Annotated in this window: 49 protein-coding genes (1 of these 49 cut by a window edge); 17 read left to right on the forward strand and 32 right to left on the reverse strand. The window is 54.3% G+C overall.

Annotated features, from left to right (window positions below; all coding sequences use genetic code 11):
- On the forward strand, positions 1 to 2,037 hold the 3' portion of the coding sequence (gene cobT / locus ACZ52Z_RS17085; protein ID WP_464267982.1) for a nicotinate-nucleotide--dimethylbenzimidazole phosphoribosyltransferase. Its footprint begins 60 nt before the window's first position; only the last 2,037 of its 2,097 coding nucleotides appear in the window; its start codon lies beyond the left edge, outside the window; its stop codon occupies positions 2,035 to 2,037.
- A gap of 111 nt (positions 2,038 to 2,148) precedes the next feature.
- Here cobT and ACZ52Z_RS17090 read toward each other — a convergent pair whose 3' ends face one another.
- The 7 genes from ACZ52Z_RS17090 to ACZ52Z_RS17120 form a co-directional block, all read right to left on the reverse strand.
- Positions 2,149 to 2,406, reverse strand: a complete 258-nt coding sequence (locus tag ACZ52Z_RS17090; RefSeq protein WP_464267983.1) for a hypothetical protein — start codon at positions 2,404 to 2,406, stop codon at positions 2,149 to 2,151.
- Positions 2,407 to 2,467: 61 nt separating this feature from the next.
- Complete coding sequence (locus ACZ52Z_RS17095) at positions 2,468 to 3,919, reverse strand: Ni/Fe hydrogenase subunit alpha (RefSeq protein ID WP_464267984.1); 1,452 nt, start codon at positions 3,917 to 3,919, stop codon at positions 2,468 to 2,470.
- Between the two features lie 15 nt (positions 3,920 to 3,934).
- Positions 3,935 to 4,843, reverse strand: a complete 909-nt coding sequence (locus ACZ52Z_RS17100; protein ID WP_464267985.1) for an NADH-quinone oxidoreductase subunit B family protein — start codon at positions 4,841 to 4,843, stop codon at positions 3,935 to 3,937.
- 11 nt (positions 4,844 to 4,854) lie between these two features.
- Positions 4,855 to 5,271: a hydrogenase iron-sulfur subunit gene (locus ACZ52Z_RS17105; RefSeq protein ID WP_464267986.1), complete on the reverse strand. Its 417-nt coding sequence runs from the start codon at positions 5,269 to 5,271 to the stop codon at positions 4,855 to 4,857.
- A 125-nt stretch (positions 5,272 to 5,396) separates the two neighbouring features.
- Positions 5,397 to 8,432 (reverse strand): FAD-dependent oxidoreductase, encoded by a 3,036-nt coding sequence (locus ACZ52Z_RS17110; RefSeq protein WP_464270814.1) that lies wholly within the window; start codon positions 8,430 to 8,432, stop codon positions 5,397 to 5,399.
- 58 nt (positions 8,433 to 8,490) lie between these two features.
- The gene (locus ACZ52Z_RS17115) at positions 8,491 to 9,975 is read right to left on the reverse strand and encodes a heterodisulfide reductase-related iron-sulfur binding cluster (RefSeq protein WP_464270815.1); all 1,485 of its coding nucleotides are present in this window, start codon (positions 9,973 to 9,975) and stop codon (positions 8,491 to 8,493) included.
- A gap of 15 nt (positions 9,976 to 9,990) precedes the next feature.
- Positions 9,991 to 10,548, reverse strand: coding sequence for a hydrogenase maturation protease (locus ACZ52Z_RS17120; RefSeq protein WP_464267987.1), 558 nt, complete (start codon positions 10,546 to 10,548; stop codon positions 9,991 to 9,993).
- A gap of 596 nt (positions 10,549 to 11,144) precedes the next feature.
- Here ACZ52Z_RS17120 and ACZ52Z_RS17125 point away from each other — a divergent pair.
- Both ACZ52Z_RS17125 and ACZ52Z_RS17130 read left to right on the forward strand, forming a co-directional pair.
- On the forward strand, positions 11,145 to 11,822 hold the full coding sequence (locus tag ACZ52Z_RS17125) for a TIGR01621 family pseudouridine synthase (protein ID WP_464267988.1): 678 nt from the start codon (positions 11,145 to 11,147) through the stop codon (positions 11,820 to 11,822).
- A 209-nt stretch (positions 11,823 to 12,031) separates the two neighbouring features.
- The gene (locus ACZ52Z_RS17130; RefSeq protein WP_464267989.1) at positions 12,032 to 13,696 is read left to right on the forward strand and encodes a serine hydrolase; all 1,665 of its coding nucleotides are present in this window, start codon (positions 12,032 to 12,034) and stop codon (positions 13,694 to 13,696) included.
- A 162-nt stretch (positions 13,697 to 13,858) separates the two neighbouring features.
- Here the strand turns inward: ACZ52Z_RS17130 and katG are convergent, their stop codons facing one another.
- Together katG and ACZ52Z_RS17140 are read right to left on the reverse strand one after the other, a co-directional pair.
- Positions 13,859 to 16,048 carry a catalase/peroxidase HPI gene (katG, locus tag ACZ52Z_RS17135; protein WP_464267990.1) on the reverse strand — a complete coding sequence of 730 codons (2,190 nt, stop codon included), beginning with the start codon at positions 16,046 to 16,048 and terminating at the stop codon, positions 13,859 to 13,861.
- Positions 16,049 to 16,123: 75 nt separating this feature from the next.
- The gene (locus ACZ52Z_RS17140; protein ID WP_464267991.1) at positions 16,124 to 16,651 is read right to left on the reverse strand and encodes a Fur family transcriptional regulator; all 528 of its coding nucleotides are present in this window, start codon (positions 16,649 to 16,651) and stop codon (positions 16,124 to 16,126) included.
- A 472-nt stretch (positions 16,652 to 17,123) separates the two neighbouring features.
- On the opposite strand from ACZ52Z_RS17140, the gene ACZ52Z_RS17145 reads away from it, so the two are divergent.
- The 3 genes from ACZ52Z_RS17145 (at position 17,124) to ACZ52Z_RS17155 (ending at position 25,145) form a co-directional block, all read left to right on the forward strand.
- Positions 17,124 to 17,870, forward strand: a complete 747-nt coding sequence (locus ACZ52Z_RS17145; RefSeq protein WP_464267992.1) for an N-acyl homoserine lactonase family protein — start codon at positions 17,124 to 17,126, stop codon at positions 17,868 to 17,870.
- A gap of 727 nt (positions 17,871 to 18,597) precedes the next feature.
- A complete protein-coding gene (locus ACZ52Z_RS17150) occupies positions 18,598 to 22,446 on the forward strand; it encodes a carbamoyltransferase C-terminal domain-containing protein (RefSeq protein WP_464267993.1) in 3,849 nt (1,282 codons plus the stop codon).
- A gap of 140 nt (positions 22,447 to 22,586) precedes the next feature.
- Positions 22,587 to 25,145, forward strand: a complete 2,559-nt coding sequence (locus ACZ52Z_RS17155) for an isochorismatase family protein (protein ID WP_464267994.1) — start codon at positions 22,587 to 22,589, stop codon at positions 25,143 to 25,145.
- Between the two features lie 102 nt (positions 25,146 to 25,247).
- Here ACZ52Z_RS17155 and ACZ52Z_RS17160 read toward each other — a convergent pair whose 3' ends face one another.
- The 12 genes from ACZ52Z_RS17160 to ACZ52Z_RS17215 all read right to left on the reverse strand — a co-directional run bounded on the left by ACZ52Z_RS17160 (position 25,248) and on the right by ACZ52Z_RS17215 (position 36,248).
- A complete protein-coding gene (locus ACZ52Z_RS17160; RefSeq protein WP_464267995.1) occupies positions 25,248 to 26,402 on the reverse strand; it encodes a hypothetical protein in 1,155 nt (384 codons plus the stop codon).
- 28 nt (positions 26,403 to 26,430) lie between these two features.
- Entirely contained in the window at positions 26,431 to 27,810 is a 1,380-nt protein-coding gene (locus tag ACZ52Z_RS17165) for a TIGR01777 family oxidoreductase (protein WP_464267996.1), read from the reverse strand.
- Positions 27,803 to 28,705 carry a TIGR01777 family oxidoreductase gene (locus ACZ52Z_RS17170; protein WP_464267997.1) on the reverse strand — a complete coding sequence of 301 codons (903 nt, stop codon included), beginning with the start codon at positions 28,703 to 28,705 and terminating at the stop codon, positions 27,803 to 27,805. The genes ACZ52Z_RS17165 and ACZ52Z_RS17170 overlap by 8 nt, the downstream gene beginning before the upstream one ends.
- A 145-nt stretch (positions 28,706 to 28,850) precedes the next feature.
- Positions 28,851 to 29,477 (reverse strand): CDP-alcohol phosphatidyltransferase family protein, encoded by a 627-nt coding sequence (locus ACZ52Z_RS17175; protein ID WP_464267998.1) that lies wholly within the window; start codon positions 29,475 to 29,477, stop codon positions 28,851 to 28,853.
- Complete coding sequence (locus tag ACZ52Z_RS17180; RefSeq protein WP_464267999.1) at positions 29,470 to 30,177, reverse strand: TIGR04283 family arsenosugar biosynthesis glycosyltransferase; 708 nt, start codon at positions 30,175 to 30,177, stop codon at positions 29,470 to 29,472. Before ACZ52Z_RS17180 ends, ACZ52Z_RS17175 begins: the two co-directional genes overlap by 8 nt.
- Positions 30,156 to 30,806 carry a TIGR04282 family arsenosugar biosynthesis glycosyltransferase gene (locus tag ACZ52Z_RS17185; RefSeq protein ID WP_464268000.1) on the reverse strand — a complete coding sequence of 217 codons (651 nt, stop codon included), beginning with the start codon at positions 30,804 to 30,806 and terminating at the stop codon, positions 30,156 to 30,158. Before ACZ52Z_RS17185 ends, ACZ52Z_RS17180 begins: the two co-directional genes overlap by 22 nt.
- Before the next feature lie 11 nt (positions 30,807 to 30,817).
- Positions 30,818 to 31,873 (reverse strand): phosphotransferase family protein, encoded by a 1,056-nt coding sequence (locus ACZ52Z_RS17190; protein WP_464268001.1) that lies wholly within the window; start codon positions 31,871 to 31,873, stop codon positions 30,818 to 30,820.
- A 12-nt stretch (positions 31,874 to 31,885) separates the two neighbouring features.
- Entirely contained in the window at positions 31,886 to 32,917 is a 1,032-nt protein-coding gene (locus tag ACZ52Z_RS17195; RefSeq protein ID WP_464268002.1) for an ABC transporter ATP-binding protein, read from the reverse strand.
- Positions 32,917 to 33,708, reverse strand: coding sequence for an ABC transporter permease (locus ACZ52Z_RS17200; RefSeq protein WP_464268003.1), 792 nt, complete (start codon positions 33,706 to 33,708; stop codon positions 32,917 to 32,919). Before ACZ52Z_RS17200 ends, ACZ52Z_RS17195 begins: the two co-directional genes overlap by 1 nt.
- Positions 33,705 to 34,613, reverse strand: a complete 909-nt coding sequence (locus ACZ52Z_RS17205) for an ABC transporter permease (protein WP_464268004.1) — start codon at positions 34,611 to 34,613, stop codon at positions 33,705 to 33,707. The genes ACZ52Z_RS17200 and ACZ52Z_RS17205 overlap by 4 nt, the downstream gene beginning before the upstream one ends.
- Complete coding sequence (locus ACZ52Z_RS17210) at positions 34,613 to 35,839, reverse strand: ABC transporter substrate-binding protein (RefSeq protein ID WP_464268005.1); 1,227 nt, start codon at positions 35,837 to 35,839, stop codon at positions 34,613 to 34,615. The genes ACZ52Z_RS17205 and ACZ52Z_RS17210 overlap by 1 nt, the downstream gene beginning before the upstream one ends.
- A 166-nt stretch (positions 35,840 to 36,005) precedes the next feature.
- A complete protein-coding gene (locus ACZ52Z_RS17215) occupies positions 36,006 to 36,248 on the reverse strand; it encodes a hypothetical protein (protein ID WP_464268006.1) in 243 nt (80 codons plus the stop codon).
- Between the two features lie 273 nt (positions 36,249 to 36,521).
- Between ACZ52Z_RS17215 and ACZ52Z_RS17220 the strand changes: the two genes are divergently transcribed.
- From ACZ52Z_RS17220 to panB, 3 genes are all read left to right on the forward strand, one after another.
- The gene (locus tag ACZ52Z_RS17220) at positions 36,522 to 37,535 is read left to right on the forward strand and encodes a type I glyceraldehyde-3-phosphate dehydrogenase (protein WP_464268007.1); all 1,014 of its coding nucleotides are present in this window, start codon (positions 36,522 to 36,524) and stop codon (positions 37,533 to 37,535) included.
- 79 nt (positions 37,536 to 37,614) lie between these two features.
- Entirely contained in the window at positions 37,615 to 38,562 is a 948-nt protein-coding gene (locus ACZ52Z_RS17225; protein WP_464268008.1) for a ketopantoate reductase family protein, read from the forward strand.
- A gap of 1 nt (position 38,563) precedes the next feature.
- A complete protein-coding gene (gene panB, locus ACZ52Z_RS17230; RefSeq protein ID WP_464268009.1) occupies positions 38,564 to 39,409 on the forward strand; it encodes a 3-methyl-2-oxobutanoate hydroxymethyltransferase in 846 nt (281 codons plus the stop codon).
- Positions 39,410 to 39,422: 13 nt separating this feature from the next.
- Here panB and ACZ52Z_RS17235 read toward each other — a convergent pair whose 3' ends face one another.
- The gene (locus ACZ52Z_RS17235) at positions 39,423 to 40,622 is read right to left on the reverse strand and encodes a putative sulfate/molybdate transporter (RefSeq protein WP_464268010.1); all 1,200 of its coding nucleotides are present in this window, start codon (positions 40,620 to 40,622) and stop codon (positions 39,423 to 39,425) included.
- Positions 40,623 to 40,801: 179 nt separating this feature from the next.
- Here ACZ52Z_RS17235 and ACZ52Z_RS17240 point away from each other — a divergent pair, with 179 nt between their 5' ends.
- Positions 40,802 to 41,170: a hypothetical protein gene (locus tag ACZ52Z_RS17240; RefSeq protein WP_464268011.1), complete on the forward strand. Its 369-nt coding sequence runs from the start codon at positions 40,802 to 40,804 to the stop codon at positions 41,168 to 41,170.
- Positions 41,171 to 41,586: 416 nt separating this feature from the next.
- On the opposite strand, the gene ACZ52Z_RS17245 is transcribed toward ACZ52Z_RS17240, so the two are convergent.
- Positions 41,587 to 42,525 (reverse strand): Trm112 family protein, encoded by a 939-nt coding sequence (locus ACZ52Z_RS17245; protein ID WP_464268012.1) that lies wholly within the window; start codon positions 42,523 to 42,525, stop codon positions 41,587 to 41,589.
- A gap of 351 nt (positions 42,526 to 42,876) precedes the next feature.
- Between ACZ52Z_RS17245 and ACZ52Z_RS17250 the strand changes: the two genes are divergently transcribed.
- The 4 genes from ACZ52Z_RS17250 (at position 42,877) to ACZ52Z_RS17265 (ending at position 46,417) form a co-directional block, all read left to right on the forward strand.
- Positions 42,877 to 43,125, forward strand: a complete 249-nt coding sequence (locus ACZ52Z_RS17250; protein WP_464268013.1) for a hypothetical protein — start codon at positions 42,877 to 42,879, stop codon at positions 43,123 to 43,125.
- On the forward strand, positions 43,079 to 43,525 hold the full coding sequence (locus ACZ52Z_RS17255) for a hypothetical protein (protein WP_464268014.1): 447 nt from the start codon (positions 43,079 to 43,081) through the stop codon (positions 43,523 to 43,525). Before ACZ52Z_RS17250 ends, ACZ52Z_RS17255 begins: the two co-directional genes overlap by 47 nt.
- An 11-nt stretch (positions 43,526 to 43,536) precedes the next feature.
- Positions 43,537 to 44,526: a TAXI family TRAP transporter solute-binding subunit gene (locus ACZ52Z_RS17260; RefSeq protein WP_464268015.1), complete on the forward strand. Its 990-nt coding sequence runs from the start codon at positions 43,537 to 43,539 to the stop codon at positions 44,524 to 44,526.
- Between the two features lie 112 nt (positions 44,527 to 44,638).
- The gene (locus tag ACZ52Z_RS17265; RefSeq protein ID WP_464268016.1) at positions 44,639 to 46,417 is read left to right on the forward strand and encodes an ExeA family protein; all 1,779 of its coding nucleotides are present in this window, start codon (positions 44,639 to 44,641) and stop codon (positions 46,415 to 46,417) included.
- Between the two features lie 136 nt (positions 46,418 to 46,553).
- On the opposite strand, the gene ilvN is transcribed toward ACZ52Z_RS17265, so the two are convergent.
- The 5 genes from ilvN to ACZ52Z_RS17290 form a co-directional block, all read right to left on the reverse strand.
- Positions 46,554 to 47,024: an acetolactate synthase small subunit gene (ilvN, locus tag ACZ52Z_RS17270; RefSeq protein ID WP_464268017.1), complete on the reverse strand. Its 471-nt coding sequence runs from the start codon at positions 47,022 to 47,024 to the stop codon at positions 46,554 to 46,556.
- Positions 47,021 to 48,790, reverse strand: a complete 1,770-nt coding sequence (gene ilvB, locus ACZ52Z_RS17275) for a biosynthetic-type acetolactate synthase large subunit (RefSeq protein WP_464268018.1) — start codon at positions 48,788 to 48,790, stop codon at positions 47,021 to 47,023. Before ilvB ends, ilvN begins: the two co-directional genes overlap by 4 nt.
- Before the next feature lie 300 nt (positions 48,791 to 49,090).
- On the reverse strand, positions 49,091 to 49,936 hold the full coding sequence (locus ACZ52Z_RS17280) for a metal ABC transporter permease (protein WP_464268019.1): 846 nt from the start codon (positions 49,934 to 49,936) through the stop codon (positions 49,091 to 49,093).
- The gene (locus tag ACZ52Z_RS17285; RefSeq protein ID WP_464268020.1) at positions 49,929 to 50,711 is read right to left on the reverse strand and encodes a metal ABC transporter ATP-binding protein; all 783 of its coding nucleotides are present in this window, start codon (positions 50,709 to 50,711) and stop codon (positions 49,929 to 49,931) included. The genes ACZ52Z_RS17280 and ACZ52Z_RS17285 overlap by 8 nt, the downstream gene beginning before the upstream one ends.
- Positions 50,712 to 51,205: 494 nt before the next feature.
- Positions 51,206 to 51,523, reverse strand: coding sequence for a hypothetical protein (locus ACZ52Z_RS17290; protein ID WP_464268021.1), 318 nt, complete (start codon positions 51,521 to 51,523; stop codon positions 51,206 to 51,208).
- 204 nt (positions 51,524 to 51,727) lie between these two features.
- On the opposite strand from ACZ52Z_RS17290, the gene ACZ52Z_RS17295 reads away from it, so the two are divergent.
- Positions 51,728 to 51,886 carry a hypothetical protein gene (locus ACZ52Z_RS17295; protein WP_464268022.1) on the forward strand — a complete coding sequence of 53 codons (159 nt, stop codon included), beginning with the start codon at positions 51,728 to 51,730 and terminating at the stop codon, positions 51,884 to 51,886.
- A 91-nt stretch (positions 51,887 to 51,977) separates the two neighbouring features.
- Here ACZ52Z_RS17295 and ACZ52Z_RS17300 read toward each other — a convergent pair whose 3' ends face one another.
- Both ACZ52Z_RS17300 and ACZ52Z_RS17305 read right to left on the reverse strand, forming a co-directional pair.
- Entirely contained in the window at positions 51,978 to 52,646 is a 669-nt protein-coding gene (locus tag ACZ52Z_RS17300; RefSeq protein ID WP_464268023.1) for a hypothetical protein, read from the reverse strand.
- 251 nt (positions 52,647 to 52,897) lie between these two features.
- Positions 52,898 to 53,086, reverse strand: a complete 189-nt coding sequence (locus ACZ52Z_RS17305; protein ID WP_464268024.1) for a hypothetical protein — start codon at positions 53,084 to 53,086, stop codon at positions 52,898 to 52,900.
- A 357-nt stretch (positions 53,087 to 53,443) separates the two neighbouring features.
- On the opposite strand from ACZ52Z_RS17305, the gene ACZ52Z_RS17310 reads away from it, so the two are divergent.
- Positions 53,444 to 55,405, forward strand: a complete 1,962-nt coding sequence (locus tag ACZ52Z_RS17310; RefSeq protein ID WP_464268025.1) for a pyruvate kinase — start codon at positions 53,444 to 53,446, stop codon at positions 55,403 to 55,405.
- A 146-nt stretch (positions 55,406 to 55,551) separates the two neighbouring features.
- Here the strand turns inward: ACZ52Z_RS17310 and ACZ52Z_RS17315 are convergent, their stop codons facing one another.
- Entirely contained in the window at positions 55,552 to 55,758 is a 207-nt protein-coding gene (locus ACZ52Z_RS17315; protein WP_464268026.1) for a hypothetical protein, read from the reverse strand.
- 225 nt (positions 55,759 to 55,983) lie between these two features.
- Between ACZ52Z_RS17315 and ACZ52Z_RS17320 the strand changes: the two genes are divergently transcribed.
- Entirely contained in the window at positions 55,984 to 56,277 is a 294-nt protein-coding gene (locus ACZ52Z_RS17320; protein WP_464268027.1) for a hypothetical protein, read from the forward strand.
- Positions 56,278 to 56,324: 47 nt separating this feature from the next.
- Here ACZ52Z_RS17320 and phnF read toward each other — a convergent pair whose 3' ends face one another.
- A complete protein-coding gene (phnF, locus tag ACZ52Z_RS17325; protein WP_464268028.1) occupies positions 56,325 to 57,089 on the reverse strand; it encodes a phosphonate metabolism transcriptional regulator PhnF in 765 nt (254 codons plus the stop codon).
- Positions 57,090 to 57,671 lie beyond the last annotated feature (582 nt).

Consider the following 57,671-nt stretch of genomic DNA (forward strand, 5'->3'; position numbering starts at 1 on the left):
GCGCCAGGGCAGGATGACAGCGTCCTTCTTCGTGTCTGCTACTGTGCCATATGCCGCACCGATGCGAAAATGTGGCACCAGGGACACCGTGATCTGGTCCTCCCCAGGGTGCCTGGCCATGAAGTGGTCGCTGTGGAGGAAGCAACCGGCGCGTGGTACACCCTGTGGCCCGGGCAGAGCTGCGGCCACTGTTGGTATTGTGCCAACAATCGGGAAAATCTCTGCGATTCCATGCAGATTATCGGCTTTCACAGTGACGGCGGCTTTGCTGATACGGTCGAAGTGCCTCGGGCAAGCCTGGTCCCAATACCGGAGGCATCAGTACCCTATGTGTATTGTTTTGCCGAACCCGTTGCCTGTATTGTCAATGGATTTTCCGGGCTGTCCATTGGGCAGGGAACACGGCTGATTATCTACGGGGGAGGAGTGCTGGGCCTCCTGGCGGCGCTGGCAGCCCGCGCCTTGGGTGCAGAACCGGTGGTGGTGGAACAGAGCGCGGAAAAGATTGACCGCGCCACCCCGTTTATCGAGGCAAGCGGGGTCGTGGTCTGCAAAGAGACCGTTGCAGGTGATTTTGATTGCGCCATCAATGCCTGCGACAGTCCGGCGGCATTCAGCCAATGCCTGACCAAACTGAGAAAAGGAGGACAGTTCGCCTATTTTTCAGGGGTCCAGAAGGATGCCGAAGTCGACTGCAGCCTTCTCAATCTGATCCATTATCGTGAACTTTCCGTGGTCGGCTCCTACGGGCCACGGCGTGAGCATGTTGTAGAAGCAGCTGCTTTCTGCCGCGACCATCGGGAGCTGTTGGATTTGCTGGTGGAGGCGATTGTTGCGCCGGACGCCGTTCCAGCACTGATGCCTACCATATTCCGTGGACAGGCCTTTAAATATATTATCGATTTCACCGGGACGGGAACACGTCCCATACAATCCAAACCCCATACCCGGCCACAGGGTGTTCATTCCGGGGCAGTGGTCCCGGAGCGGTTGATGCGCCTGGTAGCTGGAGTCCAACCGGTTGCCCATCATCTGCGGCCCGCTGCCCAGAAAAAGATTGACCTGAAGACCAAACCGCTTGGCGCCCTGGGAAGAGTAGAGCCTCTCGCTGTTTCGTTGAGTGTAATGCAGAACACTCTTTCCCCGCGCATCGGGCGTCGGAGGATGTTTGTTTTTGCCGGCGATCATGGGGTGGTGGAGGAGGGGGTCTCTGCCTATCCGGGTAAGGTAACGGTACAGATGGTGGAAAACTTTCTGGCTGGCGGTGCGGCGATTAATGTGTTTTGTGGGTTGTATGGAATTGAACTGAGAATTGTTGATATGGGGGTAAAGGGAAATTTTGCTCCTCACCCTCTGCTGATCGAGAAAAAGGTCGCTCCAGGGACCCGTAACTTTGCACTTGGCCCGGCGATGAGCAGGGAGCAGGCCATCCGTGCGATTGAGAACGGAGCCCAGGTGATAGCCAGTGGCAGTGCTGCAGGCCAGGAAATCATCGGCCTGGGTGAGATGGGCATAGGCAATACCACTGCCGCCACCGCTGTGATCAGCGCCATAACCGGAAAAAGCCCCAGTGAACTCGCCGGGAGAGGTACTGGCATTGATAATGAAGGCTTACGGCGAAAAATCGAGGTCCTTGACAGGGCGCTTGCCTATCACCGTCCTGACCCGCAGGACGCGGTGGATATCCTAACCAGGATCGGTGGATTTGAGCTGGGAGGCATCTGCGGGGCTGTACTTGCGGCTGCCGGCCAAGGTACGTGTGTGGTGCTGGACGGGATCATTTCTACCGCTGCAGGACTGCTCGCTTACCTGCTCTGTCCGCAGGTGAAAGGATATTTGGTGTCCGGGCACAGGTCGGTGGAGACCGGTCAGCAGGCTGCACTGGATTTCATGGGCCTTGAGCCGGTGCTGGATATGGGGATGCGTCTGGGCGAGGGGACCGGAGCAGCCATGACTATTCAGGTGGCGGAACTGGCAGCCCGGGTGATGTGCGATATGGCCTCATTTGCTGAGGCCGGAGTGGACACGCAATGCTGAGAGGCCTTCCTTCTGGCTCACCCCTGTCTGGAGAAAAGGGAACAAAGGCACAGCGTTTTTATTGGCTGTGCCTTTGGGAATCGGGCGTCGAATTGCGGGGCGGCACCGGGCTTACTCGGCCTGAGCCTGCGCCTGGCGAACCGTCTTTTTGTATTCCTCGGTTTCGGTGAATTTTTCCTGCTCGATTTCCTCAATCTCTTCCCTGCTGAGGTGAATCTGACCACAGGCAGGACAGTTTACCTCAAATTCGGCATCAGCAGCCACGGCCACGAGTTCATCCACCGTCATGTGACCAACATCTCCGCAGGCCGTGTCCGGAGCGGTGGCCCGAACCACTCGGCGCTGCCTCTTTCCTTGTTTTTCGCTCATCTGGCATCTCCTTTATCATGTCGTTCAAGAACGGAACGGGGCTGCTTTGCAGCCCCGCTGTTTATTCCATGTTGGTCAGGTTTGCCACTTCTTCGCCATTGGCGTCAACGATCTTGACAGATACCGGTGTACCACCATCCAGGTGGTGTGTCGCGCACGAAATTCACGGGTCGTAGGCGCGCACCGCCATCTCCACCTTGTTGAGCAGGCCCTGATCGTACACCCCCTCTTTGATGAGCGAGGATGCCGCCTGTTTGACGCTCATGTTCATGGGGGCGACATTATGAGTGGTACCAACGATCATGTTTGCTTTGACTATACACCCATTTTCGTCGGTCTGGTAGTCGTGAATAAGGGTGCCGCGTGGCGCTTCCACGAAACCAACTCCGCGCCCAGCGCCCGGTTCAGCCTTGGCCCGGACATTGGTGTCGGTAATGGCGGGATTTTCCAGCAGCTCCAATGACCGCTCACAGGCGTAGATCAGTTCGATCAGGCGAGCATAATGGTAGAGCAGGGTATACTGGGGGTAGCGGCCGAATGTAGTTCGGAACTCCTCCAGGGCTTCCTGGGCCTTGGGAGTGGCGATATGGTCGCAGACATTCAGTCTGGCCAGGGTGTTGGCCCGGTAAATGCCTTTGGGCTGGTCAAGGTCCATGGAGAATCCTTCTTCCCAGGTCTTGGCATAAGGCATCTTGGCGTAGGACCACGGTTCGACGTGCTCGCCGATGTAGTCGGTGTAGTCTGCCGCCGCAAATTCGGTATATTCGCCGCTGGCCTTCATCAGACGAAGCTTACCGTCATAGATGTTGAGGCCGCCGTTCTCATCTACCGTACCGAGAAACCCGGTGTTGATTACACCCAGCTGCTGGATGGCGTCGGTGTATTTGCTGAAAACGTTATCCTTTGCAAAATCAAGGGCATAGCAGGCAAAATCAAGCAGAGTGCGACAGTCGCGCAACAACTCCTGACGCTCGCTTTCCTGCATCGGCTTGGCAAAACCGCCGGTGACCGCAGCAATGGGATGAATAGCCTTGCCGGCGAATTTGTCGATCATCATCTGGCCCAGCTGGCGCATCTTCACCACCTGGGTGGCCAGTTCCGGCGCCTGCTTGACAATACCGATGACGTTGCGCACTGAGTAGTCACTGTCCGGCCCGATGACAAAGTCCGGGGCAGCAAGAAAGAAAAAGTGAAGAATTTTGTCGTTGATGTGGGCCATGGCCTGGCACAGCTCCCGCAGCATATGGCCGGTGGGAGAAGGGGTGACGCCAAAGCAGCCGTCTACCGCCTTGATGGAGGCCAGGTGGTGCATCCAGGGGCAAATGCCGCAGATGCGATTGACGATACGGGGAACCTCCTCCGCCGGTCTCCCCTGGATAAATTTTTCAAATCCCCTCAGCGACATCAGATGCATTTTCGCATCATGGACGTTGCCCTGGTCATCCAGCTCGATGGCAATTGAGGCATGCCCCTCGATCCTGGTAACCGGTTGTATATTGATTACTTTTCCCATAGTCGTGGTACCTGTTTATCTTAGCTTGTTATGTGCACCGGAGAACCGAAGCAGGTTTTTGCGGTCAACAACAGAGGTGAAATCAATGCCGTTGCTGGCCAGGGCGTTCATCATGTCCAGCATCTGGTTGCCCTCATTGCGTACCGGGCCGAAGCAGCCCCGGCAGGGAACGCGGGCGCTGATACAGCTTGGCGCCCCACGCTTAGCGCATCCGGCCGCAGTGACCGGCCCCATGCACATGAATCCCTGTTCAAGCAGGCAGCGCATCTCGTCGATGCCTTTTTCCGGATCATAATCCGCATTGGTGAGAAAGCGTTTTACATCCTTGATATCGCCCTTGCCTTTGCGCACGGTCGGGCAGGTATCGCAGACACTCTTGGTCGGGAGTTTTACCTCTTTTCCTTCCAACAGCGCGGTGATGGCACCGGCAATATGCTCCGGGTTGGGCGGGCATCCAGGCACCAGCAGGTCAATGTCAACCAGCTCATCCAGGGCATAGACACGGTCCAGCGGGCGGGGTACGCCTTGGCTGGGAATTTCGGCGTCTTTGTCGGTGCTGGCCGTTGAGAAGGCTTCCTCATAGGCAGCCTTTGTTCCCCAGCTGTTAATCAGGGCCGGAAGGCCACCGTGGGTGGCGCAGGTGCCGAGGGCGATGAGAATTTTGCACTTGCGGCGCATCTCCTCGAGTACTTCCTTGTGCTCTTCGTTGGCCACACCGCCGGAGACAATGCCCACATCTGCCTCTGGGATCTCCAGGTGTTCTCCGTCGCCGAGCTGGCCGAAGTACTTGTTATCCATCAGGACCGGAATATGGACGAATTCAAGTGCGGAAAGCAACTCTACCAGAGGCTCGCCAATATTGAGAATGGCAATTTCGCATCCGGAACACGAGTTGAGCCATTCTTCTGCTACACGTACAGCCATTGCCTGCCTCCTTAGTTTGCGATTTCCGTTGGTTTGATTGGCCCCATCCCGGCCACCCGGGCAGTGACCTCTTTGACAGCTGCCACGAATTTATCCGGTTCAGCAGAGGATACCCAGCTGATCTGAAAACGTCCGGGATCGATATTGTAGTCTTCAAGCAGGGTGCTGATCATCTCAGAGCGGGTCATTGCTTTATAATTACCATCCAGGTAATGACATTCACCGAGGTGTCAGCCAAGGACCATGACCCCGTCTGCACCGAGTTCAAAGGCTTCAAGTATTGTTTCCGGGTGAACCATGCCGGAACACATGACACGGACGATACGCACATTGGAGGGATACTCCATGCGCGAGATACCCGCCAGGTCTGCTGCGGCATAAGAGCACCAGTTGCAGCAAAACGCGATAATTTTCGGCTCAAAACTCATAATTAGCTCCTATTCATTGTCATGGATGGGGCAAGCTGGTGCAGCCTTCGGTCTCACAACCCTCCAGCGGCGGATCTTGCCCCTGCATCCACTGTTCGTTGCAGGTCAATGCATCTGAAGATGCCTTAGACCGCCAATGCTGCCACAACCTGCTTGCGAATCTGCTCAAGGGTAAAGCCTGCGACATCGATCCCCCGTTTGGGACAGGTGCCCTGACACAGCCCGCATCCTTTGCATTTTGCCTTGTTGACTGCCACCCGCTTACTCACGCTTCCATCGGGAGCGGTTGTCTCGGTCAGGCTGATGGCATGAAAAGGGCAGACATCGATGCACAGTGCACATCCATCGCAGTTTTCTTCCACCACCACTGCCTTGATCGCTTCAAGGTTGATGGACTGTTTGGAAAGCACGGTTGCCGCTCGGGAAGCAGCTGCCATGGCTTGGGCAATGGATTCCTCTATAGGCTTGGGATAATGGGCGAGGCCCGCCACAAAGAGTCCTTCGGTGGAAAAATCCACCGGACGCAGTTTGGCGTGGGCTTCCTGAAAGAATCCGTCGCTGTCAACCGGCAGCTTGAACAGGGTGCCTATTTTTCCAGCGTCGGGATTGGCCAGGATGGCTTCCGCAAGGACCACGGCATCTGCCTGAATGGATACAGATCGATGCAGGACATGGTCCATCACCTTGACCCGCAATCCCTTCTCCTTATCCCTGGTGACCTCCGGCATGCCATGGAGTTCATAGTTGATGAAGATGACGCCCATCTTGCGAGCCTGCTTGTAGAGCGTCTCCCGCTCACCATAGGAACGGATATCGCGATAGAGGATATAGACGTCTCGGGCCGGATCCTCACGCTTGAGCTTGATGGCAGTGGCAATGGAGTGGGTGCAGCAGACCTTGGAACAGTAAAGCCGATCGGTCTGCCGGGAGCCGACGCACTGAATGAAGACCACCGACTTGGCGGCCCTGGTGTTCTTGTCTCCTGCACGTCTGGCTACATCAAACTCAATGCCGGTGTACACGCCTTTGAGTTTTCCGTAACCGTATTCCCCTACAGGCCGGTAGCGCTTGCCGCCGGTGGCGATGACGCCGGCACCGTGCTCAATGGAAACGGTTGCTCCGTCTTTTGCCTGGAGAGTGGAGGTGAAGTTCCCGATAAACCCCTCTACGCCGGTAACCTCGGATTCCATGTGCAGGGTGATGTTGGAGTGACCAGTGATTCGATCGGTCAGCTTGGCGAGCTGGGGCTGGATATCCTCCCCCTGCCAGGTATGATCGAGCCTTCGGGCAAATCCGCACAGTTGATCGGTTTTTTCCACCAGGTGAACCGGGTAGCCCTGATCGGCCAGGTTGAGGGCGGCGGTCATGCCGGCAAGGCCGCCGCCGATGACCAGCGCGCTCTGATTGACATTTACCGAAAGTTGGTAGAGCGGCGTCTGCGGGAGGACCTTGGCCACAGCCATGCGTATGAGGTCTTTGGCTTTTTGGGTCGCCAACTCCGGCTCGGCCGCATGAACCCAGGAGTTCTGGTTGCGAATATTGGCCATCTCAAACAGGTACTCGTTAATTCCCGCCTCTTTCAGGGTTTCTCGAAAGAGAGGCTCATGGGTGCGGGGGGTACAGGCAGCAACCACGATCCGGTTGAGCCCTTTTTCCCGTATCCGTGCAGCCATCTGGTCCTGCGTATCCTGAGAGCAGGAGAACAGGTTGCGCTCCACATAGGTTACCCCGGGAAGGGTTGCGGCATAGTCGGCCACCGCCTCCACGTCAACCACCCCGGCAATATTTGAGCCACAGTGGCAGACAAAGACACCCACCGCCGGGTCTTCACCACTGACGTCACGCTCCTGGGGAAAGGTCTGCTCGCGGGTGAGCTTTCCCCTGGCGTCGCTGAGGAGCTGGGCTGCTCCGGCTGCGGCTGCCGATCCTTCCATGACCGACTGAGGGATATCCTTGGGGCCGGCAAAGGTGCCGCAAGTGAAAATACCCGGTTTAGAGGTCAGCACGGGCAGGAAATTGGAGGTCTGGGCAAAGTTGCCGCCTGTCATGGCGATACCCAGGTTGTTCGCCAGTTCTACTACCGGTTTCGGGGTTTCCAGGCCTACCGAGAGCACGACCATGTCGTAGAACTCTTCGATCTGCCTTCCGTCCTCATTGATGTAGTGCACGCGCAGGTCGCCGGCTGCATTGACCGGTTCCACGCCATGGACGCGGCTGCGGATAAACCGAACCCCTGCATCCTGCTTGGCCTTTTCGTAGTAGCGGTCAAAATCTTTGCCATGGGTCCGCATGTCCATAAAAAAGATGGTAGTCTCCAGGCCCGGGGCATGATCCTTGGCAATCACCGCCTCTTTGATGGCATACATGCAGCACACCGAAGAGCAGTAGCCGTTACCGCATTTGTTTTCGTCACGACTGCCGATGCATTGCAGAAAGGCTACCTTGCGTGCCGGCTTGCCGTCAGAAGGACGCAGCAGGTGCCCCTCGGTGGGGCCGGTAGCCGAACAGTATCGTTCCAGCTGCATGGTGGTGACCACATTGGGGTATTTGCCATATCCCCAGATACCGGCTTTCTGCGGGTCAAAGGTCTGGAAGCCGGGTGCCATAATGATGGAACCTACCTGGATTTCGTGGATTTTTTCCTGGTCCTCGAAATTGATCGCATCCGCCGGGCAAACCTTGGCACAGGCGCCGCAGCGTCCGGGTTTGTTAAGGTAGATGCAGTTTTCCGGGTCTATCTGGTATTTGAGCGGCACTGCCTGGGAGTACTTCACGTAAATCGCTTTGCGTTTACCGGTCCCGGCGTTGTATTCATCGGTTACCTTTTTCGGACATTTTGCCGCACATTCCCCGCAGGCAATGCATTTATCCATGTCCACATAGCGGGGGGATTCCTTGATAGTAACAGAAAAATTCCCTTCGCTGCCTTCTACGTCCATGACCTCGCTTAAGGTCATGAGGTGTATATTCAAGTGCCGACCGCACTCAACCAATTTTGGCGCGACAATTCACATCGCGCAGTCGTTGGTGGGGAAGGTCTTGTCCAGCTGAGCCATGGCACCTCCGATAGCCCCGCTGTTTTCAACGAGATAAACGAAGTACCCGGAGTTGGCAAGGTCGAGGGCCGACTGCATGCCCGCGACGCCACCACCAACAACCATGACTGATCCTATTGTTTGTTTTTGAGACACCGTGTGATCCTCCCTTGTACCTTCCGTGTTATTCAACTGTTTCCTGTTCAGCATGTACGTTCTGATCTGGTAAAACCAGTGAGTCGGCAACCAGTTCCCACAGGTATTTGACCTCGATCCCGAGATCAAACTCCTTGTTGAGCGATTTCATCAGCTGGTCTCTACAGTTATGGCAGGGCGCAATAACCAGCTCTGCCCCGGTATCTTCAATCTGGCGGGCCTTGATCCTGCCGTAGAAGATTCGCTCAGCGGAATAGGGCAAAGCCCATGCCCCGCCACCGGCACCGCAACAGTAGTTGAACTCTCGATTGGGCTCCATGTCGGCAAAGTCAGCACAACAGGTCTGGGTGATGATGCGGCCTTCCTCGTAGTATCCATGGCCAAAGGCCTTCTCTGATTTCCTGCCATAATTGCAGGGATCATGGTAGGTGGCCTTCAGGGTATGGAACTCCTGGCTCAGGGTGATCTTTCCGGTATTGATGTATTCGAGCATGAGATCGAATACGGAATAGATGGTGATTTTTTCCAGTATTTCAGGAAACCATTTTTGCAACCCGGACCGGGTCGCGAAATATGCGTGGCCTCATTCAGGCAGGAGCAAAGCTTCGCAGCCGAGTCGCTCCAGATTGTCCACGATTCTACCGACAATGATCTTCTGCGATGCATCGTCCCCTGAGAATAACCCCCAGTTGACCCCCTCCCAGTTTTCGCTGGCAACTGTCCAGTCCTCACCTGCAGCGTGGAAAATTTTCCACCAGAACTTCATGTCGTCAGGCTCTGCAAAGGGTTCTTTGGAGTTTATGGTGACCAGAATTCGGGCACCACGCTTGTCAACCGGTACGGTGAACCCAGGGCAGCCCTCCTCTTGAAGTTCTTCTGCAAGGTCTTCAAGAAGAAACAGAAAATCGTCCTTGGGAATGCCCAAGTTGTTGCCTCTTTCCAGGCAGGTGGCGACTCCCTTGTGAATCGGTCCCGGCACGCGGTCCCGTTCCCGCAGGCCGCGCAAACGGCGCATGAGTGCAACGATCTCCACATTCATCGGGCAGGCATTTTCGCACTTGGCGCACATGGTGCATTTCCATGGCCATTCGGATTGAATGAGTTCTTCCTCCATGCCGAACATGGCCATGCGTACGATTTTTCTTGGATCCAGGTCATCGACGCCGGCGATGGGGCAGGCACTGGCGCAGGTTCCACAAGTGAGGCAGATGTCGGCCCACGAGGGATCGCTGTACAGGGTGTCGGTATGACGGTTGTTGAGTTCAATTACCTGGTTGCCGTTTTCGGTTGCCTGCAGGGTCTTGATCTCTTCGACCTCCAGGGCCATGTTGGCGTCAACCTTGGGGATTCGGCCAAACTTGTCGCAGAGTCGAACATACTCTGCAACGTCCATCATGTACCTGTCTCCCGGGCCTTCTTTGGCCGGGATGGTCCCTGTTCTGATCCAGTCGCGGATGGTGTTGCGTCGAACACCAAACTCATCCGCGAGGTCGTCAGCTTTGAATTCATACATCATAGTACTGTCACCTCATTGTTGAGTCGCAGACACAATGTCCATTATCAAGGTGCAGGCAGCCGGGACTGCCCGCTGTATATCAGGAGAAAGTCCTTCGCAGACCTCCTGTGCCGGTTCGCTAATCTGTGCGACAACGATGGAAACTCGCACATTGGTGAATTCCTGCAGCTCCTGCAGCATATTCACGGTGGGAAACTGATGAAGGGAAAAATCGTGAATCTTCTTTGCCGGGATATCCTCCGGAGCAATGGTGAATACCTCTCCAGGCCGACGGTCCTCGCGGTCAATGGAATCGACGATGATAATATGCTTGGGGCGTAATTCCTCGGCAAGGAGGTAGTCAAAAAGCTGGTCGCGTATGGAAGTGCCTGCGTCAATGGCTTCCACGGTTTGCGGGAGTATGCCGCGGCCAACCAGGGAGTCAATGACGGCAGGGCCGAAGCCGTCATCCCCCAGGTAGATATTACCGCATCCGAAAATGACTACCTCGGGAGTGGTTACTTCTTGTGCAGATGGAGCGATGGAAGCAGCGGTGTGCCTATTGTGTAAACTGTCTGTGAGAAGTGCCATTTTCCCTCCTCCTGGCCGGGATATGGATTGGTATGGAGAGTGAATAGAATCTCGTATAGTATGAACTTCAGAGGTCTGCAAGCGAATTTTGCGGCACTTTTCCCTGTGTTACATTTTGCACAATACGCTCAATTGAAATGCTGGTTTACGGAAAGGGTGACAACTATCGGTTCCGATTGAAGGTTTTTGGTCGTACCTTTCAGGGGGCCGGGTGACAGGAGATGCTGAAAAAAAAATGGGCTCAATGAGGGGAGAAAAAAAATAGATAAATCGAATTGATAGGTATGTGTAAGAAGTGTTGATGTTAGACGCAGCTAAGCTTTGCTGCCCGTCGACGAGGAGTATGTACCACGCTGTGAGAAGGAGTGTGCTGGTTGTCCAGTGGAGAAAAAGATGATATGGTCCATAGGGCCGTTTGTTGATCCTGAGTTGTTTGATGCATCAACGTTGTCTTCTGTAATAACAGATTGTTGGCTCGACTCAGGCTCTAAGCCGTCACAGATTCGGGCAAACGGTGGCGGATGGTGTTGCCCCAGGGCTTTGCCAGCTCTTCGGGTTCGATGGAAGGGGCAGCCTGGCCCCTTGGAGGAGTGTCTATGTTCCAGATCATAGCCGAAGAACCCGATTTTCTGGTTGTCTGTAAGCCGGCAGGGGTGCATTTTCATAGTCAAGATGGTCATCCGGGGCTGTTTGCGTCCTTGGAGCGGGCGAGAAAAGAGCAGTTGTATGCCGTGCATCGGCTTGACACGGTGACCTCCGGTTTGCTGCTGATTGCCAGATCTGCTAAAGCAGCGCGTACCCTGGGGGGCCTGTTTGCCGCACATATGGTGCAGAAGTACTATGTTGCGCTTGCCCTGGGGAAACCGAAGAAGAAGCAGGGCCGCATAATCGGTGACATGGCTAAGTCTCGTCGCAGCCAGTACAAGCTGCTCCGTTCCAGGAACGCGCCAGCCGTCACCCAGTTTTTTTCCTCTACCGTCATTCCCGGGATGCGGCTATATTTACTCAGGCCATTGAGCGGAAAAACCCATCAGTTGCGCGTTGCTATGTCCTCCCTGGGAACCCCGATCCTTGGGGATACCCTCTATGGAGGTAAAGCGGCGGACCGTTCCTACCTCCATGCCTGGCGGATCGAATTTTGTCATCATGGCAGAGAGTATGCCTTCACTTTCGATCCTGACCAAGGAGAGCTGTTCATGCTTCCGGAGGCTATCGCTCAGTTGGCGCAGTACTTTCCTCCTTCCTCTCTTCCCTGGCCCGGAAAAAAGACATGATGCGGCTGGTTGCTCATGCAAGGGGCCCGGGTAAGGAGCGCATGACAATGGCCTGGCCAAGGACGACCCCGAAGAGCGGTCGACCAAAGGTGACGATTGGGGCCACGCTTTTTACAGTAGCGGTTTGCCATGAGCTGCGTATCTGGTATAGTCCTTTAAAGGCAGCTGGAAAACCTACAAAGCGTTCAATGCACCACCCCTGTATATATATGTCTTCTCTGGTTTATCATATTTTTTTGTCAGTGCTGCTCTGCACACTTGCACTCCCTTGGTCAGGCTCGGCGCAGGCGGCTGTAGAACAACAGTATGATCTGGCCTATGCCTGGGACAAGGACCTCGACAGTATCCTTGATTACAAAGAGGAGCTGGAAGAACTCTTTGAGCCGGCAATCAGTCAGCGTCTTAAAGTGGTGCAACGTCAGGACGAATATGGGGTGGTTTTCGACTGCAATGCCTCGGTCACCTCCATCCTCAAGGTCATGGTCAAGCAGGGGGTGGTGCTTCAGGAAGCGGGGTTGGACCAGGCCTTTGCTGTTGAAGATACCGGGTATCATGAACTGTATAATGTGAGCTACGGGTATGGGCCCAACCTGGAGGCCATGAAAGAGCAGTATGAAAAAATATACTGCTACCTCGGGAAATCTGTGGGCAAGGACCTCTTTATTGAGCAGGATGAGAAGGGCAAGTACATGCTGGTCTACCGACGGCGCGGAGATCGTGCCTCTACGATGACTGTCGCCAAAAGACACGGTCGCCTGTTGCGAAAAAAAGGCATTCAAACCGCTATTTCCAAGGAATTCAATAATCCGGTGGTTTATGGCGAATCCTCCTATCTTCACGGCGAGCAAGGTGAGCAAAAGGGGGGGCTGGCAGAGCGTGATGCGTACAAACCGAAGGAGGATCGGGGGGATAGCGATGAGCAAAAGCAGGCATCTTCAGCAGTGGTTGCCGGGTCCACTCTTGATCCGGTTATTCTGCGTCCCGGCAATAAAAAAGTAGCGGTCCATAAGGGGACAGCCAGACGCGTAGTGTCGTCGGTCGCGCAGGCGAAACCCGCGCCCTTGCCGCGAAGTGGAGAGTTGCGGGCCGGCTCCAGTTCATATATCGAAAAAAAGGTTGAAGGCTATATCAAACAATTACGCAAAAAAGGAAGGATACGCAGCGACGAAAAAACCGGCTGGGTGGTATACGATCTGGAGCGAGATGTCAGTCTGGTGGATATCAATGCCGATCAATCCTTTCAGGCTGCCAGCATGATCAAGCCTTTTGTTGCTCTGGCTTTTTTTCATCAGGTGAAACAGGGGGTCATCAAATACGGGCCTCGAAGCCGGAGCAAGATGGAGGCCATGATTCAGCGGAGCAGCAACACGGCTACCAACTGGGTCATGCGTCAGGTGGGCGGCCCAGCCAGTTGCCAACGGTTGTTGACCCGCCATTATCCGCATCTGTTCAAACAGCTGCATATTGTCGAGTACATTCCTAAAGGTGGACGTACCTATCGCAACAAGGCGCTGCCTTCGGATTATATTCGATTCCTTCGTGCCCTGTGGAATAAGGAGTTACCCTACGGCAGGGAGATCCGACGATTGATGTCGTTGCCGGGGCGTGACCGGTTGTACCACGGTACCCCTATCCCCGAGGGAACCCTGGTCTATAATAAAACAGGAACAACAGCCCATCTTTGCGGTGATATGGGCATTCTCGCACCCAAGGCCAAGGGGAGGAACAGATACCCCTACGCGATTGTCGGGATTATAGAGCGCAGTTCCCGTCCTTCCAACTATAAGCGCTGGATGCAGTCAAGGGGCGGCGTCATCAGACAGGTTTCGACCTTGGTTTACAAGGACTTGAAGAAGCAGTACGCCTTACGGTAAACAGCATGCACCAAAAAAATCAGGGGTGCCGGCAGGCGTTCTCCCTGGCCACCGTGGCGTTACTGTTACGGTGAACCCTGGCATACGGAGTAAACTCGCGGCGCTTTCTTTGTTGAAAGCGCCGCGAGTTTTTTGGTGAGAGAGGTGAGTGCTTCGAGGCGATCAGGCAACGTCGAAACGATCGAGGTGCATTACCTTGCTCCAGGCTGCCACAAAATCATTGACAAATTTTTCCTGTGCATCGGCGCTGGCATACACTTCAGCCAGTGCGCGGAGTTCGGAGTTTGAACCGAAAATCAGGTCAACGCGGGTGCCGGTCCATTTTGGGTCACCGCTGACGCGATCGCTCCCTTCAAACAGGTCTTCATCCTCAGTGGTTGCCTTCCACACCGTTCCCATGTCAAGCAGGTTGACAAAAAAGTCATTGGTGAGGGTCTCCGGGCGATCGGTGAATACGCCATACTTGGAGCCGTCAAAATTGGTATTCAAAGCACGCATCCCGCCGACCAGAACCGTCATCTCTGGAATCGTCAATTGCAGCAGCTGCGCCTTGTCCACCAACATTTCCTCTGCCGGGACGATGTACTTGGCCTTGAGGTAATTTCGGAAACCATCTGCCTCCGGCTCCATGTATTCGAAGGATGCTGCGTCGGTCTGTTCCGCGGTGGCATCCATACGCCCGGGGGTAAAGGGTACCTTGACGTCATACCCGGCCTTTTTCGCAGCCTGCTCAATTCCAGCGCAACCGGCCAGGACGATCAGGTCGGCAAGCGATACTTTTTTGTCGAAATCGCTTTGGATGCTTTCCAAGGTCTTGAGTACGCGGGCCAGTTGTTCCGGCTGATTGACAGCCCAGTCCTTCTGTGGGGCCAAGCGAATACGGGCACCATTGGCACCCCCGCGGTAGTCTGAGCCGCGAAAGGTCGAAGCTGATGCCCAGGCGGTCGTTACCATTTCGGGTATGGACAGGCCGGATTCAAGGATTTTCTCTTTCAGGGTGGCAATATCCTGTTCACCAATCAGTTCATGATCAACCGGAGGGATCGGGTCCTGCCAGAGCAGGTCCTCTTCAGGCACTTCCGGGCCGAGATAGCGTGTTCGAGGGCCCATATCACGGTGGGTCAGCTTGAACCAGGCTCGGGCAAAGGCGTCAGCCAGTTTTTCGGGGTTTTCGTGGAAGCGCTTTGCGATTTTTTGGTAGATCGGGTCCATCCGCATCGCCATGTCCGCGGTGGTCATAATGATCGGGACCTTTTTGGACGGATCGTCCGCAGCTGGGGCCATGTTGCTGTCTGTGGACTCTTTCGGGGTCCACTGCCAGGCACCTGCAGGGCTCTTGGTCAGCTCCCATTCGTTGCCGAACAGCATGTCCAGGTAGGTCATATCCCATTGAGTCGGCGTCGGGGTCCACGAGCCCTCCAGTCCGCTGCCAATTTGATCGCCGCCTTTGCCGGTACCGTGGCTGCATTTCCAGCCAAGGCCCTGTGCAGCAAGACCGGCAGCTTCAGGTTCCGGACCGACTAGAGAGGCATCACCGGCCCCATGGCATTTGCCGAAGGTGTGGCCGCCAATGGTGAGGGCTACAGTCTCCTCATCATTCATGGCCATGCGTGCAAAGGTTTCCCGGACATCCCGGCCCGAGGCAAGCGGATCAGGATCGCCGTCAGGCCCTTCCGGGTTGACGTAGATAAGTCCCATCTGAACGGCTGCCAGGGGATTTTCAAGATCGCGCTCACCGCTGTAGCGACTTTGAGGGGTGTCGCTCGTTGCGAGCCACTCTTCCTCAGCGCCCCAGTAGATATCTTTTTCCGGTTCCCAGATATCCTCGCGTCCACCGGCAAAACCAAACGTCTTAAATCCCATGGATTCGAGAGCGACATTTCCGGTAAGGATCATCAGGTCAGCCCAGGATATTTTCCGGCCATATTTCTGTTTTATCGGCCACAGGAGCCTGCGCGCCTTGTCGAGGTTGACGTTGTCGGGCCAGCTGTTGACCGGGGCAAAGCGTTGGTTGCCTGTCCCTCCGCCGCCGCGGCCATCAGCGGTTCGGTAGGTGCCGGCGCTGTGCCAGGCCATGCGGATGAACATAGGTCCGTAATGGCCGTAATCCGCCGGCCACCACTCCTGTGAATCGGTCATCAGGGCATGCAGATCTTTTTTGATGGCCTCCAGGTCCAGGCTTTTGAATTCTTCGGCGTAATCGAAATCGTCATCCATGGGGCTGGATTTGGGGCAGTGCTGGCGAAGAATATCCAGGTTCAGGCGATCCGGCCACCAATCTTTGCTGGATCGGCCGCCTACAACGTGCTTGTTGGTTTTTCCCGTTACGGGGCATTTCTTTTCATCGCTCATGAATTTTCCTCCCGTTGTTGGATAAACGTATTCACCATTCAGTGGTGAACACGGTGTGTTGCTGCCAGCGGGTCTCTATGGTACCTCGCCTTGTTTTTTTGCAAGGCATCCTTGGCAGATGCCGCGCACTTCAACGTGTGTTTCCCTGGCTTCGCCAAAGGCGCGTATTGCATCTGGCAGGTGGAGAGCATCAAAATTATTGCTGTAAAAGTCACGGGTGAATCCGCATTCTCTGCAGACAAAATGATGATGCTTGTTCAGATTGGCGTCGAAACGGGTTCTCTCCCGGCTCGAGCCAAGAATTGCCACCAATCCAAGATCGTTCAGCAGCCAGAGCGTTCGGTAGACAGTATCGAGAGAAACGGTAGGTAATCGTTTTCTGACACGCTTGAACACTTGCTCTGCATCCGGATGGTCCCCTGTTTGCGCTATCTCGCGGAAAATCTCCATCCGTTGCTGGGTCAGCTTGATTCCTTTGTCACGGCACACTGTTTCAAACCGTTCCATTCGTTGGGCAACTTCTTGGGTGTTGATGTGCATAGACCTGACCTTGTAGGAATCAATTCTTAATTGATAATTAATCGCCATAAGCGTATTCGTCAACAGGTATTTCAGGCGGAAGCAAAAGAGATGCGGTATTTAACTGATTGATATTGGGTATTATTGAAATTGATGGAGCCTGAACCTGATGGAATGCCTTGGCTTATTTCACTCCTCCCAAAAAAGTAAAGAGAGGGAACAGTAAGCGAACAGCAGGATAGCGCGACCAGGAGGCGCTGTCTTTGTCAGCAGCACCGGGACCAAACCAGCGCTATCTTCTGGAAAAATACAGCCTAACTCGTGGCAGTTTCTCAGCCGTCACGGATTTAAGAGAAACTCCTGGCAATGCGGTTTTGGATGTTGCCATGACAAACAATCAGCGGTACAGGTGAGTATATGCACAGAATGTGGGGGTGAGTGGAGAGGCAACAGCCCGAGTTCGCCCCTGTCGTATGCCAGCAGAGGGTGGATGCGCTCCCGCACAGTACTGCTGCTGGTCATTTTATTATCAGTTCGTGAGGCAGGAGAGGAAGACATGGCAACATATACCATTCACCCCATTGTGGTCGGCACCAAAGTGTTTGATAAGAGTATGATGACCTACCAGCACGGTGCCGGTGAAACCTTTACCATCCCGATTTTTTGCTGGTATATTCAGGGGGGGGAAAAGCGTATTCTGGTCGATACCGGTGAGATCAGTCCAATTCAGTCTGCAGCTAGGGAGGAGGCCATTGGGGGAAAAATTTACACCTTTGAACAAGGATTGGCCCGGTTTGGTCTGGTCCCCAATGACATTGATATCGTCATTCATACCCACCTGCATAATGATCATTGCGAAAATGACTATAAATGCACCAATGCCAGGGTGTATGTTCACGAAGCAGAACTCAGGCGCATTCATCATCCTCATCCCCTCGATTTTCGTTATCTGGAGGACTACATCCTGGATATCGAGGCCAGCGGTCAGTTGGAGATCATGACCGGCGATACCCAGGTGGTCGATGGAATACGGTGCATCCATACCCCTGTGCATACCGATGGCGGCATGAGTGTAGTGATTGAAACGGCGAAAGGAAAGGCGGTGATTACAGGTTTTTGCGTCATCCAGGAGAATTTTGAACCGCCCAGGGAAATCCGGGCGATGGAAATGGAGGTGATTCCTCCCGGTACCCTGGTTAATGCCTTTGAGGCCTATGATATTATGCTCAACGTCAAGAATATGGCAGATATTTTACTTCCCTTGCACGAGCCGGCTTTTGCGGCGATTGATTCAATTCCGTGAAGTGCCTGATGTCTGCTGAAAGCGTGCCGGACCGTGAGGCCGAGTCCGGCCCCGCAATGAATGGGCAGTTCTACACTCCATTCATTGCGGCGATTGCCTTTTTTCTCCGTCAAAGGACAGGTATTCGATTGACGATCACAGACGTTTCTCCGTTCGGTGGTGACGTTCTCATCTTTGCATAATGCTTCTTTCCACCGTCTCCTTAGGCGAAATTTGTAAAAAAATCACCTGCCCAGTTAAGCCATATCTTTTGTAACCTGTTGTTATCGTGTTTTATTAGGGTTTTTAATGCCTGCCAGCTGCAGGAAGATGCGTTCTTTTTATTTTTTCTCCTTTCAATAAACAGATATACTACAGAGAACAGGAGTATTTGTCGATTAAGGTAGAGATTACCGTCGATGGAGTTTTCTGCCCAGATGAACGGTTTCGGGTGATTCTTCTCCGCCAACCTTTTGGGGCAGTTGCTGTTTGCTTTTAACTGGTGAAGTTACGAAGAGTGCAAGACCTGCGATCTGGGCACAGCATGAAACCCGTTCAGAACCCGGCCATGCATTGACCAGGCTTGAACCGATGCTGTATACAACGACTAGGGCTTTACCACCCCGTAGGAGAGGGCTTCCTTTATGAATACCTCTTTGGGGCATGCGCTGATGCTGCTTCTTGAGCCTGATATCGGCGTTTTTCTCTCAATGCTTTGCTTACCTCGAAAACCATCAGAAAAACTGTAATGTCGAATTACCACCTGGGATTAAATTTAGGGCATGATCGCGCTGCGGCGGTGGTGCGAGATGGAGAAATAGTCGTCGCCATTCATCAGGAGCGTCTCGATCGCCTTAAGCACAGTGTTGGTTTCTTGCACCAGGATATTCATAATCCAGCGCAGATTCAGTTGCCCCATGAGGCAATCCAGTACTGTCTGAAAAGTTGTGGTATTCGGTTGACCGACATCGCCACCATCAGCGCCAACATGCCTGGTGAAGACCAGAGTCCGGAGATCCTTCGCCGCAGCCTGCCCCAGGAATTCGAGGGAAAAATCCTTTCTCCGCCCAGCCATCATCTTATGCATGCATACTCAGCCTATTGGCCTTCGGGATTTGAGGACGCGTTGATCTTTGTTGTCGACGCGTCAGGCAGCAGCCATGATGGACTCACCGAATCATACACCCTCTATACCGGTCGCGGAGGAAAGATTCGGACCATACACGAAGAACGGGTGCCAGCGCACCTGGCTGCCCTTTCAACCCTTGGCTTTCTGTACGAATATGTCAGTCGGAAAGCGGGTTTTATGACAGAAGTCGGCTCCGCCATCCGCATTCCCGAGGCAGGCAAGTTGATGGGGCTGGCTGCCTATGGCGGGCCTCAGGAGAACTGGGAGCGCTGGCTTCGATGCATTCCCGACAGTTACCATGTGGATATTTCGGCATACGACATTTTTCTGGAGATCGCTGCCCTGGAAAAGCGGTATGACGACGGTCAGGGAAAACCCTACCTGCGGCCATACCTTGTTGATCTGGCATACAAGGTGCAAAATGAACTCGAACAGGCCCTGTTGCACATTGTTGGTCGGGCAGTGAAGGAAACCGGATTGCGCCGACTCTGCCTTGCCGGTGGCGTCACCTTGAATTCCGTTGCCAATTACCAGCTGCTGCATGAACTGAGCCTGGAAGATATATTCATCTTTCCGGCTGCGGGAGATGCCGGTATCGCTGCCGGCTGCGCTCTCTGGGCCTATGCCGAGCAGGAAAAAGGCGGGGTACGCAAGCGCATGCGGCACGCCGCCCTGGGTTATGCCTGGGATGATGATGCCATTGATCAGGCGCTGGAACGTTTTGCCGGGCATATCCAGGTAGAGCATCTTTCGGATGATCAGGTCGTTGAACAGACTGCTCGTGCTCTGGCAAAGGGCTACGTGGTTGCACGGTTTGAGGGCGGTTCAGAATTTGGCCCTCGAGCTCTTGGATCGCGTTCCATCCTCGCTGACCCGACGTTTACGCACATGAAGGACATCCTGAATGCGCGGGTGAAATTTCGTGAATCTTTTCGACCGTTTGCTCCTGTTGTCCCTGAGGAGGACATTGCGGAAGTTTTCGAGCAGAAAGTACCTTCCCCGTTTATGCTGGTAGTCTCCCCGATTAAAGCGGAATATCAAGAGCAGATTCCGGCGGTAACCCATGCTGACGGATCAGGTCGGGTCCAGACGGTAACGGCAGAGGACAATCCCTTTTTTCATCGCCTGTGCCGAAAGATGGTTGCTCTACGCAAGGGACCGCCAGTGATCCTCAATACGAGCTTTAATATTGCGGGGCAGCCGATTGTTGAAACGCCGGATGAAGCAATAGAGACCTTTCTCAACACCAATATCGACTATCTTTTTCTTGAGAATCATCGTATCACCAAGCGCGGTGCGCCCGTACTAGAGTACAAGGAACACCTGGCAAAGGTACATGATTCGATTTTGCCCCATGGCCTGCCAGGCGGCCAGCATTCGGTCAAGGATTTGATGGGGCAGCTGGACAGGGCCCTGTTTTTTGGAGAAACGCAGAACTGCCCCTGGTCAATGACGGAACTGCGGTCCCTGTCGCGGAGGGGAGCGATTTTCAAGGAGACGAGCCGAGCCTTTACGGACAGTCCTTTTGGCGGGCTCCCCCGAACAAGGCTGTCGCCGTCCGTTGTCCTCTTGATCGATCCTATAAACGGGTCGCAGCTGGTCGACAAAAGTGCCGCGACTAAAGCCGCGCTTCTCTCTTGGCCTGAGGTGGGTTTGCTGCAGGGACTTCTGCAAGGTGACAGCAAACTGCTGGAACGATTGCGCTTGGAACGCCAGTGTACCACCCAGGCCTGGGCCAAGCAAATCGCTGCCATGGCCAAACGACTGGGGCCTCATAAATTGAGGCTTGAAAAGATTGGCGCCAGTACTGCCGACGGTTGTCCATTTAAAGATAGTCCCTTGCCGCAGCGTGTCGATAGGACCCTTGAACCCTTTGCCGAGGAAGGTTTTCGGCTCTTTTCCCTGTTGGCACCCCTGCGTACGCTTCTTGAGGAAGCAGGATATAATGAGGCTGCCATCTGTGCGTTGCTCGAGGTGGATTCCCTGCAGTCCATTGAACCCACGCACCTCTACTATTACGACCATTTTCATCTGCCCGATACCCCGCGCGCTGACCTCATCCGCCTGTTCATGCTTCGGGTTGCCCTGCCTGAAGCATCGCTCCGCTCCCTCTTTGGCAATGAGATGTTCGAGGCCCTTGCCTGTCTTGACATACTGTATGCCAGTGGTGATCGATGGGCATCTCGTATTGATCTCTACTGCGTTGAAGGACTGTATGTGGCCACCGATCATCGCTATCTGCTGGGTGAGGAAAAAGAGATGGCAGAGATGCCGGTGATGTATATCGGCCTGGATAGTCGGGGTTTGGTGCATGCAGCGCCGCGCAAGCCCTGTGCCAGGCTGCTGGACCTGTGCACGGGTTCCGGCGTACAGGCCCTCTCGGGCAGTCGTTATGCCACCCGGGCGGTGGGGGTGGACCTGAACCCGCGGGCGGTTCGTTTCGCCCGCTTCAATGCCCAGCTCAACGGCATCACCAACGTGCGCTTTCTGTTGTCGGATCTTTATCAGGAACTGGAGGGGGAGACCTACGATATTATCCTTGCCAATCCGCCTTTTGTTCCCAGTCCCCATGGCAACTTGCACTACCGAGACGGCGGTCGTTCCGGGGAAGCAGTCCTTGCGCGGGTCATCAGCCAGGCTGATAGATATATGGGGCCGGAAGCACAGTTGCATATTGTTGCCGATCTGGTCGATGTCGGCGGGTATGCCGACAAACTGCGTCACTGGTGGCAAGGCGGAGCGACTCATCAACTCGTCCTGGGTACCGCTGATCGTGATGAAATCCTTTTTGCCGTCCCCCATAGTCATTTTCCTTTCAACCAGAGCTTTGAAGCGTACAACACGGAACTGGAAAAGTGGGTGCGTAACTACCGGCAGGCAGAGATCGACACGGTAAATTTCGGCTATATCTTCATCAAGAAACTGAGCGGCATGGAAAATGGATCGTATTTTTACCGAATTATTCATAATCCATTACGGGCAATTCATGATGAAGTGGCACATTATTTTGAGCAGCGACAAAGACTCGCTGCGTGCAGGAGGGGTCCGCAGACGCAGTATTCCATTCGGCTCCGGCCCGGTCTGAGGTTTCGCATCGAATTTGACCCTTCAGGAGGCGAGCAGCAGGTTGAACTTTTCGTTCCGGATAACCCCTACTTCACAACTTACGTGGTAAACGATGCGGTGTATCAAGAACTGTTGTTCATCAACCGCTATCAGCCCCCCCTGGAGATACTTGCCGACGAAACCCGGCATGATCGGATTGTTGACCTCATTCTAAAGGGCGTACTGGAGCTGGCTGAATCCAGCGACCAGGGGGGGAAACCTTCCCGCAGTGTTGGCGGGCCGTGTATTGAGAGGATGCATTCCAGTCCCATCGAAGACGCAGATGATCGACATGGACCCACGGAAATTCGGGAACTGGAAACAAAAACCACCCCAACCTGTTTATCGTCCTATCTGGCGTGATGCAGGCCATGTTGCCGCGCCCTCTGTTCTGTCTTCTGTGCAGTCCAGGAGCCTGCAGCGGATGCAGAGGAGCGGGGTTGAGGCTATAGAAAAACGTATTGTGCCGGGTATCGGTAAAAATATTTATTGAAAGAGATACTATGGATCTACACAAAACCGCATTGATTCTCATCGGCTATCAAAATGATTATTTTGCCGAGGACGGAATATTACGTGCGGTAATCGAAGAGCCCGGCCAGGCTTCGGAGGTTCTGTCGAAGACGGTTGCGCTGATCGAAAAACTCCTGCATACCCCCATTCATCTGATTTCGACGCCAATCATTTTTACCCCGGAGTACAGCGAACTCGTTGATCCGGTCGGTATCCTACTCACCATCAAGGAGGAGGGAGCATTTAAAGCCGGGACCAATGGGGCCAATACCGTGCCCGAACTGGCGAAGTTCAGCAACCGGATATTGGAAATTCCCGGAAAGTCGGGGTTTAATGCCTTTTCCAACACCCAGCTAAACGAAGTGCTTCAGGAGAAAGGGGTTACGGATGTTGTCCTGGCCGGAGCAGTGTCATCCATATGTATCGATTCCACCGCCCGGTTTGCCTTTGAAAAAGGGTACAGAGTCCATATTCTCAGTGACTGCACTGCCGGTCGCACAGCGATCGAACAGTCTTTTTTCTGTGAAAAGATCTTTCCGCTTTACGCCAAAGTGATTGACAGCCAGGAGTTGTTGCTTGGTTCGCTAGAGGCATTGACGGTAAACGGGGTGGCGTATCATCCGGATCAGCATGAGCTTGACCTGCAGGCCCGTTACTTTCTCATCGAAGATCTCTCCCTTTCCAAACAACGCTATCAGGCCCTTATCGAGCGCCTGCATGAAATAGTTTTTCAGGCCGATGATTCTCTGTGCTTCACTTTTCTCAATCCGGCCTGGACCAAGGTGACAGGCATCGGAATAAGCGAAGCCACCGGCCGGCCTATGACTGATTTTGTAGCTGAGCCAAGCCGGAGAGTCTGGCTGAAATTTATCGAAAACCTGCAAAACGGCGCACAGAAGTACCTTATCCCTGAATTGTGCCTGTCGTACATTGATGGCGGCCATCGCTGGGTGACGTTTTTCATCGAAAAAGGCGACCCGGAGAGCTGGTGGACAGGCTCCATGCACGACATTACCGACAGTAAACAAGCCAAGGATGCGCTTCGGGCAAGTGAGGAGCGTTTTCGGACCATCTTTGAAACTGCTCAGGATTCAATTTTTATCAAGAATTGCGACCTGCAGTATACGCATATCAACCCGGCGATGGAAAAAATTTTCGGGGTTTCCGCTGCCGAGGTGATTGGATTGACCGATGAAGACCTGATGGGGGAAACAGCCGGAGCCTGCATCAGGGAAATCGATGCTCGTGTGCTTGCTGGGGAGATTGTTGAAGAGGAACAGTCCATACCGGTAGGTGGAAGTCAGCACATGTTTGATGTGATCAAGGTGCCGATGAGGGACAGCTCCGGCGAGATAAGCGGCTTGTGTGGCATTGCTCGCAATGTTTCCGAACGCAAGAAAGCGGAAGAAGAGCTGCATAAGATACAGAAGTTAAAGAGCATTGGTACCCTTGCCGGCGGTATCGCCCATGATTTCAACAATATCCTCACCGGCTTGTATAGTAATATCTCCTTGGCCAAAAGTACTCTCTCCCAGGATCATCCCGGTTTCAATGACCTTGAGAACGCTGAAAAATCCATGACCCGGGCGTCTCGTCTTGCCAGTCAGCTGCTGACCTTTGCCAAGGGAGGCGAGCCCATCATGAAGGATGTCAGTCTTGGCAAGTTGGTTGAGGAGGTTGTTCGTTTTGATCTCTCTGGCAGCAATGTCATGCCTGTGTTCAGTCAGGATGAGGACCTTTGGGTCGCTAAAGTGGATAACGGGCAGATACAGCAGGTTATCTCCAACCTTGCTACGAACGCCAACCAGGCAATGCCAGATGGAGGTCACCTTTACATAACCCTGGAGAATGCACACCTCGAGGAAAATGAGATATCCGGCCTGGATCAGAAGAGGTATATCAAACTGACTGTACGGGATGAAGGGATCGGTGTGAGGCAGAAGGACCTAAACCGGATATTTGACCCCTATTTCAGTACCAAACATACAGGAAACGGCCTTGGACTGGCAACGGTCTACTCCATCATTCACAAACACGGTGGACATATAAGCGTTGAGTCCGAATTCGGAAAAGGAACAATCTTTACTCTCTATCTTCCTGTTTCTTCATCAAAGTATCCGCAGGAGACAGCGCAGCTTGCACCGAAGCTGTCGACAAGGAAAAACACCACCAGGATATTGGTGATGGATGATGATGAAATGATCCGCGATGCAACCACTAAAATGCTCAAACTTGTCGGGTTTTCCGTTGAGACGGCCGTTGATGGCGATCAGGCCATAACCATGTATAAAGATGCGCTGGACCAAGGCACACCTTTTGACGTGGTCATCATGGACCTGACTATCCCCGGCGGGGTCGGTGGAAAGGATGCAGTCAGAGAGATTCTGGCAATTGATCCAAAGGCGAAGGCCATCGTTTCCAGCGGCTATGCCAATGATCCAGTTCTGGCCAACTACGCTGATTACGGTTTTAAAGGCATCGTGGTCAAGCCGTATACCATGAGCCATCTTTGGGATGTTTTAAATGGGGTACTGAAGGCTGAAACATGATGTCCGTCCCCAGGCGGCAAACAGGCCGCAAGGGGAGGAAGCTGCCTGAGAATGCCGAAAAAGCTGAAGCAGCTGGTCCTCGGGGACAAGCCCTTGCGGCAATCAGTTGCCGCTGCTGGTCGGAGAATGGGCGAGGACTTCGTCTTCCACGGAGACCAGGCGTGAATCAACGGTACTCTGATTAAAGAACAGGATAATGAGGAGCCAGCAGTAGCACGCTACGGCCAGTATGGCGAAAAACGGCAGGAAATAGCCGATGGGGCACAGGACAAGAACCGTCAGCCAGTGGAGCATGATCAGTTGCTGTGAGTGCAGCTGGATGGGAAAGTCTGCATGCCGGCTGATAACTGCCAGGCCGCTGAGATTCCAACCATAGAGAGCGGTAAAGGCATGCAGTCTGAGGAGGGGGTGACTGATCTTCTCTATATAGTAGGGAGAGAGGGAGAGCAGGATGTAGGCAATACCGGTTATCGAGGTTATGAGTAAAAACATGATTCCAGAGGTGAGAAACGCCTTCTGTTGTAGCCGAATGCCCTGGTGCCAGTAGAGATAGAGAATATAGGCGACGGTAACAAAAAGGACGGTGGAGATGACCACCTGGGGAATAAAGACCTCGGCAAGGATAAAGAGAAAAAAGATGATGACCCCCAGGTTGATGGTCCAGAAGGCCGCTTCCTTGAATACGCTCGTCAGCGTGACCCGACCGTTTTTCATCAGCGAAAAAATGACCGACATGCTGATCAGGGAAATAGGAAAAGAGAAACCCAAAAAAAAGGTGTCGAGCTGGAGTTTTTCAATGGTGAACCATTTGGTGAATTCGGCATTGAGGATGACCGGGCTGGACATGAACAGGCCGAGGGAAAGGCAAAGCAATGCGGCCTGATGAAATTTTTTGGCTACGCTCTCTTCCCAGCGAAAGAGGGCTACCGGCAGGCGTCTGCCAAACTGTTTGACCCGTACCTGTTCGATAATGACGGCGAGCACCAGGGGAATGATCATTGCCGGCAGGTACCAGTGCATGAAGGCGCAAAAGGCAAAAGCCAGGGCCAGAAAAAGAAAGAGTTTTCCCCGGATGGATAGCTGCGGCTGATCTTCGGTAAAGTAGATCAGCATGGTGCCGCCGCTGCACAGGTTGAACAGGAAGATGTGCAGTCGTTCAAAATTGCGTATTTCCGGGGGGACCAGATGATGAAGAAAGCCAAAGGCCAAAGCAGTGGTCATCATGGTCAGAAAAAGTACTTTCAGTTTCCAGCTCACCTTGCGTGTTCCGTCGTGTGGATAAGGGTTAGTGTTTGCCAAGCAGGCTCTGCAGAGCGATTTCCAGGCTTGGGTGGCGAAAGGTAAAACCGGAGTGCTGCAGTTTCTCCGTTGATACCCTGCACCCGGCAAGTAATACCTCAGAGGCCATCTGTCCGTAAAGGGTTTTTAACAGCCCGGCCGGAATAGCCGGTAGGAGGGGACGTCGCATCACTTTGGCCAGGGTCTGCATCAGCTCGCCGTTGGTTACCGGTGTGGGTGCGGCAATATTGACCGGCCCGGAGAGGTTTTCACAGCAGAGGGCATGAAGCATGGCCGCGATCATATCATCAATACTAATCCAGCTGATATATTGTTCACCTGAACCAAAGCTTTTACTAAACCCAACCGGCGAAGTGGTGAGCAGGCGCTGCAGCGCCCCTCCCTTCGGGCTGAGCACCACGCCGATGCGCATGAAAACGGTTCTAATACCGGCCGCAGCCGCTGGGTCTGCCGCTCGTTCCCAAAGCGAGCAGACATCGGAGATGAAGTCCAGTCCCGACTGGTCCTCCTCTCGCATGCAGCAGTCCTGGCAGTCTCCATAAAAGCCGACAGCTGAGGCACTGAGCAATACACGTGGCCTGGGAGTCAGATTGGCAATGGTTTTCGCTATCAGGCCGGTCCCCAGCTCCCGGCTGGCAATGACCCGAGCTTTTTTTTCCTCGGTCCATCGGCCCTCGCCGATGTTGTCGCCTGCAAGGTGGATGACCCCGTCAAGTTCCGGCAGGGAAGACGTGTCAATGATTCCCTGCTGTGGGTCCCAGTATATTTCCTTCTTTTCTGGATCGGGTTTTCGCCGAACCAGCATCCATACCTCATGGCCGCCGGTGGTCAGCAGGGGCCGCAGCGCCTTTCCCAGTACGCCGCTGCCGCCGGTAATAAGGATACGCATCGGCCGTTTACTGTATCGCTGGTGCAGCTTGATATCTTCCAGCAGAGTGGCATGGCGGTAGGAGAATATGCGATGGAGCATTTTGGCCACCGCATCCTCGGTGAATCCGGGCAGCAACGATTGGGCAGGAAGTGTGTAGGCGATCCGGTCTTCCAGTCGGCTTCCCTGTTCGGTCGCATAAAACAGATGGGTGTGTTCCCAACTGGAAAATGGACCCCTGTGCTGCACATCTTTGAACATCTGGCCGGGGATATCCTCAACATGCCGTGCATGCCACCGGTAGGGAAAAGGGCCGAAGTGAAGTCGGAGTGTGGCCGTACCGCCGGGAGCTATCCCGCCCTGGCGGGCAAGGACCGTGGTGTTTTCCCATGGTGGGATCAATCGTTCAAGGGCACCGTCTCGGCTGTGCCACGAGTAGAGCTCGTATGCAGAGCAGGGAAAGTGCGATGAATGAGAGAAAATTTTTGCATCAGCCACGAAGAATCTCCTGCAGGGCGGGACGCAGTTCCGGGTAGGAAAAAATATAGCCATTGTTTTCCAGGGCCTCAGGGATGGTTTTCTGCCCCTGAAGAAGGGATTCACCAAATTCGCCCAGGATGAGTTTCATGACAAAAGCCGGGGCAGGCAAAACAGCAGGTCGATTGAGGACGCCGGCCAGTTGACGGGCGAATTCTTTTTGCCGGACGTTTTCCGGGGCAGTCAAATTGAATGCGCCGTGGGCATCGTCGCTTAGCAGGAGAAATAGCGATGCATTGACAATGTCGTCCAGGTGAATCCAGGGAAACCACTGCTTGCCGGACCCGATCGGGCCGCCCAAGCCAAGCTTGAAAGGCAGCTTCATGGTGGCCAAAGCTCCGCCGCCCTTTCCCAGGACGACGCCAAGGCGCATAATCGCTACTCTCGTTCCCTTGTTTTCCGCCTTATGCGCTTCAGCCTCCCACTCGCGGCAGACTTCGGCTAAAAAATCAGTTCCGTTTTCAGCGGTTTCTCGTTTTTCTTGTTCCCCGCCATTGCCGTAATAGCCGGCTGCAGAAGCGCTCAGTAAAAAGGTCTCTCCGCCGGAGGGCATGGCATCTACAAGGTGACGGGTGGTAAGAATGCGGCTGTTGTAAATCGTTTTTTTGTATTTTGCCGTCCACAGATTAAAAACCGATCGTCCCGCCAGGTTGATAAAGGCTTCGTGGTCGGCGACTTGCTGCTGCCATTCCCCCGGTTGGCTCGTATCTGCCGAAATATAGGAGAGGTGCGGGTGTGCCGGCAGCCGGCAGTGGCTGCTGCTGCCGACAACGGTGATTTCATGCCCCAGTTCAAGTAATCGGGTGCTAAGGGCTGAGCCGACAAAACCTGTTCCACCTGTCATGAAAATTTTCACTGGTTTCCCCTCCTGGTTGTGTACCTGTTGTTAAGAGATACTGCTTCCCTATACCATGCCCGTAGGTATGTCTGGACACAATGAACGTATAGTTAGGTTATAATCATTTGCTGCTGTTTGCACACGTTCTTCTCCGGTTTTTTCGCTACGTTGCGATATCTCTACCTTTCTTGAGGACTCGATAACCGTAGAGTACTCGCGTGCAGGTGGTAACCAGGCAGCAGCAGCCGAACAGGAGGGCCAGGAGTGGAAAAAGGGCTGGCCACAAGCAGGAGAAGAAAAAAAACAGGATGGTTTCGGTGCCCTCGGTAAGGCCGCCCAGGTAATAAAAACCTTTTTGGGGAAGGCGTAGGTTTATCATCTGGAAACGTTCGGCCATGATCGAGAAGGCCAGAAAACTGGAACCGGTGCCGATAAAGGTAAACAGAAGGAAGGCTGCCGCAAGCCCGTTACGGGCCGGGTCGCTCAGGGCAAAGCCGAGGACCACTGCCGCATAGAAGAGAAAGTCGAGGACGATGTCCAGAAATGCCCCGCTATCAGTAGCTGCGGTAAGTCGGGCCAGCGGTCCGTCGATACCGTCGGCCAATCGATTGAGGAGAATGCATCCCAGGGCTGCCTGGTACCAGTGCAGGGCAAGGGCGGGGATGACCAGCAAACCGATGGCAAAGCCGGCAATCGTCACCTGGTCGGCACATATTCCTCGCCGTTGAAGGAAGTATGCTGCCTGCTGCAGCGGCTGACGAAGGAGGAGCAATGCCTGCCGGTCAAGCATGGGGACCCTCGCCGACACCTTTGGCCCGCTGGTACCACCGGGCGAGCCTGGAAGGGGATACACCGACCAGGTAGCCGGCAACGATTACCTGATTGAGCAGGGTGGTTTTCAATAGCCCCATATTTTCCCATCTGCGGCTGGAGGTGGTTACTGCCTGCTTGAGGGTGGCTATTTTACCGAAGCGGGCCATTCGGCGAACAAAAGCATAGTCTTCCATGATCGGGAGATCGGGAAAACCGCCGGCCCGTTGAAAAGAGCTGCTGGTCGTGAAGAGGCCCTGGTCCCCGTATGGCAGATGAAAAAGACGGGACCGCAGGTTGGCCATGGCTGCAATGCAGTGCAGTGCGCGTCGCTGGCTGTCGATACGGAGGGAAAAGGCTCCGCAGGCGATGGCGGGTTGTTGGAGCGCCATGTCGATCAGGTCAAAACTTTTGGCCGGTAGCAGGGTATCTCCATGAAGAAACAGCAGAAATCGTCCCGTTGCCCTGGCAGCACCCGTGTTGAGCTGCCTCGCTCTGCCCGGGCTGGAGTGGAGGACGAGCGCTCCCCCCTGGGCAGCGAGGGCGCAGGTGGGGTCCGTGGAGCCGCCGTCCACCACGAGTACCTCGGTTCGATCATCGGGTGCTGCGGCATCAATCACTCGAGTGATGGTCCGGGCCTCATTGAGGGTCGGGATGATTATCGAGAGAATCGGTTCCATGGCGCATCCTTCATCGTCAGGAAGCAAAGGTCGTCGGGCCGGTCTATATCCTGCAACTCAGGGAGAATGGCGGCCGAAAGGCGCTTTTCCTTCAGCCGGTCCATGGTGGTCTGGTATACCGCAGAAGTAGACCACGGTATGTCGTTGAATAGAAGGGAAAGGAGCTCGACAGGGGACCGCCGTTGCAGGCCAATGAGGTAGTAGCCGCCGTCCACTGTAGGGCCGATAACCACCGGGTAAACAGCGAGTAATCTGAAGGCCTTTTCCAGCAGAGGGGCGTTGATGTCGGGGATATCTGATCCGATCAGCACCTGACGTTCAACAGGCTGGAGGTTGCCGGCAGCAAAGGCGTTGTGCATTCGCTCGCCAATATCCTGTCCCCGCTGCGGCATGTAGCGGAGATCGCTGCCCAGCCAATCACCCATTAGTTTCGGTGTTCCGCCCTGGTAAGCGATAATGAGTTCGCTTTTCTGGCGTTGGACGAGTTGCCGGGCATGGTGCACAACCTGCTCGGTCAGGCGCTGCTGAAGGTCGGCTGCCCCCTGGGGCCCAAGCTTGGGTATAAGCCGGGTTTTGGTGGTGCCCGGTTCTGGAAACCTGGTGAAGAGGATCAGGCGGTTGGAATGCATGACGGGAACGCTCAGCAGCGGGAAATGTAGGGCTGGAACAGTGAACGGATGAAGTCGGCATCCATGTACCTGTTGAGGGTTTGCCAGGTGTGTGCATTGCGCACGCCTTCATAGTCCTGTTGATACGCGACCCAGGCCATGGACGACCAGGCAATACCGCGCAGCAGCACGTAGGGCATCTTAATGCGTATCCGTTCGTTGAGGGTTTCGCGGAGGTGGGCATCGGCAAGGTGATCGGTATAGGTCGCGAGAAAACGTCTGGTCGCTGGTTCGTCGAAACGATAGGTAGTTTTCCACAGGGTTGTCAGCGGGGAGAGAAAGTGGCACAGGTCGCTGGAGGGGTCACCCCAGCGTGGCATCTCCCAATCAATGAGGTGTGTGGTTTGCTGGTGTGGATTGACGATGAAGTTGCCCGAATTTACCTCGGTATTTACGATGCACAGGTATGGATCCTCTTGAAAATAGCATTCGCCGGCCGTATTTGCCGCCGCCCAGCGGTCGATCTCCCGCAGCAGGGCCGCGAGGTCGGGGGTGGCCAGGGGGGAGTGTAGGTAACTGTCCAGCAGTCCGCTGCATTCCCGGTAGATGAGGCTCAGCGGTGCTGTTTCCCTGATCAGGTGGTTGTCAGCAGCGCTGACCTCGAGTTGATGAATGGTACTGAATACCTTGGCTGCAGCGTGGATATCGGTGGTGTAATCCAACGGCCTGCCCGGCAGATACTCCATAATCAGGATGCCCCTGTCGATCACTGTCCTCGAGTCATCCACATGGTAGGGGATCGGGGTGACTCCTGAGCGTTGCAACAGGCGAAGCGCGTTGTATTCGTAGAGTATCTGGTCTTTCCGATCGATTTGTGAAGCGATGTTAATACGAAAAACAGCATCGCCTTTCGGCCCGCTGAGGTGAAAGTTGATGTTGTATTCCCCTTGGGCAAGCGGCTTCACCGTGAACGATGCCGGTGAAGCATCACCCGGGAGAGGCGGCCGGCATCGGTTAAGGTAGCTGATGACCTGGGGCAGGTACTCGGTAAACAGGGAGTGGTCGGCTGTCGGGTGGTTGCTGGCCATGAGGTGGTTCCGTTATTCGGTGGCAGGGAGCAGGTGGAGGGCATCGGGGGGAATGGTAAGCGCTATCGTTTCTCCTGCCCGGTGATTGTCATTATCACTGAGGACGGTAATTATTGTCTGCCGATCGAGTGCAACCTCGATCCTGGTCAGCGCTCCCTCAAAAGAGACTGCCGTGATTTTTCCCACCAGGCTCTCTGGAGAAGGGGTGGTGGTCACCTTGATTTTTTCCGGCCGCATAACGGCGGTGCACCTTTGCCGATCACCTGCCTTTACCGGTATGGAGTGGTTTCCGCTGAAAAAGCGGTTGTTGCGAATCCTTCCGTCCAGGAAATTGGAGCACCCGAAAAACGCAGCTACTTCCCGGTCTTTCGGCTGATAAAAAAGGTTGTGGGGGGTGCCGATCTGGCGCAGTTTGCCGTGGAGTAGGAGGGCAACACGATCACTGAGCATGAGTGCCTCGCCCTGATCATGGGTGACAAACAGGGTGGTGACGCCGGTTTTTCTGCGGACGTGTTGGATCAGTTCCCGCATCTGTCGGCGCAGGTCTGCATCAAGGTTGGAGAGTGGTTCGTCAAGCAAGAGAATGGAGGGGCGCAGCACCAGCCCCCTTGCCAGGGCGACCCGCTGCTGTTGCCCACCCGAGAGCTGGTGCACCTTTCGCTGCTCCAGGCCGGCAAGGCCGGTAAGCTCTGTCATTTCAAGAATAAGGTCCCTGGCTGCGGGACCCTTGGTCCCCTGCATGCGAAGGCCAAAGCCAATGTTGTCGTATACGTTGAGGAACGGAAACAGGAGCGGCTTTTGGAAAATCAGGACCACATCCCGTTGCTCGGCAGCGATCCGGTTGACCAACCTGCCGTTGATGGAGATATGCCCAGCCTGGGGTGGCAGGAGACCGGCAATGGTTTTCAGCACGGTGGTCTTTCCTTCTCCACTGGGGCCAAGGATGGATACCATCTCTCCGGCTGCAACCTTTAGCGAAAGGTCTTTGATCACCGGTTGATCGGCGTACCCTACAGCGAGATTTTCCAGTTTGAGCTGTGTCATCAGCGTACTCCGGCGACACCTTTTTTCCCGACCAGATGGGCGCTGGCCAGGAGGGCGAGCAGCGCAGGTAGGACGAAAACCAGGCTCACCGCCGCTGCCACCGGTCGATCACCACTGTCCATGAGGGCAAACAGGAGGATAGGGAGGGTCAGCAGACGGCCTCCGCCGATGATCAGCGTGGAAAGGTACTGGGACCAGGAGAGAAGGAAGGCGAAGAGTGCGGCAATCCCCATTCCCGGAACAATCATCGGCAGGGTCACATGGAGCAGCACCTGTATTGGGGTGGCGCCCAGGGAACGGGCCTGCTGTTCGATTTCGGGGTTGAAGTCGGTAAATACTCCCCACAGGACAAATATCGTGTAAGGCAGGCAGAAGGTAAGGTGTGCTGCAACCACGCCGGCAAAGGTTTCGGCAAGGCCGAGGCGTATAAACCACATATGCAGCCCCATGGCTACGCAGAGCGGAGGCACAATGACAGGCAGCAGCAGCAGCAGGCCAACGAGTTTTTTTGCCCGAAAGGTGTAGAGGCCCAGGGCCCGCGCTGCTGGCAGGCCAAGCAACAGGGAACAACAGGTGGTGGCTGTGGCCACGACCGTGCTGTGCAGCAGGCCCTGGATGAGCTGGGGGCGGGCGGTTGTCAGAATGTAGTGCCATCCGCGCAGTCCGAATTGCTGTGGAAAAACAGCGGGGTAAAACCACTGTTCACTCACTGACCACAGCAGGAGCGGAAGGAACGGCAGGGCAACCATGGCAATGAGGATGCAGCCAAGCAGCAGGGGAAGCGGCTTCATCGATGAACTCCCTGTCGACTGGCAATCCTGAGAAGTCCCTGGGAGAGCAGGAGGGCACAGGTAACCACTCCGGCGATGATGAGACCGATGGCGATCCCTTCCGGTCGGGCCAGCAGATCGATGTCTGCATAGTTCTTGTACGCCCATACCGGCAGCACCATGGGGTAGGTTTTTCCCAGCAGATAGGGAACCTCAAAGGCGCCAAAGGTGAAGGCAAAGACAATGAACCCGGCAGCACCGAGACTGGGAGCGATCAAGGGCAGGGTAATGTGATAAAAGCGTTGCCAGACTGATGCCTTGAGGGTTCGTCCCACCTCGTGGAGCTCCACCCCGCTATTTTTCAGCACTGCCAGCACCATGAAGGTAATAAAGGGAATTTCTTTCCAGATGTAGGTCAATAGAATGCCTACCGCATAGGTATCGTTGACCAGCAAGGGAAAGGGGGAGGTCTGGGTGGTGAAGCCGAGCAGACCGCTGTAACGGGAAATCATCCCTGTGGGAGAGAGGAGCAGCAGCATGGAGACGGCAATGACCAGGTGGGGCACCGTGAGCGGCACCTGGAGAAGAAAGTTGAGCAGACGGTTTTCCGCTGCAACCCGCAACAGGCAGAGGGCTACCCCGAGGCTGATCACCATTGCCACTGCGGTGGATACGGTGGCAATATAGAGGGTGAGTGCAAAACTCCTTCCAAAATCGGGATCGGTGAAAACGTGAAGAAAATGGGTAAAGGTCAAGGCAGAGGAGCCGGAGAGGGACTGGCTGCCCAGCGCCTGCAGGGTACCGAGCAACAGTCCTCCACCAAAAAGGAGCAGGATGACACCCAGGGCAGGCCCGACGAGCAGCAGAAGGTGACCGGTGGCCGCTTGCCTGGTCCTTTGGTCTGCTTCAGCGACACGAGCAAACATCAACGGCCTTTGAGGACATGCTGCTGCCAGCCTTTTTCCAGCTGAATCAGAATGCTGCTGGGGGGTTCCGGCAGCTGATGTGCCTGGAGGATCTGGTCAGGGAGCGTGGCTGGTCCCTTGGGCAGAGCGGTAAATGCTCGCTGTTGTGACGGCGACAGACGGGTAATGTCCACAGCTGGGAAATCACCCCATACCTCGGGCTTGGCTTTCTCCAACTGTGCCTCCGCAGAGAGCAGGAAATCGGCAACCACCATTGCCCCAGCCTTATCGGCAGCGTTAAAGGGGATGGCAACAAAGTGTGTGTTGGTGATAGTGCCTTCTTCAAAGACAAAGGAGCGAACCGTGGAAGGGAAGAGGCCGTCCAGGATATTACGCGATGCCTCTGCCTGATGATAGGAGAAGGTGAAGTCGATCTCCCCGTCGGCAAAGAGCGTGTTCATCCGCACCGGTGATTCAGGGTAGGTCGTACCCTGACGCCACAGGAAGGGCTTGAGAGTATTAAGCAGGTCATAGGTGGCATGGGCGGCCCGTTCAAATTCCTCTTGGGTGAATGCTCCCTGCCAACGATCCACCTCTCCGGCGACATGGTAAAACAGGTGGCGCACAAAGACCGAGCCGGTAAAATCCGGTGGGGCGGGATAGGTAAAGCGGCCTGGATGCTTCCGGATCCAGACCAGCAACTCTTTCAGTGTTTGGGGCGGTTCGGGCGTTCTGGCTGTATCATGGATCATGACCACCTGGGCGCTGCCCCACGGAGATTCCAGTCCATCCACCGGAGTGCCGAAATCGTTGTGGACGGAAGATCTGCTCCAATCAACAAATCGTTGGTTGGGAAGTTGGTGGGCAAAGGGACCGAACAGCAGATTGTGGCGTTTACAGGTGCGGAAATTTTCACCATTGATCCACATCAGATCAACACTGCCGTCAGCTGTTTTTCCAGCCTGCTTTTCCACCACCAGTTTGCTTACCACTTCGGCGATGTCTTTTACCGGTACCTGGCGAAGGGTAATATTATACCGCTCTTTTACCTCGCGGGTGATGTATTCGTTGACATAGGTGTTGACAGCAGGCGAACCGCCCCACATGTACCAGTCAACGGTCTGGCCTGCTGCGTGGGCGACTACATCCGGCCATGCGGCAGTGTGGAGTTCGAGGGCCTGCGTGTTGCGTGGCAGGCAGGAAAGGAGCAGGACGGCCAACAACAGCAGCAGGTGCGTGGTTTTCATAGTTTCGTCTATTGTGGGGTGAGCATTACGCGGTCAGCCGTTGTCGGGTGACTGGCTGTATCGACCGCCTTTGCAACCAAATGTACCAGCAAAAAGACGTATTATACCGATTCTGAACAAAAAAGAAACATCAATGCCTGGGTGCGTCATGCCCAGGCTGCATCGGTTAATAGGTCACGTGGCTGGCAATGATCCGGCGCTCGGTAAGCGGGATAATTTCAGGTTCCAGGCGTTTGAGATCCTCCACATTCCAGTCTCCGCTGGCCTCTAAAAGCTGGAGGGCCTCTTCCTTGGAGGCCGCCAGAATGGCCACCTCGGCACTGGTATAGCGATCGCGGTAAATCTGCGGTTCATCAAGCATGGACCAACTGGAAAAAAGGGTACTGTGTCGCCAGAGATAGATGTGCATTGTGTTTTGTCCATTGTAAAATCTGGGAAATGTATATGTCAGGCACCCTACCTGTTTCTGAAAAGTATTGCAAAGTCGCGGTCGCCAGCCCCTGAGGCCGCAGAATGGAATGACGCACAGAAAAGTGTAAAAAGTGGTACAAAGGGCTAACAAGATGAGGATTTGTTGTGTATATGAGCGTGTACCCCCTTGCTCTCCATCTGGTGAGCAGGGGGTGAGGGAACATCCAGGTCGGCTGAACAGCAAAGAAGTGGTAAGATTAGAACGAAATCCATGAGTATTCGTATTGCTATTAACGGTTATGGTCGCATAGGGCGCTGCATTTTACGGGCGCTGTATGAATCAGGAAAAAGGGAGCAGATACAGGTCGTTGGGATCAATGAACTGGCAAGCCTGGATGCGCTCACCCATTTAACCCGTTTTGACTCTACCCACGGCAAGTTTTGCGGAACGGTTTCCTGCGACGGCACCAACCTCGTGGTCAATCAGGACCTTATACAGGTAAGTTGTGAGAAGGATGTTGCCCGATTGCCCTGGAAAGAACTCGGCGTGGATGTGGTGCTTGAGTGCAGCGGCAGATACAGCGACCGTGCCGTTGCCGAACAGCATCTGCAGAGCGGCGCCGGCAAGGTGCTCTTTTCCTGCCCGGCGCAGAGCGATGTGGATGCCACTATTGTTTATGGGCTCAACCACCAGCTGCTCAAAAAAGGGGATACCATTGTTTCCAATGCCTCCTGTACCACCAATTGCATCAGTCATGTCATTCGTTTGCTTGATGAGCACTGGGAGATTGAGCACGGAGTTATTACTACCACCCATTCCATGATGAACGATCAACCGGTGATTGATGCCTACCATAATCCCGATCTGCGCAAGAGTCGAAGCTCGGGCAACTCGATCATACCGGTGGATACCGGGCTGGCCAAGGGGATTGATCGTTTGTTTGCTCATCTGCAGGGGCGGTTCAAGGCGGTGTCGCTGCGGGTGCCGACCATGAATGTGTCATTGATGCAGCTGACCGCCACTGTCCGGAAGCATGCTGCAGCTGAGGATATCAATGCACTTTTTCGCCGAGCCAGCCAGGGGGAGTTGCTCCATGTGCTGGGCTACACCGATCTCCCGCTGGTTTCCTGTGATTTTAATCACGATCCCCGGTCCGCTGTTTTAGACAGCTCACAGACCAGTGTCAGCGGGGGGAGGTTAGTCAACCTGATGGCCTGGTTTGACAATGAATGGGGCTATGCCAATCGTATGCTTGATACAGTACTGGTTATGACCCGTTGCTGAAAAAGGGAATATCGATGCAGGAGACAGTATAGCGGTTCTATTCAAGATGATGGAACAGAAGAGGCGAGGGGGGGAGGCAATGCGAGTAATTATTTTTGGTGCCGGCGCCATGGGGTGCCTGTTTGGCGCGTGGTTGTCGCAAAAAGCCCGGGTGACGCTCTGTGACGTGCACCGGGCGACGGTGGAGCATATTGCTGCAGACGGGGTGGTGGTGACCGGGATGGACAAAAGCGTGCGCCGATATCCGATAGAAATTATTGGTCGAGCCCAGCAATATCGGGAGCAGGCCGATCTGGCCATTATTTTTACCAAAGCCCATGCCACCCGCAAGGCAGCCGAGTCTGCCCGGGAATTACTGGGAGCGGGCGGAATGGTCCTCAGCCTGCAGAATGGGGTGGGCAACGTCGAGCAGATTGACACGGTCTTCGGTCGCCCAATTGCCATTGCCGGCATTACCGCCCAGGCCGCCAATGTGCTCAGTCCCGGTCATACCTGTCATGCCGGTGCCGGCATGACATTGCTTGCCGCTCGACCTGGACAGGAGCACCAGGTGCAGCAGGTGCGTCAGCTCTTCAACCAGGCCGAGATCGAATGCCAGGTCAGTGACGATGCCGATGGATTGATCTGGGGCAAATTGCTGGTCAATGTGGGGATTAATGCGCTGGCAGCTCTTCTCCGGGTGAATAACGGCGTCTTGGCTGAAGTGGATGGTTGCCGGGAGATCATGGCGGATGCGGTAGGTGAAGCGGCAGCGGTTGCGGCCGCACTGAAGATCAACCTGCCGTATGACGAGCCAATGGAAACGGTGGCAAAGGTGTGCCGGGATACGGCAGCCAATCGGGCGAGTATGCTGCAGGATACCCTGCGGCGGAAAGTGACAGAAATCGAAGTCATCAACGGCGCCATCGTTTCCAAGGGAAGAGAGGTTGGGGTGGCAACGCCTGTGAATGAAATGCTGACCCGTATGATCAAAGCGCTGGAGGCGACCTATACCCGGCGTGTTCAGGAAATACCTGCAGGGGGATGACATGAAGAAACTCACCATACCGGATATCAAGAGGCGTAAAAGTCAGGGGGAAAAAATTTCCATGCTCACAGCCTATGATTATCCATGGGCCCGGATGATAGATCAGGCCGGAATTGATATAGCTCTGGTCGGCGATTCTCTGGCCATGGTGGTTTTAGGTCACCCAAGCACCGTCTCGGTCACCATGGAGGAAATGCTGCACCATACTCGGGCGGTTTCCAGGGGCGTTGAGCGTGCGCTGGTGGTTGCTGATATGCCTTTTGGTTCCTATAACAGCTCCATTGCCGACGCGATAAAGAATGGGACACGCTTCCTCAAAGAAGCCGGTGCCGATGCGGTCAAGCTGGAAGGAGGCCTCTCCATGGCGAATACAGTGGAAGCGCTTGTCAATGGAGGCATTTCGGTTATGGGCCATATCGGCCTCACTCCCCAGACCGCTCCCTCACTGGGCGGCTTCAAGGTCCAGGGCAAGAGTGCCGAGGCAGCCCGTCAACTGATGGACGATGCCATCGCCTTGGAGGATGCCGGCTGCTTTGCCATTGTGCTGGAAGCAATCCCTTCTCCCATCGCACAGTTGATTACCGATGCGGTGCAGGTGCCGACCATTGGCATCGGTGCAGGGGGCGATTGCGACGGTCAGGTCCTGGTAACCCATGATATGGTCGGTTTGTTCGACGGCTTTACCCCTAAGTTCGTCAAGCAGTATGTCCAGGTCAGAGCCTCAATTGTCGAGGCGATTGAGCACTATAAGCAAGAGGTGGAAAACGGGGCCTTTCCGGAAGCTGTCCATGGCTTCACCATGCGCTCCGAAGAGATGGAAAAACTTGCCGACCTGAAAAAAGGATGAGGCAGCGGCCTGTTCAGACTCTAATTTTTTCCCACCTGAGCAGGGCATCAAAGCAGAAACCGACGGCAAAGGCCACCGCAAGATTGGAGGCCAGGGTGATCCCGGTCATCATAATCGGTACAGCCAGCGCCTTTTTGGTCTGCATATCCAGAAGGGTGAGAGAGAGCTGCAAGCCCGCGAATACAAGAAGCACGCCAAGCGCCGAGAGAGGGAGCAGCTTGATCAGGGCAAGTGTATTTGGGCCCAGCAATAGAACAAGGAGGACAAACAGCAGGCCGATGATCAGGTTGGAGCCGCCGGTACGGGCACCGAATCGGTAGCGGGAAGCAAGGCCGCCGGCGCCATGGCACATGGGGATGCCGCCAATGAGAAAGCTCCCCAGATTGGCAAAGGCCATGCTGAGGCAGAGGCCGCGGTAGGTCACCCGCTTGCCGGTTTCCGGAAAATACCGGGCGGAAAGATCGGCATTGCTGATGACGGCATTACCTACGGTCATGGGCAGCTGGGGGACGACGAGCACCACGAGTGCAAAGCTCAGTTCATCAAGACTGGGAAGACCATAGGGCAGCAGACTGGGAAAAGCAAGGCTGGGGCGAATCTGATGGAGGGTATCCGGTTTCCCCAGGATAAGGCCGAGCAGAAGGCCGGTCCCGACAACGCACAGCGCTGCCGGTATGCGTCGATTATCCAGCAGCAGCAGCGCCAGCAGGCCTAGCAGGCCGCCGATCAGCCATCCCATGGGAAGGGGGCCGATGGATTGCATTACCATATTGGGTTCGGTCAGGTGCTGTAATCGCTGTATGGGAGATGTTCCTGCCATTAGTTTCGCTCCCTGCATAACCAGCATCAATCCAGTTGCTAACTGAACGCCCCGAATGACCGGTTGACGAATAATCGCTCCCAGTGGCGCGATCATCCCGGTTGCTCCGAGGAGGAGCAGGAAGAGAAATATCCACAGGCTTGATGCCTGTATCTGACCGATAGTGATACCGGTTGCCAGGGCATAGGAGCTGATGACCTTCATCGGCTCGGCTGGACAGGTTACCTGGAAATAAAGGCCGGAAAAAATGTAAAAAAGGCCGAAACCCAGAAAAACACCGGTGGGGTGCAGGCCATTGATCATTATCATGCCCACTGCCAGGGGCAGAATCGTTCCCAGGTCGCCAAGGGAACCGGCAAGTTCCATGCGGTTGAAACGGAAGGCTGCTGACATGGTACTATCCTCTGAAGAGTGAAGGGGGCTGGAGAGGAACAAACAGTATCGGCTAGAATAATGGAAGGGTGGGTGATTATGCAACCTTAACCCGCTGTGGGGACTGGGATTTCTCCGATCCGCGAAGATCCTCCCTGTTGAGCGCATGATTATTACGGAAAAAACAAGAGGTAGCTGCAATGATTACTTATTTGTACTGGACTGGAATTCTCCTGCTGGCTGGTGGTATTGTTTATGGTTTTACCGTGGTGGGAAAGAACTGGAAGGTGGGTGGTGTCCTGGCGCTCATTGTCCTGATCGTTGCGTGGGGGACCTACTATTTTCGGCTCCAGCAGGTTTTTGTCAAACGATACGGAGGAGTTATGTCCATCAGTGTTCCCCAGGGGCAGCTCCACCTGGGGGCAACCTGGAAGGAAGACAACCTGTGGATTGAAAATTACGATCCGGCAACCAATTCCTGCTACTTTACCGAGTACTCCAAGGGCAATCTGCTGCAGGGCAAGGTAACCATTAAAAACTGTAACCCGATGCTGCCAGCTGCGCGGTGATGGATGGTCCTGGCACATGGACCGCTTTTCCAGTGAAAAGCGATCGGGCGTACACCGTTTATGGGCCTGAAACAACCGGGTCCGGGGGAACTGTCTGCAGGCGGGGCAGCAATTTGCGCAACCGAACAGATGGAGCTGTGGCTGGTCAGGTGCCGGTAGGCCGATTGCGCTGCCTGTCCCCGGGGAGCAGGTTGAGGTCGGCCAGGGCATCCGCTCGCCCCCATCCCAGGCAACATGGAAACTGACAGGGAAACAAATCCACGACCCGGTTTGCTGACAAGGCTGAAAATGTGTTTGCCGCCAGGCCATGGTTCCCCGAAAGGGGCAATCTTTGCTTTTATCAGCATAATGGGTTGTTGCGGACAGCAACAGGAGGACAGGCAACAGGCCGTGGCTGTATTCCTATGACTTTTCTCCTATCGAGTGGCAGTAAGATAACAGCTTTGAATGAGTTCGTAATGGTTGGTATGGTTTCGTATCTTCCACCATGTCTTGCCTGTGGCCTCTAGCTGCCATCTTTGGCAAAGGTCCCCATTCTCCTCCGTCAGCAGGCTGATAATATTTCCCCGCCCTTTACCGGCAAATCTTCCCTGTGTAGTCCCGCCCAGCCACTGTTCCGGTGGTGCGGTTTCCTCTGACCAGGAAAACGGGTCAGAGAGTAAGCATTGTGCCTGCCGTTGTCGCACGACCCTATCCATTTCCTGAAGATGCTGCAGGGGAGAGGGGACTTTGTCGACTAGGTTCAGCGAGGCAAAGGTTGCCATACTGTCCCGGCAGAAAGGCAATGCCAGCGCATTACCGACGATAAACTCCACCTTGCTGCTCTCCCAGCACTCCGGGAGGGCGAAACTGGCCTCCCTGGTCAGCGTGCCTTCATCTTTCAGGTGGAAGGTTATCTGTCGATTTCGCATGAGGGAACGGGCGGCGCGAATAAAAGCAACGGAATTATCCACACCCACGGCAAAGTCGCATTTGCAACTCATCTCAAACGTGAAACGGCCAACCGCTCCGCCGGCATCCATAGCCATGCCCCTGACCGGCATAATGAGGTCTGCCCAGGCCTTGTAGGCGTCTGAGGCGTGTTCCGGGTCGAACAGGTCGCCGTAATGGCTCCACAGGTAGGCGGAAACAACTTGTTCCTGCTCATACTTATTTTTCGCCGGGTCAAGGTCGTCCTGCAGGGGATCCAGGTAGGCGATGCCATCCTTTATGGGAAAGGCAGCCCTGCAATGGGGGCAAACCAGGGTGCCGCGGTCAATATCCTCGTCAGTTACCTGTTGGATATCAGCGGCAAGAGGAACTTCACGGGGCAGGCACCGGGGACAGATGAGTATTTCTACAAGGCTGGTCTTCATCGTTTTTCCTCTTGTTCAGGTGGAGAGACGACTGCAGGGAATGCATCGAGGTGCTGCGGTAGTGCAAGGAATCTGCAACAGGAATTCTATGGCTGACTACTGTTCATCCTACTCACCAATGGGTGGCTCGTCAATTGGCAAGGTGCAGCCGATGAGCCGTAAGACACTGGTACAGGGAGGATTTGACTTCTCGGAGAAAAAGGGAGAGCGATACGCTGGTGGATATGCACCACCAGCTGCTGGTGCATATCCACCAGCGTATGGAGGGAGGAGCAGTATGAAAAAATAGGCATTTTTTAACGCTTTGAAATTGTTTTTCTTTTTATGGCTGCATGCCACAGGGAAGGTGGCATGTCGGTTGCAGACAAGAGAGGGGCAAGTGGCGTTTATGCTGTTGCATTGATCGAGGTGATCCTCCTGTCCATAACGTACAGTATATTGTTTATTGCAAAGAGTGGAGGCAAACCCATGACGGAGAAAGAAATAAAGGTTGATCGTGCCGCGGAGAGCAATGAGGGCATGCAGCGTGTCATAGTAGAGATGGTCGCAGCGCATGGGGAAACTGCTCAAGCTTTCACCATGGCTGGTGGCCTGGATTGAGTGGGATCTCAGCTTGATACCAGTGTCTATCCTGTCCCTGCTGGCGAGCCGGCAGGCCCCTGAACTTGCCATGCAATTGGAAGTGGAGCGTCAAGAGACCGTATTTGTCCGTGGTTTTGTTGAGGGGAAAAAATTAAAGAACTGGAATGCATGCCAGCCTGACAGGGGCTTTGTGTCTGCCAGTGCACAGTGGTCAGCAAAGTCAGCAAACCTTATCCTCTGTCAATACAGCAGCCTGTTGTTTTTCTACATATCTGTAGGTATTCCCATATTTTTTGTGCAGTGGATTGACTTGACAGAAACCACAGGGTTCGGCATGGTAAATGAGAATACTTCGGCCGCAAATTCTTTGCGTTCGCTGCAATGGCGTCGGGTGGGACCTTTAACTGTACACTTCTAAGGAGGCATGCCATGCAACTCGCCTGCAGGAAGGCTCTGTTGACTCTGAGTTTCTTTTTTTTCACCGTTTCATTCTGTAATGCCGCTGCTCCAATTCCCATGGGTATGGTCACTGGCGGTTCCAGCGGCACCTATTATCAGTTTGGTTTGAATATTGCCGAGCTTGTCCAGGACAAGGGGATTCGACTGCAGGTCGCACCCTCCAGCGGCTCCGTGGAAAATGTCTACGCTGTTTTTAAACGACCCCGCACGCAACTGGGTATCGTCCAGGCCGATGTATTGGCGTTTGTTTCACGCATGGAAACGGATTCGGTCCTCAAGCAGATCGCCAGGAAGATAAAGTTGGTTTTTCCGTTGTACAATGAAGAGATCCATCTTGTCGGTCGGGAAGAGCTCGGTGCATTTGACGGGCTGGAAGGACAAAAGGTCGCCATTGGCAAGGAAGGAAGCGGCACCTATCTGACCGCCCGTCTGCTGTTTGAACTTTCAGGAGTTACCCCGGAGCAGATGGTGACCGTCGGCACTGACCAGGCACTTGCTGAACTGAAAGCCGGGCGGATTGATGCCATGTTCTATGTAGCCGGGTATCCGGTCAAATTATTTGCCGAGCAAATAGGCGAAGGTGATGGTCTCGCTTTGCTCCCGATTCGCAATGCAGCCATAGGCGAATTCTATCCTGCAGTGGAGATTCCCGCCGGGACCTACAGCTGGCAGAGTGATCTGGTCTCGACTATGGCGGTGAAAGCTGTTCTGGTATCGTATAATTTTCGTAACCGGAATTGTGAAAACGTGGGAAAGGTAGGCCGGTATATTTATGAAAATCTGGAATGGCTGCGGGAAAATGGTCATCCCAAGTGGAAGGCTGTGGATCTGGATGTCCCGCTGAAAGGCTGGGAACAGTATGACTGTGTCAGCAACAGGTTGGCTGGTCTGCATCACGCCGAGCGTGCGGAACGCTTTAATCCTGTGCTGGAGGCGATTAAGGAGGTGTTGCAGGAGTAGACTCGCCGGAGAGTATACCCCGGGGGAAGTGCATGGTTGCCAGCGAATGCAGGAGGTTTGAGGAACAAGCGGATGACCTGAACGGGAAAACACTTAACAGGCAGTGGCTGACATGTATCTGCAATGGTATGGGCTGAACAAGGCTCCCTTTCAGTATGGGGTGGATGCTGAATTTTTTTGGCGCAATGCACAGCTGCATACACTGTTTAGCGTGTTGAAAACTGATTTTGAGCACCACTCCAGGATCAACCTCATAACCGGTGAGCCAGGGTGCGGCAAGACCTGCCTGGTCAATACAGTGGTGGCGGCGCTCGATCCTTCTGTGCTGGTGGCCATGCTCTCCGATTCCCGACTGTCCGTCCAGGAGTTCTATGCCATCACAGCTCATGCCCTGGGACTGTCGAAGACCATCACCGACCGTCAGCCATTTTTTGCCCAGCTGCGGGAGCTGCTTCGCAGGCGTAGCGCCCGGCAGCACGTTCTTCTGGTTGTCGATGAAGCTCAAGAGCTTTCTCCCCAACTCGTTGCAGAAATAGAAGCGATCATAACCCTCCATGGACCGGAACGGGAAAGACTTTCCGTCTGCCTGGTGGGTCAGTTGGACAGGGCGGAGCGTCTGAACCCTCATCTCCGCTCTTTTTTTGCCCGCCATGATATGGTGCTGCATCATGTAGCACCGTTTACAACAGCAGAAACAGCCGGTTACATCGCCCATAGGCTTTCAGTTGCCGGTGCAACACGGAAAATTTTTCAGGATGAGGCGATCGAGGTGGTTCAGCACCACTCTCGAGGCTACCCCATGCAGATTAATTCCCTCTGTGATATGGCGTTGTATAGCGGGAGCCTCCTCGGTGCACAAACGGTGGATGCCGCCCTCGTTCACGCCACTGCTGAACGGCTGCAGTACGGAGTACACGACCGGGCCAATGTGCAGGGAGCGCAACGAGAGCCCATGCCGGCTCCTGCCATCACCAGTGGCAGTGATCTGTCCGTCCACTGTGACCAGCAGAAAGGAGGAGCCATTCCCGATCGCGAGAGAATCTCGGCACTAGAGGTGTTTGCCAAAGAGAAGTCACAAGCTCGTGAGGCGGGGAGGTATAATCAGCAGGCGCCATTCTTGGGGCGATCGGTCCTTTTAGTGGGGGGACTGCTGGTGTGTCTCGTCTTGGCAAGTGTTACGTATTTCTACTATGCTCGCCTATTGCTCTTCCATGGGGAGGTGGTATCGGCAGGAGCGGGAATGGAGGTCGCGGATAGGGTGGAAAGCGGTCTCCCCGCTGTTGTTTCCACTGTCCAATACCAATCAGGACAGCCAGCGGGGGAACGCCTCCGTCCTTTCAACCTGGCGCAGCTGGCAAGAACAGCAGGTACCGTTTTGCCGCAAACTGATCACAGAGGGGCTGAACAAGAAGGCGGCCGTCATGCATCTGTTGATCTGCAGGCGCAGGAGCAAATCGACTTACTCTCGGAATCAGTGGTCACGCAAAAAGTTGCCCTGCCTGGAGAAAATTTGGTGCTCCCACAGCTTCGGGAGCAGATTCAAGTACACCTGGAAGAGGCTGCCGGCAGTCTGCTGCAGGAGGATAATTTTCCTGGTGCTGAAGAACCTGAAACTCCGATGGCAGGACCACTCTACCCGCAACCGGAAAAACAGAAGAATGCTGTGAGGCGGGAGGCGGCAACCTTCCCGCGTTCATTAGCCCTGAGCAGGTTTCTTGCTGGTGGCTCCTTTGGTGGTGACTTGCAACGCACACGCGAGGTCCGCGACAAGCAGCCTGCGGCGGCGAAAAAGCGGGTTGCTCATGGAGCCAGGACAGTGGATAAGGTAGAACCGGATCCTGCCGACGCGATCAACTGGTTAATGAACAAGAAAAAACAGCGGCAGCTTTAGTCGAGAAACCGCTCTGCCGCCGGGTGTGCGATACCAGAAAAACCAGGTTGCAGTTCTTTGCCCACCAGAGGCACTGCCGCAGGTATTGCTTGCCTGAAGAGAGGGTGGAAAAAAGCGCTCTCGCTGGGAAAGCCTGCTATTTTTCCATGGCCGTAACCCCGGTGCGGGCTATTTCGATGATAAATTCCCTGCCGACCTCGTCGAGAAAGGAGTCGATTTGACGGGTTGAACCGGCGACCTGCAGGATGTGGGTGTCTTCGCTTTTCTTTTCGAGCACTTCAAAATTATACCGACCGTGAAAACTCTCCAGGTGCTGGCCGTCGACCTCCAGCTTGACGATAGCCACTTCACGCCAGTAGCTGTGGTCGGTATCCAGCTCCTTTGCCGAGATGACTTCGGTGAACTTCTGCAGTTGCTTGATGATCTGATGTACTTTGGCCTGGTCGTTTTCTCTGAGGGTAATGGTCATCCGGCTGATACCAGGGACCCGTGAACTGCACACGGTGAGAGTGTCCACATTGTACATTTTTTTGCGGATCAACATGGAGACCTTGTTGAGCACTCCCGGCCGGTCCAGCATGAAGGCAAGTATGGCACGTCGGATCATGATTCTTCTCCTGGGTTTTCGTTGGCGGGAGATACTGCTTTTTTGGGGTGCTGGGTGATCATATCCTCAAACCCTCCGCCCGAGGGAATCATCGGCAGGATGACCTCTGCCGGGTCGCAGACGAACTCGATCATTATCGCTCCACGGTGGTCAATGGCCTGCTGGAGAGCCGGTTCAATGTCCTCGGGCTGTTCGACCTTCACGTAGGGGATGCCGTACCCCTGGACGATACAGCCAAAGTCGGGGCTGTGCATGGGCGTACCGGCATAGCGACCGTCATAAAACAGGGTCTGCCATTGCCGAACCATACCCAGGTAGCCGTTATTGAACAGAAGGATCTTCAGGTCGATTTGTTGTTCCATGATCGTTCCCAGTTCCTGCAAGTTCATCTGGAAACCGCCATCACCGCTGATGGACCACACCCGCTCGTTGGGTCGCGCCAATTTGACCCCAATGGCCATGGGCAAAGAGCAGCCCATGGTACCGGCGCCGCCTGAGGCAAACCAGCTGTTCCTGGTCTGGTAATTGTAAAATCGGGCGGTCATCATCTGGTGCTGGCCCACATCCGGAACGATGATATCCTTGCCCTCGGTCAACTCGGAAAGCTGGTGAACAATGGATTTCATCAGGAGCTTTCCGGAGTCACCCACACAGCTTTCGATTTCCTGCTGCAGGTCTTCGGCCATGATTTGCCGGTAAGCGGCAATTTTCCCAAACCACCGCTTTCTGGGCTTGTAGGTCAGCATCGGGTCTCCGATGAGTACTTTCAGGGTGGGGAAAACATCGGCATTGATAGCCACGGTGGTTGGGACGTTTTTGTCGATTTCCGAGGAGTCGATATCCACATGGATGACATCGGCGTTCTGTGCATATTCATTGAGCTTGCCGGTGACCCGATCGTCAAAGCGCATGCCGAGACTGATCAGCAGGTCTGACTCCATGATGGCGCGGTTGGCTTCCACCGTCCCATGCATGCCCATCATGCCCAGGCTTAAAGGATGGTCAGCAGGTACTGCTGACAGGCCATGAAAGGTAAACGCAATGGGAATATTGACCTTTTCAGCAAATTGCTGGAGCAGTTTTCCGGCGTTGCTGCTGATAACCCCGTGACCGCAGAAGAGCACTGGGCGTTCGCTGCGGTTGATGAGTTTCATTGCCCGCTCCATGGCTTCCCGCTCAGGCAGGGGATGGTAATCGAAGCCCGGCAGATCGGGATGAAAGGCCGTGGCATCGAAATGATAGTCCTCTCCCACCTGCTGATCCTGCACGTCTTTTGGGATATCAATCAGCACCGGACCAGTGCGTCCGGTGGCTGCCACATAAAAAGCCTCATGGACTGTAGGTTCCACATCCTCGGCATTCAGGGGCATGTAGGTCTGTTTACAGATGGGCATCATCACTCCGACCACGTCACTTTCCTGAAAGGCATCAGTGGCAATGACGCCGGTCGCTACCTGACCGGTAACAGCAATCACCGGGATGGAATCCATGTAGGCATCGGCGATGCCGGTAGTGAGGTTCATGGCTCCCGGTCCTGAGGTGGCCATGCACACTCCAATCTGCGGGCTATCAGTGGAGAGAGAAGCCCTGGAGAGGCCCTGAGCCATAAAAGCGGCCCCCTGTTCATGGCGTGACATGATGAACCGAAAATCACCGAGCTTGTCCATCTCGTCAAAGAGCGGCATGATCGCGCCACCGGTATAGCCGAATATATATTTAACGCCCTTTGTCTTGAGGGCTTCTAACATCTTCTTTTTTCCTGTCATTCTGTCCTCGCGTTCATTAGGAAAAGAGTAACACTGCCGGGGCTGAGGATTGGGCAGGGAAGTGAAAAGGGGTCGGGTGTAAGACCTCGACCAGGCGGTTCACTCCTCCACTTGCTCTCCGTGTTTTCACGCATTTTTTCGAGCAATCTATCATTATAACCATTCTTTTTGGTAGAAACACCCGCCATTGCGCTCAGAGGCGATTTTTTTGGCTGTTTTTGTGCTCGGGCAAGGAAAAACCCCTGCAACCGGGAGGTGCCAGCAGCTTAAGCCCGTGCGGAACACGTGAGCGGGTAGGGGTTAAAGGCTGCGGTGGGACCTGCGCCAGACAAATCGATGTTTAGCAGCAATAAGACGGTCGACCAGCAGGGAGCAAAGGAACCCGCTGCCGGAAACCATGATGATTACGGCACCTGAAGTGAGGTCATAGGTGTAGGAACACCAGAGTCCGGTGGTGATAAAGATGGCTCCAAGGAGCGTGGACAAGACCATCATCTGCGCCAGGGAGGTGGTATATTTTTCCGAAATATAGGGGGGGATGGTCAGCAGGGCGATGACAAGGATCAGGCCGACAACCTGGACGATCATCACCACTGCCAGTGAAACCATGCCGATGAGCAGGAAATAGAGGGGTTTGACCGGTACCCCTTGCACGGAGGCATATTCCTCATCATAGGACATGACCAGCAGATCACGGTAAAAATAGATCACCATAAACAGGATGGTACATGCAAGCAGGGACATAATGACCAGGTCAGAGCCGGGTACGCTGAGAATGGAACCGAAGAGATAGCTCATCAGGTCGACATTATACCCCGGAGTCAGATCCAGCATGATGATGCCAGTGGCCATTCCCACAGCCCACATTACGCCGATAATGGTATCGGCCCGCTGTTTGGCTTTCATGGTGACAACGGCCATAAGCAACCCTGAGAACATGGCAAAAGAAGTCGCTCCTGCCATGTAGGGCAAACCCAGGAACGCGGAAAGGCCGATCCCGCCGTAGGCACTGTGGGCAATACCGCCGGAAAGAAAGACCAGGCGGTTGACCACGATCAATGTGCCGATGACCCCGCAAATGACACTGGCGAGTAATCCGGCTGCCAGGGCATTTCGCATAAACTCAAACTGCAGCGCATCAAGCATGAGGGGTACTCCGTTTATCGTGACGGTGAGTCTGTTGGGCAACCAGGCTAACCGGGCAGGTTTCCTCAACCGAGCAGGAGTAAAAGGCCTCAAGCAGGTCCCCGGAAGAATGGAAGGCCTGATGGTAGTGCATTCTCCGATTCAGACAGATAATCGATTTGGCATACGAGGAAACGATCATGATGTCATGGCTCACCATGATGATGGTTACCTCCTTGTTGAGCACCTGCAGGAGTTCATAAAATTCCGTTTGGCCCTTGGTGTCGATGGAAGCCGTCGGTTCATCAAGAATCAGTAGCTCCGGTCGAGATACCAGCGCGCGGGCGATAAGGATCCGTTGTCTTTCCCCACCGGAGAGCGAGGCGATTTTCCTGGGAGCCAAATTACTTACCCCTAATTTTTCCAGGGCTTGCTGTGCTGCCTGTCGATTCTTTTTTTTGTTGTTGAAGCGAAAACGAGCCTGTCCTCGCGGTAACCCCATCTGGACCACATCCAGAGCGGTTGCCGGAAAACTGAGATTGTTATTAACGTGTTGCGGTACGTAACCAATGCTGGCACGGTGTTTACCCGGGTCAAAACCGTTAACCCGAATCGTACCTCGCGAGGGGGGGAGCAGGCCAAGCATAAGCTTCAACAGGGTGGTTTTTCCGCCGCCGTTTGGGCCGATAATTGCTATGAAGTCGCCGCGTCGAACCGTGAGGTTGATATCGTGCAAGGTATCACGGCCGTTGCGGGTGTAGCACATGTGCTCTATTTCGATCAGGGGAGCGTCCATGGAAAATTCGAATAAGGTAAACTGTATGCCGGAAACGATACAGTGCACGAGCAAAGACCGTGTCGGTAATATTTACTGAAAAGCCGGCTTTCTCCTTGCCTCCGTGCTGGAGACGGGAAGCTCGGTTGATATTCGTCCGAAGGGTCTGTCAGCGAAGGGTGCCTGATGTGCGTGGAGGAGATAATTGACCACAGCGCATTCCATTGTAACCGCAGCTAAAATTAGTGCAACGTTATTGCACATGGTCGTAATTGGCAAGCTGTTTTCGTTGGTGAGAGAGAGGGAGCGGGAAAGGTTGTCCGGCGCACTACCAGACAGTGGGTGTCATGAGCGGGCAGAAACGTTTTTGGAGGGGAAATTGTGTAATGTGTCCAGTACGGGAGCATGAGCGATGGGCAATGCCCCAGATATTGTTGCACTGCCCTGGCCTGCAGTATGGCACCGAGGGTGCTGTGTCGACATCACTCTCGTTTCCCGGGTTTCGTCCAGGGAAGCTACCCTTTTTTCTCGCTGTCATCAGCCAGGGTGCCGGACTCTGCAGCCTTTGGCGGGTGTACATCTGCATTTTTTTTCTTGAACCCACCTTTTTTGGTCTGTTTTTTCAGACCGAGCGAGTCAATGAGCGAGTGATAGTCCATTTGGTTTTTGTGCATTTCGGCAAAACATGTGGCAATGACGGCGATGGTGTTGGGTATGTCGCCTTTCTTCTTGTACGATTGGATATTTTTGTCACTCACCTTGATGAGTTTGCAGAATTTGGGAAGGGTGATTTCCGCGTCCAGCAACATTTTTTTGAATTCTATGAAAGTCATCGGCAAAACCTGTTCGAGCTCTATGGGTCGGGTAGTGGTTAGAACCTGTAGCGGTGTTAAGTAATAAAATATGGTTAAAAGCCATAAAAATAATTTGACGCCGGTCTCAGGCCTTGGTAAAGGGTGGGTATAAAATATAACCATGGGTTATATTAATGGTCTTTTGATGAGGCTGCCAGATAAAATCTGAGAATGGAGGAAACCATGGCAAAAGACAAGAAAAAAAAGCTGGATAAGAAAAAAGCGAAAAAGAAAGAGCTGAAGAAAGGTAAAAAGAAGGATCTGAAAAAAAGCAAGAAGAAAGACCTGAAGAAAGGCAAAAAGAAAGCTGTAAAAAAAGGGAAAAAAGCGAAGAAGAAATAATCGCTCCTTCGTAGGAGCTATATGGGGCTGCCGCTAAATGCGGGAGCCCCTGTTTATTTCCGATCTATAGTGGGACTGCAGCGCAGTGCGTTCAGTCCTCAGCAATCTTCCCCGTAGCGCAATAGCAGGTATACCGCTCCTTTTTTGCTGACCAGCGGTAATAATGGATAGTGCCGAGTTCCGCATTCTCGATCAGGTTCAACACGCTGAGGATTTTTTTCTTTTTCGAGAGGTTGGTGTTGGGGATTTTGTTGTAGAAGAGGGCCCAGGCAACCACCGCATCCTTCCAGTATACCTCTTCAGAGGCCGTAACAAACAGGTGCTTTGGCGGCTGAAACCCCTTGTTCAGCTTTTTTCGTTTCTGAAATTTTTCCGTTAAGCGCTGTTCCTTTGCCTCACAGGCCGAAATAATCAGCAGCTTTTCTCCTTTATAAATCGATTTTTTGGTGCAGATAGGCTCAAGTGCGTCCAGGAGTTCGTTCCAGCTGGTCAAGTCTTGCCCAAACCACAGACCGTCCTCTTCACCATGGCTGGAAATATGGATACAGATGGGCAGGTCCGGATTATCCGACCCGTCGTGTTCCCGATCGATGCTCGAGATATACCGGCAGACGGTCGCAAGGTCTTTTTTTGATTTTGGCTGAAAGCTGATGACTTCATGGCCAACGAGCCTGCAGATCTGTTCTAGACTCTTCCCTTCGTTTCTTCCCTGGAGCAGGTCTATGGGATTGGGACATTCAATAATAAAAACGCGCATCATATCTGTTGGGATGGGGTGGAGAATAGGGGCAATCCGCCCCTTGGTTATGTTTATCTTTCAATCAGTGACATGCAAAAAACGGAAAGGCCCAGGGCGGCTTGATGAGGTCTCTTTATTCACTCCACTTGGGGTGCATGTCACAGCCGTAGGCCATTGGCAGAAGAAGGGAGACCTCTCGCTGTCGTTGAGTGAGCACTTTCCCTTTAGTGGAGGTATTCCATTGTCTGCAATGCCAGAGGAGCTGTCACCAGTTACCAATGGGTAAAGAGGTCCGCCAGCAGGGACCACTCTTCGTCGCGAATGCTCATGTGGAAATGAAACAGGATCGCAAAGAATATTCTCTGCTCCTGCCTGAGGGCGCAGGACGGGTATTGCTGTACTGTCGGTATCAAGGCCTTTGCCAGGCTTTTTTTTCCTAGAGATGGCGTGACGTGGTCCATCAGAGTCCCGGATCGGTAACTCGCAGTTGTGCGAGTCCGGTTTCGTACTGTTCGGTTCCCTCGTGCCTGATGGATACCTGCTTGGAGAACCTGTATACTTTCACCAATAGGATACCCGATTTTTCGGGGAAAGGGGAGATGCAACCGTATTGTAATCAATTCTAAACAGTGTGCTAAAGAACCTCGGTCAAGCTACGCTAGCGGATATATCACTGGGAGAGAGGGCCAAAGCGCGGGCGGCATATCGGGAAGAATTCGATAGCCTCCTGGTTGACGGCAGCTTTGTCGCCGCATACTGTGCAAATGGGTGCTACGCCTTTCAGGCATAAATCTGAACGCATGCCGGAGTTATTGCCCATGTCTACTAAAGATTTTTCCTTTCCTGGCAGGCAGCCACAAGGTCTTGCCGGGCAACAGGGGTGGCAGAGCGATGAGGTCGATACGCTCATTGCTCAACTGCACCAGATTCGCAGCGCCATGCTGCAGCTTGAGGCGGACTTTGCCGACCACCTGCACCATATCCCCTCTGTCAGAAAAGCAAGCGCCAGAAACTTACTCCACTATATCGCTCTGCGTTGCCGCGACATCCGAACACTGCAACTCGAGCTTGTAGGTCGCGGACTCTCTTCTTTGGGACGCTGCGAATCGCACGTTATTTCCAGTGTGGAGAGTGTACTCTCCGTGCTTCAGCAGGTGGCGGGAAAGGAGGTAGACCTGCTCACCCGGGCCCAGAAGCCTGTTTCGCTCAGCAGCGGCAGAAGACTGATGGAGCAGAATACCAGACAGTTGCTGGGTGGCCAGACCGGATATTCCGGACCAGTGATCATGGTAACCATGCCTTCGGCAGCGGCAGAGGACTACACCCTTGTTCGTGACCTTGTCGCGGCCGGGATGGGCGCTATGCGAATAAATTGTGCCCATGATGACGAGGCCGCCTGGGGCAGCATGATCGATCATCTCCACCGGGCAACAGCGGATCTGGGTCGAGAATGCAGGGTGGCCATGGACCTGGGAGGGCCCAAAATTCGTACCGGGCAGATGAAGCCGGGGCCAAGGGTCGTACGGTGGCATCCCCATCGAGATGCATATGGTCGCGTCACCGAGCCAGCTCGTATCTGGATTAGTTTTGCAGGACAGCCCGATAGTACCGGAATGCCCAACCAGGGGCCGGCCGACGCTGTGCTGCAGGCAGCAGGTGAAACATGGCATCAGGTAGGTCCCGGAGATGTGCTGTACTTTGCCGATGCTGGAGGACGTCAGCGAAAAATTACCATAACCCGGCGAACCGAATTCGGGCTGTGGGCCGAATCACGGCAGACAACCTATGTGACCCCTGATACCGTGCTCTCTCCAGTTGACGGCCATGAGAGAGCCTGTTCATCTGATGCCTCGCACAGATTCGGGGAGATAGCATCAAAAGAGCCCTTTCTCGTCCTGCGTAAAGGTGACCGACTTATTCTCACCGGCCCGGAAACCCCGGGGTGCCCGGCCAGTTATGATGCCCACGGCAAATTGCTGCATCATGCTACTATAGGATGCACCCTCCCCGAGATTTTCCCGGATGTACGCCAAGGACAACGCATTCTTTTTAATGATGGCAAGATCGGAGGCACAGTGGTGAGTGCAGGAAGGCATCGCCTGGTGGTTGAGATTGCCCATGCCAAGCAACAGGGGACCAAACTGCGTGCGGATAAAGGCATTAACCTGCCGGATACGGACCTGCAGCTGCCCGCACTTACTGCCAAGGATCGACAGGATCTCGCCTTCATCACCAGGCATGCCGATATGGTCAATTATTCATTTGTGCGGCGGCCGATGGATCTGGAAAACCTTTACGATGCGCTTGAGCGTGTACAGGGGCAGGGCTTGGGGGTGGTCCTTAAAATTGAAAATCGTCAGGCGTTTGAACAGTTGCCCATGCTGCTCCTTACGGCAATGCAGCGTGATGCACCGTCCGGGGTGATGATCGCCCGGGGCGATCTGGCGGTTGAATGCGGATGGGAAAGGATGGCTGAACTACAGGAAGAGATCCTGTGGATGTGTGAAGCTGCCCACATGCCGGTTATCTGGGCAACCCAGGTACTGGAGGGATTGGCCAAGAAAGGCCTGCCCAGCAGAGCGGAAATAACCGATGCCGCCATGGGGGCGCGTGCGGAATGCGTTATGCTCAATAAAGGCCCTAATATCGTTGATACCGTCTGCAGCCTGCGTGATATCCTAAGCAGAATGCAGGAGCACCAGGTCAAGAAACGACCGATGTTTCGCCGCCTGGAGGTGGTGGACAACCTGCTTGGCCTGCTCCGAGACACGGAACGTTAAATATTTCTGTGGAGCAGATAACTTCTGGAAAGGGAAGGCTATTGCTTTCTGGCCGTCCTTCTTCCCCACCTCCCACTGTGTCACCAGGTGAATTTACTGTGCCATCGGTTCATGCGTAACTCTACGCACGCTGTCATTGCTTCTGGTCAATACCATACATTGACCGGAAAAACAGGCCTGATCCATGGCGCTCCGGGGATGAGGGTCGGGGTCGGTCGGTCAGGGTCAGGTAACGGGTGACTCGCGGGTGGTTGTCTTTTCTGTAAAGCGGTGTGTGATTTCTGTGTGGCTTGATGGGAGAGGGAGGCGTTATCCGCCTCCATTACGCCCATTTTTTCTTGTCGGTTCATCATCTTCGATTGCTCCCGTTCGGCAGGTGAGTGGAGAGAGTGACTGGATTGTGTATTTCTTTCTACCAGCGCCTTGTTTGAAAAATATTAGATTTTGTTGATAATATCTTTTTCCTGTGCAGGTAAGCTCTGGCAAGCGGGTTGCGTGAGCAGCTGGTGAGCCTTATTGTAGGAGGGGGAAAAGGGCTGGACTGCCCGTAGATTTTGTCTGTTTTCGGAGGAAAGAGAGTGAAGGCCAATCCTGATGCGACCAGTGATACCCGACAATATCTGCAGTATCTCGAAAATCATCCGGACGTACTCCGCAACCAGCCCCGAGTGGCGATGAGCCGAATAGTCTGGCGAAAGAAAATCCTGACCGGACGGAGCACAGCGGACCAGGTCAACCGCGAAATGGCAACCATTGTGCAGCAGTGGGAACGCTACCACCTGGAGAATGCTGCACGTCTGGGGCTGGAAATTGATATCGAAGCCTTCAAGTGGAGAAAGGGGACGCCGTTTACCCGATTGCGGAAGTTCTGAGCCATCAACGGAACCCATGCAGGCCGTTGCCTCTACAGCGGCAGTGGCTAATCCAGGTTAATTGACAACTGCACGGCCGTGCTCTTGAACCTGGTGTCTACAAACTCGATAGGCATGCCGCTACGTTCATCCACATTCAGGCTTTTTACCTGAATAACCGGGACATGGGGAGCAATCTCGAGGAGTTCGCAGTCCTTTTCGCTGGGGAGATGTGCCGAGACCAGACTCTGCGTCCTTTTGAGCCGGGTACCGTAGCGGTCAAAAATAAACTGGTGCAGGGAGCCGCCATTGTATTGCCTGATGGCATCATAGACTTTTTCGAACACCAGGAAGGTGCTGCCAATGGAAAATGGGGCACCATCCATGTACCCCAGGATTTCCAGCAGGATAACCGGATCTCCCTCAGTGATCTGCAGCTTTTCCGCCACCTCGGCGGGAGCCGGAATGCCGATTTTTTTTAACACCTTGTTGTGCGCCTTTCTGCCGCATTTTTCCAGCGTCTCCGTGTAACGGGTATACCTGTGAATTGGGTACTGTACCGGGCGGTGGAGAACAATGGTGCCCTTGCCCTTGATTTTTTGCACCATACCCACGGATACCAGTACTTCAAGTGCCAGCCGCAAGGTGTGCTTGCTCACGTTGAGCTGCGCTATGAGTTCGTTCTCCGAAGGGAGGCGTTCCCCAGGCTTGAGAGCACCCAGGAATTCGTTCTGGATTCGTGTGCTGAGCTTGATGGAAGAGAGGGTCTCTTCCCGCTGTTTTTCTCTGATTGGTTCGCTCACTTGCTTGTCCGCTGTTGCTTTGGTGTTCACCTGCCATGAGACTACTCCTCTACCACGACCCTGTTAGGATAGGGTTAGGGTTGTTTTTGCGTTTCAGCAGGGCGTCCGGTTTCCAGCATTGCTTATTTTCCTTTCTGGCCAATAGATCTTTCCGCGGGGGCTACGTTACACCTCACTCGCGGTAGGGTAGTCCAGCTACGTGACTAGTGCTTTGCCCTGCGAAAGAATTGTATCGATGAGGTAATCCGCGCAAAGCAGGGGAAAAGGGGAGTGCTCGGGTAAACCTATCCGCTTGCTTTGCTCGCAGGTTGGGGGGAGCTGGCTGATTGTCTTCCATCTGCTCATCAGTATCGTTATCTCTTTTTCGTGTCCAACGCCTCTGCCGCTTTCCTGAACTGGTGACGCCCCACCCCCCGGGCGCGTCATTGGGAAACTCCCGTCCCTTCAAGGCTCCCGTGCCCTTTTGTTCTCCATGGGCTGCATTCGCCCAAATTAATATTCACAATGACGCATTTCTAATAACAACCTAACGGTAAGGGAAAATAGGTGGCGTATGTTGCGTCCTACATTGAGCAGGGATTGGCTCAGGTAGCTGAATACATAAAGAACAAA

It is taken from the genome of Desulfogranum aggregans (genome assembly GCF_055398265.1).

Coding starts and splice junctions, on each gene's coding strand:
- ACZ52Z_RS17090 (WP_464267983.1), bottom strand. CDS start 2,406: ATGAGCGAAAAACAAGGAAAGAGGCAGCGCCGAGTGGTTCGGGCCACC.
- ACZ52Z_RS17100 (WP_464267985.1), bottom strand. CDS start 4,843: ATGGCTGTACGTGTAGCAGAAGAATGGCTCAACTCGTGTTCCGGATGC.
- ACZ52Z_RS17120 (WP_464267987.1), bottom strand. CDS start 10,548: ATGGCACTTCTCACAGACAGTTTACACAATAGGCACACCGCTGCTTCC.
- ACZ52Z_RS17125 (WP_464267988.1), top strand. CDS start 11,145: ATGTTCCAGATCATAGCCGAAGAACCCGATTTTCTGGTTGTCTGTAAG.
- ACZ52Z_RS17130 (WP_464267989.1), top strand. CDS start 12,032: ATGTCTTCTCTGGTTTATCATATTTTTTTGTCAGTGCTGCTCTGCACA.
- katG (WP_464267990.1), bottom strand. CDS start 16,048: ATGAGCGATGAAAAGAAATGCCCCGTAACGGGAAAAACCAACAAGCAC.
- ACZ52Z_RS17145 (WP_464267992.1), top strand. CDS start 17,124: ATGGCAACATATACCATTCACCCCATTGTGGTCGGCACCAAAGTGTTT.
- ACZ52Z_RS17150 (WP_464267993.1), top strand. CDS start 18,598: ATGTCGAATTACCACCTGGGATTAAATTTAGGGCATGATCGCGCTGCG.
- ACZ52Z_RS17155 (WP_464267994.1), top strand. CDS start 22,587: ATGGATCTACACAAAACCGCATTGATTCTCATCGGCTATCAAAATGAT.
- ACZ52Z_RS17175 (WP_464267998.1), bottom strand. CDS start 29,477: ATGCTTGACCGGCAGGCATTGCTCCTCCTTCGTCAGCCGCTGCAGCAG.
- ACZ52Z_RS17180 (WP_464267999.1), bottom strand. CDS start 30,177: ATGGAACCGATTCTCTCGATAATCATCCCGACCCTCAATGAGGCCCGG.
- ACZ52Z_RS17185 (WP_464268000.1), bottom strand. CDS start 30,806: ATGCATTCCAACCGCCTGATCCTCTTCACCAGGTTTCCAGAACCGGGC.
- ACZ52Z_RS17190 (WP_464268001.1), bottom strand. CDS start 31,873: ATGGCCAGCAACCACCCGACAGCCGACCACTCCCTGTTTACCGAGTAC.
- ACZ52Z_RS17195 (WP_464268002.1), bottom strand. CDS start 32,917: ATGACACAGCTCAAACTGGAAAATCTCGCTGTAGGGTACGCCGATCAA.
- ACZ52Z_RS17200 (WP_464268003.1), bottom strand. CDS start 33,708: ATGAAGCCGCTTCCCCTGCTGCTTGGCTGCATCCTCATTGCCATGGTT.
- ACZ52Z_RS17205 (WP_464268004.1), bottom strand. CDS start 34,613: ATGTTTGCTCGTGTCGCTGAAGCAGACCAAAGGACCAGGCAAGCGGCC.
- ACZ52Z_RS17210 (WP_464268005.1), bottom strand. CDS start 35,839: ATGAAAACCACGCACCTGCTGCTGTTGTTGGCCGTCCTGCTCCTTTCC.
- ACZ52Z_RS17215 (WP_464268006.1), bottom strand. CDS start 36,248: ATGCACATCTATCTCTGGCGACACAGTACCCTTTTTTCCAGTTGGTCC.
- ACZ52Z_RS17220 (WP_464268007.1), top strand. CDS start 36,522: ATGAGTATTCGTATTGCTATTAACGGTTATGGTCGCATAGGGCGCTGC.
- ACZ52Z_RS17225 (WP_464268008.1), top strand. CDS start 37,615: ATGCGAGTAATTATTTTTGGTGCCGGCGCCATGGGGTGCCTGTTTGGC.
- panB (WP_464268009.1), top strand. CDS start 38,564: ATGAAGAAACTCACCATACCGGATATCAAGAGGCGTAAAAGTCAGGGG.
- ACZ52Z_RS17235 (WP_464268010.1), bottom strand. CDS start 40,622: ATGTCAGCAGCCTTCCGTTTCAACCGCATGGAACTTGCCGGTTCCCTT.
- ACZ52Z_RS17240 (WP_464268011.1), top strand. CDS start 40,802: ATGATTACTTATTTGTACTGGACTGGAATTCTCCTGCTGGCTGGTGGT.
- ACZ52Z_RS17245 (WP_464268012.1), bottom strand. CDS start 42,525: ATGAAGACCAGCCTTGTAGAAATACTCATCTGTCCCCGGTGCCTGCCC.
- ACZ52Z_RS17250 (WP_464268013.1), top strand. CDS start 42,877: ATGTCGGTTGCAGACAAGAGAGGGGCAAGTGGCGTTTATGCTGTTGCA.
- ACZ52Z_RS17255 (WP_464268014.1), top strand. CDS start 43,079: ATGGGGAAACTGCTCAAGCTTTCACCATGGCTGGTGGCCTGGATTGAG.
- ACZ52Z_RS17260 (WP_464268015.1), top strand. CDS start 43,537: ATGCAACTCGCCTGCAGGAAGGCTCTGTTGACTCTGAGTTTCTTTTTT.
- ACZ52Z_RS17265 (WP_464268016.1), top strand. CDS start 44,639: ATGTATCTGCAATGGTATGGGCTGAACAAGGCTCCCTTTCAGTATGGG.
- ilvN (WP_464268017.1), bottom strand. CDS start 47,024: ATGATCCGACGTGCCATACTTGCCTTCATGCTGGACCGGCCGGGAGTG.
- ilvB (WP_464268018.1), bottom strand. CDS start 48,790: ATGACAGGAAAAAAGAAGATGTTAGAAGCCCTCAAGACAAAGGGCGTT.
- ACZ52Z_RS17280 (WP_464268019.1), bottom strand. CDS start 49,936: ATGCTTGATGCGCTGCAGTTTGAGTTTATGCGAAATGCCCTGGCAGCC.
- ACZ52Z_RS17285 (WP_464268020.1), bottom strand. CDS start 50,711: ATGGACGCTCCCCTGATCGAAATAGAGCACATGTGCTACACCCGCAAC.
- ACZ52Z_RS17290 (WP_464268021.1), bottom strand. CDS start 51,523: ATGACTTTCATAGAATTCAAAAAAATGTTGCTGGACGCGGAAATCACC.
- ACZ52Z_RS17295 (WP_464268022.1), top strand. CDS start 51,728: ATGGCAAAAGACAAGAAAAAAAAGCTGGATAAGAAAAAAGCGAAAAAG.
- ACZ52Z_RS17300 (WP_464268023.1), bottom strand. CDS start 52,646: ATGATGCGCGTTTTTATTATTGAATGTCCCAATCCCATAGACCTGCTC.
- ACZ52Z_RS17305 (WP_464268024.1), bottom strand. CDS start 53,086: ATGGACCACGTCACGCCATCTCTAGGAAAAAAAAGCCTGGCAAAGGCC.
- ACZ52Z_RS17310 (WP_464268025.1), top strand. CDS start 53,444: ATGTCTACTAAAGATTTTTCCTTTCCTGGCAGGCAGCCACAAGGTCTT.
- ACZ52Z_RS17315 (WP_464268026.1), bottom strand. CDS start 55,758: ATGATGAACCGACAAGAAAAAATGGGCGTAATGGAGGCGGATAACGCC.